The sequence below is a fragment of the Kribbella sp. NBC_01245 genome, assembly GCF_036226525.1.
GTDB lineage: Bacteria > Actinomycetota > Actinomycetes > Propionibacteriales > Kribbellaceae > Kribbella.
Genome location: NZ_CP108487.1, coordinates 288,358 through 346,028 on the forward strand (window position 1 = coordinate 288,358; position 57,671 = coordinate 346,028).

The window sequence follows — 57,671 nt, forward strand, 5'->3', positions numbered from 1 at the left end:
GGTCCAGAACGCTTCGCGTAGGTTGCCCGCACCGAAGCGCAGGTCCTGGTCGAACCGCGGGCCGTGCTGGCCGTTGAGGTCGATATGGAACAGCTTGCCGTGCCACAACGCCTGCGCGATGCCATGCGCATAGTTGAGCCCGGCCATCTGCTCGTGGCCCACCTCCGGGTTGATGCCAACGATCTCGGGATCGGCCAGATCGTTGATGAAGGCAATCGCGTGACCGATCGTCGGCAGGAGAATGTCGCCGCGTGGTTCGTTCGGCTTGGGCTCAATCGCAAAGCGGATGTCGTAGTTCTGCTCGCGCACGTAGGCGCACAGCAGATCCATCGACTCCTTGTACCGATCCAGCGCAGCACCAACATTCTTGGAACCACCCGACTCGGCACCCTCGCGACCACCCCACAACACGTAGGTCGTCGCACCCAACTCGGCCGCTAGATCGATATTGCGCAACACCTTCTGCAGGGCGTAGCGGCGTACCGACCGATCGTTCGCGGTCAACCCACCATCCTTGAAAACGGGATGACTGAAGAGGTTGGTAGTGGCCATCTCGACCACCATGCCGGTCTCCGCGAGCGCCTTGCCGAACCGCTCCAGCTGATGCAGCCGCGCCGCGTCATCCGGCACCAGGTCGTCATCATGGAACGACACCGCCGCAGCGCCCAACTCCGACAGCCGGTGTACGGCCTCGACCGGATCCAGCGGCGCGCGGACCGCCGTACCGAAAACGTCGACGCCTTCCCAGCCCACGGTCCACAGACCGAACGAGAACTTGTCTTCCTTACGAGGGGTGTAATCCGTCATTCAGCGATTTCCTGCTTCCGGGATGTCGGTTCAAAAGTGAGTTGATCGAGAAAGGTCCCCTCATCGGAGAAGACCGCGTAGAGGGTGTGCGTGCCATCGGCGAGAGCTGTCGCAGTCGTCACCGTCTGCCACACATGCCGATGCCCAGTGGCAGGTACGTCGATGGTGCTGAGCGTCGGACCATGCAACGGGTCGTCCAACCGCAGCGTGAGCGTCGCCGGCGCCGCCTGATCCCGCGCAACCCGCGCGCCAACCACGCCAACCCCAGCACCGAAATCGACCGCATCAAAGGCGATCCAACTCCCCGCCTCCAGCGCCCGTACCGAATCACCACGATCCGGCGCGGCATCGGCCAGCACCACGGCACAATACGAGTCAAAAGTTGTCGCAGGCAACGGAACCCCAAGCACCCGCCGATCGGAAATCCGCTCACCCTGTACGTCAACAGACGCCGTCAGCAAGAGATCCGTCGCCGAACGCCCAACCATCACACTGTGCCGAGCGATCTCGACACACCGGCGCCCAGTCGTAACGTCCCAAAAGGCCAGATCCCGAGCCCGCAGGATCAGCTCGACGGTCTTGGTCTCACCGGGCTCCAACGAAACCCGGCTGAACCCGCGCAGCTGGCGCAGCGGCTGCTTGGCCCGAGAACGCTGCTGGTGCGTATAAAGCTGCACCACCTCGGTCCCGCTCCTGGCGCCAGTATTGGTAACCGTGACCGACACCCGCACTTCACCATCGGCCGTCATCGTGCCCGCGTCGAGCTGCAGATCGCTGTAGTCGAACGTCGTGTAGCTCAACCCAAACCCAAACGGATAAAGGGGTTTCCCACGGTAGTACAGATACGTCGCGTCCGTCCCGATGATGTCGTAATCGAGCAAGTCGGGCAGATCCGCAGCCGATCGATACCAAGTCTGCGGCAGTCGCCCAGAAGCATCGCTATCGCCGAACAAGACCTCAACCAAAGCGTGCCCATACTCCTGACCGCCATGCGACGACCACAAAATCGCCGGCAAGTGCTGCTGCGCCCAAGTAGTCGCGAACGGATAGCTACTGGACATCACCAACACAGTCGACGGATTCGCCGCATGCACCGCGCGCACCAGACGATCCTGGCCAGCCGGCAGCTCGAGATCCGCCCGGTCCTCGGTCTCGCGACCGTTCACCAGCGGATGGTTGCCAACAACAACAATCGCGACCTCCGCTGCGGCAGCAATCGCAGCCGCAGCCGCAGCACCATCGATAACGGTGTCGACGACAAAGCTCGCCGCCGATTCCGAGTCGTCAGAAAGCCGAACCGATCCACCCGCATCGACAGTCAGCAGACAACCGCTGCTGAGGTGGCGGACGGCCGTACGCCCATCTGCCGTCTCGACCAGCCGGAAGGTCTGCTTGACCTCCCATCCGTTCGGCCCGGGCTGGTCGTCGACAAGCTCGCCGTTGTCCGCGATCGACAGATACCGGCGATTCCGCACCGAGCGCAACGCGACCGCGCCGCCACCCCAATCGAACAGGTCGAACCAGCTGTCCTCATCGGCCGTCGCCTTCAGCCGCAAGGCCTGACCAACCTCGGTCGCGGCGAGATACCCGCCATCGGTCCGCAACGCGATCCGGTCTACGCCCTCGCAATACACCACCGATTCAGGGGAGAGGCGCGCCTCGAGCCCGTCCCTAGCCGTCACCTGGTACGGCAGGGTGCCGGAGTACCAATCCTCGTGCAACGCGTTCGCCAGCGGGCCGATGACCGCAACGCGGGCGAGATCCGCGCGCAGCGGCAGCAGCCCGCATTCGTGCTTGAGCAACACGATGGACTCGCGCGCGGCCTGCCGGGCAAGGGCTTGATGCGCCGGCGAGTTCACCACGCCCGGATCAGGAGCGTCGTACGTCGAGGAGTCGAACTCGCCAAGCCGGAAGCGCAGTTCGAGCGCCCGCGAGGCGGCCCGATCGATGTCGGCCTCAACCAGCAGTCCATCGGTCAGGGCCTGCCGAAGCTTGGAAACACTCGGCTCGTAGTTCGCGTCATCCTGCGTAAAGCTGTCAATCCCAGCCTTCAGCGCCGCGGCGTACGCGGATGCGCCATCAGGGAAGTAGTGCTGCAGTTCGGTCAGGTTCGCGGGCGCGCCGGCATCGCTGACGAACAACAAGTCATGGTCGGTCCAACCGCGGACCACGTCGTTGATCAACGGGCTCAGATGCGCCGGGCGACCGTTCACCAGGTTGTACGACGGCATGACCGCGAACGCGACACCGGCTTCCAGCGGCGCCTGGAAAGCCGGCAGGTCGTAGTCGTACAGCACTCGCGGAGGCAGGTTGCTCGAGGTGATGCAGCGATCGGTCTCGTTGTTGTAGGCAAGGAAATGCTTCAGCGTCGGAGCCGTCTTGAGCCGGTTCGGGTCATCGCCGATCAGCCCGCGGCAGTACTCGGTCGCGATCTGCCCGGTGAGCCAGGGGTCTTCTGAGTAGCCCTCCTCGTTGCGTCCCCAGCGCGGGTCCCGTAGCGGGTTGACCACCGGAGCCCAGACGTTGAGGCCGGCGCCGCTGGGGTCCTTGTGGTGGAAGGCTCGCACCTCGTCGGCGATCGCGTCCCCGACCTGCCGGATCAGCGCCAGGTTCCAACTGCTGGCCAGCCCGATCGCCTGCGGGAACACCGTGGCGGGGCCGAGCCAGGCGACGCCGTGCAGCGCCTCGGTGCCGGTGCGGAACACGTCGATACCGAGCCGGGGGATGGCGCCCTGGTGCTGGTGCAGCAGCCGCAGCTTCTCGTCCACGGTCAAGCGGCCGAGCAGATCGGCCACCCGGCCGCGAACAGACCGCATCCCGTCAGGGGCCTGATCGCGGAAGCTGGGGGCGGCGGCGGTGGAGCGGCTCATCGGGATCGAACTCCGGTGGATCTCGGCCATCTCGCGACGGCGGGCGGATCAAAGTACCTCGACTGAGTGCTGTCGAAGCGCTTCGACAAAGCTTGAAAAAAGATCCGTCGCGGCTTGTGACGGCCGTGTTACGACGGAGTGGAACCGAGGCTCGCATCCCCTGTCCCCAGGGTCAAGGGGCAGACCGCCGTTCGACGACCGTTCGACAGCAGCGGCAACAAATCAGAGCGTGGGCAACCGGCCGGCGTCGAGCTGGTCGAGCGAGCGGGCCACCGCGCCGACGGCCGTCGCGTCCGCTCCGAAGGTGGACGCGGTCACCACGCAACCACCGGCATCAGGCGCGATCGAACGCTCCCGCAGCTCCTTGTCGATGGGACCCGCAAGCCAACGGGCCAGGGTGGCGTAGGAGCCACCGAGCACCACCAGGCCGGGATTGAGCACGTTCACCAACACCGAGATGCCCTGACCCAGCTGACTGCCGACCTCGAGCAGGACCTTGGTGACGGCAGGCTCGTCCGCCTCCGCGCGGCGTACCAACTCGTCGAGCCGGGCTTCCATGTCCGGATCGGGCTGGTCTCCGAGTGGCGAAACGCGGTCCAGGATGGCCGGAATACTCGCGACCGCCTCCAGGCAACCGCGCCGGCCACAACCGCAGAACGGCCCGTTCGGCGCGACCTGGATGTGGCCGACCTCGCCGACGTACCCCAGATGTCCGCGCAGCGGGCGGCCGTCGCAGATGACGCCCGCGCCGATGCCCGTTTCACCGGTCAGATGGATCAGATCGGCGGCTCCGGCGTGCGGCCCGTAGCGATGCTCGGCCAGTGCGGCCAGGTTGCCGTCGTTGTCCACGGTCACCGGGTACGGCGGGTTGGCCAGTGCCTGGATCAGGTCGTCCTGGAGGTGGACGTCATGCCAGCCGAGGCCGGCCGCGACGACCACGGAGCCGTCCGTACTGACCAGACCAGGTACGCCGACGGTCAGGCCGAGGACCTGGCGGCCGGAATTGCGCACGGTGCTGACGGCACGCCGGGCCAGCGCGGCGATCGCGGCCACCATCTTGGCCGGCGGTGCGTCGGGTGCCGGCACGGCTCGGTGCCAGCGCAGCAACTGCCCACCGGCCGAGTCGAACGCCGCAACGGTCAGACCGCGGGCGCTCACCTCCAGACCAATCGCGGCGAAGGCCGAACCGTCGAGGACCAGCAGGGTGGCCGGACGGCCGACGTGGTTCTGCGTCTGCTGGGTCTCGCGCACCAGCCGGCGGTCGATCAGGTCGCCGATGAGGCTCGTGATGGTGGCCTTGTTCAAGCCGGTGCCGGACGCGATGGCGGCCCGCGAACAGGGGGCGTGCGCGCGCAGATGGCTCAGCACGGCGGCGAGGTTGGTGGCCCGCACGTCCGATTGATCCGCGGTCTGTGTGGTGGTCAAGTGTCCCGTCCCGTATTCGCTCAGCCGACCTGACGTGTAGGTCACCGACCTGCAACGCCTTTGGAGTCTTAGTTCTACACCCTTGTGGGCCTCGGCGCAGTGAGTTAATTTATTTGGCGCCTCGCCAAACTAATTCTCGCTGGTGGAGCTGCAGAGCGCAACCTCCACCTGTCCGAAAGGGACTCATCGTGACTGAACCCACCGTCGGCGGCTCGACCAGCCGCCGCACCTTCCTCGCTTTCCTTGGTGCCGGCGCCGCGCTCACCGCGGGCGGTGGCGTGCTCGCTGGTTGCTCGTCCGGCAACAAGGGCGGTTCCGGCACCGGCCGGGCCGAGTCCGTCGACAAGCTCGCCGGTCTGCTGCCGGCGTACATGGCCTACGCGTCGGTGAAGCCCGACCTGCCGGCCGCGAACGGCGGTTCGCCCGGATTCACGAAGTACCCCGCGTCGCTGGTGCGCGGCGTGCCGGAGAAGGCCGTTGCCAGCGGCAAGGAGGTGACGGCGATGACTCCGCTGTGGGCACCGCTGCCGCCCGGCCTGGGCAACAACTCGTTCTACGACGCGAACAACGAGCGTATCGGTGCGCCGGTCAAGTTCAACATCGTGAACGGCATGGACTACGGCACCAAGCTGCAAACGCTCCTGGCCGCCGGCAACGTCCCGGATCTGGTCTGTATCCCCGGTTGGGAGATCTCCAAGCTGACCCGGTTCGATCAGGCCCAGGACAAGCTGTTCGAGGACCTCACGCCGTACTTGGCCGGTGACAAGGTCGCGAAGTACCCGATGCTGGCAAACCTGCCGACGAACGCCTGGGCGTTCAGCGTCTGGAACCAGCAGCTGAAGGCGATCCCGTTCCCCGGGGTCGGCCTGCCGTGGGTCCTGTACTACCGCAAGGACCTGCTCGACAAGGCCGGCGTGACGCCGCCGAAGAACGTGGACGACTTCCTCACCCTGGGCAAGGAGCTGACCAACGCGAAGAAGAACGCGTGGGCCTACGGCGGCGTGACCGACGAGCTGGTCCGGGCCTACGGCGCGCCCAGCAGGTGGCGTAAGGAATCGGACGGCAAGCTGGTGCACAAGTTCGAGACGCCGGAGTTCGAGGAGGCCGTTGCCTTCACCGCGAAGCTCTTCAAGGCCGGTTACGTACATCCGGCCGTGGTGGGCAACAAGGACGCCGACCAGAAGCCGTTGTTCGAGGGTGGGCAGATCCTGATCCGCCAGGACGGGACAGGCACCTGGTCCGAGACGCTGCAGCGGCAGTTGCATATCAATCCGTCCTTCGACATGCAGGCGGTGATGCCGTTCGCTCACGACGGCGGCACCCCGATGGTGCCGGCCGGCGATCCGGCGGGCATCTTCACCTTCATCAAGAAGGGGCTCGGTGCGGACCGGATCGCCGAGCTGCTGGGCGTGCTCAACTACACTGCCGCGCCGTTCGGCACCGAGGAGAACCACCTCTACACCTACGGGGTCGAGGGCAAGCACTACACCAAGGAGGCCTCGGGCGCCCCGCAGCGCACCGCCCTGGGAAACAAGGAGGCGGCGACCACCTACATCTTCCTCGGCGGCCGCCCGTCGGCCATCACGGAGAGCCAATACCCCGGCTACGTCGAAGCCATGCACGCCTTCGAGACCGAGTCCCTCAAGCACCGGGAGAAGAACCTGTTCGAGGGCATTCGGGTCGAGGAGCCCTCGAAGATGGCGGCGCTGTACCAGCCGTTCGACGACAAGCTGCAGGACATCTACCGCGGCCGCCGTCCGGTGAGCGATCTGAAGGCGGCCGTCAAGGAGTGGCAGACCAACGGCGGCAACGCGGGCCGCGACTTCTACGCCAAGGTGCTCAGTGACAACGGTCGATGAGCGTCGGCAGACGGTAGAGGTCAAGTCCGCCCAAGCCCCGGAGCATCGGCGCAAGCTGCAACGGCCCCCGTGGCGGCACCGGCTTCGACAGGACTGGCCGCTGCTGCTGATGGTGGCGCCGGTCATCATCCTGCTCGGCCTGTTCCACTACCTGCCGACGCTGGGCAACGTGATCGCCTTCCAGGACTACTCGCCGTACGCCGGAGTCCGCGGCAGCGAGTTCATCGGGTTCGGCAACTTCCAGCGGATGTTCGGCGAACCGGCCTTCTGGAAGGCGTTCAACAATACGTTGATCATCACGGCTTTTCAGTTGGTGTTCTACTTCCCGGTGCCGATCATGATGGCGCTACTGCTCAACAGCGTGCTGTCCACCAAGGTGCGGACCATGATCCAGGGCATCGCGTACCTGCCGCACTTCTTCTCTTGGGTGCTCGTGGTGTCGCTGTTCCAGCAGATGATCGGTGGCGCCGGTCTGCTGTCCCAGGCGTTGCGCAACAACGGTCTCGAGGCGGTCGACCTGATGACCAGGCCGGACACGTTCATCGTGCTGGTCACCGCGGAGTCGATCTGGAAGGACGCCGGCTGGGGCATGATCGTCTTCCTGGCAGCGCTCAGCACCATCAACCCGGCGCTGTACGAGGCGGCGGCCGCGGACGGCGCGAATCGCTGGCGGAGGCTCTGGCACATCACGCTGCCGGGGCTCCGGCCGGTCATCGTCCTGCTGCTGATCCTGCGGCTCGGCGACGCGCTGACCGTCGGGTTCGAACAGTTCATCCTGCAGCGCAGCGCGGTCGGCGGGGATGCCGCTGAGGTGCTCGACACCTACGTCTACTTCCAGGGACTGCTCCTGGGCGACTTCGGGTACGGCGCGGCCGCAGGTCTCTTCAAGGGAGTAGTGGGCCTGGTGCTCGTACTGGCGGCGAACAAGTTCGCTCATCTAGTCGGAGAGCAGGGGGTGTATTCCCGCTCATGAGTACGTTAACCGTTGCACAAGAGGCGAGACGGCGTGCCCGTCTCGACAGTGGCCGTCCGATTTGGGAGGAAGAGCCGACGCTCGTCGGGCGACTCGGGAAACCGCTCGTTCTGGCGTTGATCGTGCTGCTGGTCGTCTTCCCGATGTACGTCGTGGTGGTGACCAGCCTGTCCAGTACCGAGGCGGTGACGCGGGCCGGCGGCCTGGTCGTCGTACCGCGTGAACTGACGATCGCGGCGTACGTGCAGTTGCTGTCAGGTGGTGTCGTCACCAGAGCCCTGATCATCAGTACGGCGATCACGGCGATCGGTACGGCGTTCAGCCTGACGATCACCGTGCTCGCGGCGTACGGGTTGTCGCGGCCCGGGTCGTTGTGGCATCGCCCGCTGCTGTTCGTCGTACTGCTGACGTTCTTGTTCGGGCCTGGCATCATCCCGAGCTACCTGATGGTCAACTCGCTCGGGTTGATCGACAATTACGCCTCGCTGATCCTGCCCGGCGCGATCTCGGCGTTCAACCTGATCGTGATGCGGGCCTTCTTCATGGGCATACCCGGTGAGCTGATCGACAGCGGCCGGATCGACGGCGCGAGCGAGTTCGGCGTGCTGACCCGGATCGTGCTGCCGCTGTCGAAGGCGGTGGTCGCCGTGGTCGGTCTGTTCTACGCGGTCGGCTACTGGAACGCCTTCTTCAACGCGATGCTCTACCTGAACGACAACACCAAGTGGCCGTTGCAGATGGTGTTGCGGACCTACATCGTGCAGGCGCAGGTCCTGCCTTCGGGCGCGGGCGGCGTGACCGCCATGCCTGGTATGGACCTGGCGCCGGCGCCGAGCCTCGCGATCAAGATGGCGATTGTTGTGATCGCGATCGTTCCGGTGCTGCTCGTCTATCCGTTCATCCAGCGGCACTTCACCAAGGGCGTCATCATCGGCGCCGTCAAGGGCTGATCCGCTCTTCCGCTTCTTCCGCTTCTTCCGCTCGTCGGCTCGTCCGCTCTTTCGCTCTTTCCGCTCAAGGAGCTTCATGTCTCTTCATCGTAGGCAGTTCATCGCACTTGGCGCCGGTGCTGCCGGGCTCGCGGCCGCCTCCTCGACCGCGATCCCGGCCGCCGCCGCGGTCTCTGGGCAGGGTTATCAGTGGCGCAACGTCGAGATCGTCGGCGGTGGGTTTGTCACCGGCATCATCCATCACCCCGGACAGCGCGGTCTGGTCTATGCGCGGACCGATATTGGTGGCGCGTACCGCATGGACAACCGGACCAAGCGCTGGCAGCCGTTGCTGGACTGGGTCGGCTGGGACGAGTGGAACTGGACCGGTGTCGAGAGTCTCGCCCTCGATCCCAATGACCCTCGCCGGCTCTACCTGGCCGTTGGTACGTATACGAACGACTGGTCGCCGATCAACGCGGCGATCCTGCGGTCGGACGACCAGGGCCGGACCTTCCGTCGTACCGACTTGCCGTTCAAGCTCGGTGGTAACGAGCCGGGTCGGTCGATGGGGGAGCGGTTGGTTGTCGACCCGCGGGACGGCCGGATCCTCTACCTCGGTACCCGGAATCACGGGTTGTGGCGAAGCACTGATCGTGGTGCCACGTGGGCTCGGGTCGAGAGCTTTCCCTCGGTCGGCCAGGCTGGTTTGGGTCTTGGCTTTGTCTTCTTCGACGCTCGTGGCGCGCGGCACGGGCGGCCGACGCCGACGATCTACGTGGGGGCGACCGATACGGCGAGCCCGCTCTACCGCAGTACGGATGGCGGGGTGACCTGGGCATCCGTGCCAGGGCAGCCGACCGGACTGCTGCCGCATCACGGTGAACTCGCGCCGGATGGGCATATTTACGTGACGTACGGCGATCTGCCCGGGCCTTACGAGATGTACAACGGCGCCGTGCACAAGGTCGATACGGCGACCGGGGTGTGGACCGACATCACGCCGTTGCGGCCCAACACGGGTGGTGAGGCCGGGTTCGGCTATGGCGGGCTGGCGGTGGATCCGCGTCGGCCGGGCACGGTGATGGTCTCGACGATGAGCCGTTGGGGGCCGGTCGACGACATCTTCCGCTCGATCGACGGTGGCAGGACTTGGCACTCGATCGCCGAGCGGCAAGTGCTCGACACCTCCGGCTCGCCGTACCTGGATTTCCACGGCACCGCGAAGCTCGGCTGGATGATCGGGGATATTTCGATCGATCCGTTCGACTCGAACAAGGTCATGTACGTGACGGGCGCGACGATCTTCGGTACGGACGATGTGACCGGGGCCGAGGCGGGTCGCGCGACGCATTGGTCCGTTCGCGCGCAGGGGCTGGAGGAGACGGCCGTACTCGATCTCATCAGTCCGCCTTGGGGTCCGCCGTTGATCAGCGCATTGGGGGATATCGGGGTGTACCGGCATGAGCGGTTGGACGTCGTACCGCCGGATGGGCAGGCCGCGAACCCGGTGTCGGGATCGTCGCCGAGCCTCGACTACGCGGCGTTGGCTGAGGGGTTTGTCGTGCGCGTTGCCTATGGCGGGTCGAAGGAGCGTGGCGCGTACTCGACCGATGCGGGGGTGAGTTGGCAGCCGTTTGCCGGTGAGCCTGCCGGGTCGAGCCAGCCTGGTCGGATCGTGCTCAGCGCGGATGCTCGGACGATTGTGTGGGTGCCGGGCGATGTCGCGCCGCACTACTCGCGGGATCGCGGTACGACGTGGGTGCCGGTTGAGGGTCTGCCCAATGGCGTGGTCGTCGCGGGGGATCGGGTTGATGGGAGCAAGTTCTACGCCTTTGACCCTGCGACTGGGACTGCGTATGTGAGTGTCAATGGTGGTGTGGCTTTCTTGCCTTCGGCAACAGGTCTGCCTACTGGTGCTGGCAAGCTGGAGACCGTGCTCGAACGGGCCGGGCGTTGCTGGTTGGCGGCTGGGCCGGGAGGGCTTTGGCGATCGGTTGACGGCGGTACGACGTACCAGCGCTTGGCGTCTGTTGGTGAGGCGCACACGATCGGCTTTGGTAAGGCCGGGGTGGGGCGCGCGGAGATGGCGGCGTACATCTCGGGTGTGGTCGGCGGGGTGCGCGGCATCTTCCGGTCCGACGACGATGGCGTCAGTTGGGTGCGGGTGAACGACGACCAGCATCAGTACGCGTGGACCGGGAGTGCGATCACTGGGGATCCGCGTCGGTATGGCCGGGTCTACATCTCTACCAACGGCCGCGGTATTCCGTACGGGGAGCCCTGTTCGAATGGGTGGTGATCGGATGCGTTGGCCCGCGGGAGTGGACGGTTTGTGCTTCGGCGGCGACTACAACCCGGAGCAGTGGTCGCCTGAGGTGTGGCGGGAGGATGTCGCGCTGATGCGTCAGGCCGGGGTGAACCTGGTGACGGTTGGCGTCTTCTCCTGGTCCAGCCTCGAGCCGGAGCCCGGGCGGTACGAGTTCGGCTGGCTGGACGAGGTGCTGGATCTCCTGCACGACAACGGGATCAAGGTCAACCTCGCGACGCCGACCGCCTCGCCGCCGCCTTGGTTCAGCCTCGCCCATCCCGAGGCTTTGCCGGTCTCCTCGGACGGTGTTCGTTTGACCCATGGCAGTCGCGATACCTACTGCGTTTGTGCTCCCGCTTATCGGAAGGCCGCGGCCGGGATCGCCACGGTTTTGGCCGATCGGTATGCGGGTCATCCGGCGCTCGCGATGTGGCACGTGCATAACGAATATGGGAGTTACTGCTACTGCGATTTGGCGGCGTCGGCGTTCCGGCGTTGGTTGCAGGAGCGGTACGGCGAGCTCGAACGGCTGAACGCTGCTTGGACGACCGCGTTTTGGAGTCAGGGGTATTCGGCCTGGGAGCAGATCCAGCCGCCACGGAAAACGCAGTACCTGGCGAATCCGACGCACGCGTTGGACTATCGCCGGTTTTTGTCGGACGAGTTGCTCGCCGCGTATTGCGAACAGCGCGACATCCTTAATGAACGCACGCCTTTTGTGCCGGTGACCACGAACTTCGTCTTTGCGCCGTGGGCGCCGGTCGACCATGCGCGTTGGGCCGAGGAGGTCGACCTGGTGGCGCTCGATCACTATCCCGAGACCGCCGATATCGGGGCTGAGGAGCAGACCGCGTTCTGCGCCGATTTGGCTCGCGGTTGGGCCGGGGGAGGGCCGTGGTTGTTGATGGAGCAGGCGTCGAGTGTGCTCAACGAAGGCGGGCGCATGCATACGAAGGAGCCTGGCCGGATGGCGCGGCTGAGCCTTTCGCATATCGCTCGCGGTTCGCGGGGTGCGATGTTCTTCCAGTGGCGGGCTTCGCGTGGTGGGTCGGAGATGTACCACGCGGCGATGGTCCCGCACGCGGGGCCGGACAGCCGGATCTTCCGCGAGGTGGCCGAGCTCGGCGCGCTGTTGCCGGCCATCGCGGAGATCGACGAGGGGCGACCTGACGCGGACGTGGCGATCCTGTGGGACGCGGAGTCGTGGTGGGCCTTGCAGGCGCCGATTCTGCCTTCACCGCGACTCGACTATCTGGCGGCCGTACGCGCGATGCACCGGCAGTTCTGGCGCGCGGGCGTTGGCGTCGACTTCGTTGCTCCTGGCACCGACCTGTCGCGCTACCGCCTCGTCGTCGTACCGAGTCTTTACCTGACCTCGGACGCCTCAGCTGACTCTCTGGGGGAGTACGTCGAGTCTGGCGGCCATGCGTTGGTCACGTACTTCAGTGGCATCGTCGACGAGAACGTCCAGGTCCGACTCGGCGGTTACCCAGGCGCCTTCACGTCGCTGCTCGGCCTCCGCGTCGACGAGTTCTACCCCTTGGCGGACGGTGAGGCGGTCGGTCTGACGGGTGGTGGTGAGGGGACGATCTGGAGCGAATCCGTCCACCTGGCTGGAGCCGAGGCGATCACCACGTACGCCGAAGGCCCGCTCGCCGGGATGCCGGCCATCACCCGCCATCCCTACGGCAACGGCCAAGCCTGGTACGCCTCCACCCAACTGACCGACGACGCCTTCGCACCCTTGATCGCCCAAGCCCTCCACGAAGCAGGCCAACCCCTCCCGAACCACCCCGCCGGCGTCGAACTAATCCGCCGTACCTCCGACACCACCCAATGGCTAATCGCCATCAACCACACCAACCACCCCGCCGACCTCCCCGCCAACGGCCTAGACCTGCTAACCGGCAAACCCATCCACACCACCCTCACCCTCACCCCCGGCACCACCGCCATAATCCGAACCCCCCACCCCTAACCCCGCCCCCTCACACCGCCTCCTAGCCCACCACGGTCGGCCGCGAAATACGCCCCGCTTGTGGATACCCCCGCGACGGTCGGACGCGAAATGCGACCGCCTGTGGAAACCCCTGTCACGGTCGGACGCGAAATGCGGCCTGCCTGTGGACGCCGAGCCCACGGCGGCAAGCCCCGAACCGCACACCTGCGGGCGGATTTGTGCAAAACCTTCCCGCGAGGTGCCTTGTTGTGTTTGTACACGCGCGACGTATCGAGGCACTTCGCGGAAGAGTTATCCCCAATCCGCCCGCACGTGCGCATTCCGCGTCCGACCGTGGCAGCGGTATCCACAGGTGAGCGTCGAGGCGGTCCGCATTTCGCGTCCGACCGTGGATCACCTGGCACGGTCGGACGCGAGGTGCGGATCACCTGTGGACGCCGAGCCCCCGGCGGCAAGCCCCGAACCGCACACCTGCGGGCGGATTTGTGCAAAACCTTCCCGCGAGGTGCCTTGTTGTGTTTGCACACGCGCGACGCATCGAGGCACTTCGCGGGCGAGTTATCCCCAAATCCGCCCGCCGGTGCGCATTCCCCGTCCGACCGCGGCAGCTATATCCACAGGCGAGCGTCACCTCTCCTCGCGAGTGGTCGTGTTATGACGCGTCCACTCGCGGGCAAGGGCGGGGCCGCACTCCGCGTCCGACCGTGGCAGCGGTATCCACAGGCAGGCGTCACTCCTCCGCGAGTGGTCGTGGCGTGACGCGACCGCTCGTGGGCAAAGAGAGAGGGCTGGGGAGTTAGGGGCGGGGGGCGGGGCGGGTGCTGGCGCGGGGGGTTAGGCGTGGGGGGAAGAGGGTGAGGGCGGGGACTTCGTGGCCTTCGAGTTTGGCGATGAGGCTTTCGACGGCTTGCTGGCCGATTTCGTCGGCGGGGATGGCGACTGAGGAGAGCTGCGGGACTTGGCGTTCGGCGACGTCGTCGGCGCAGATCGCCATCAGCGACATGTCTTCGGGTACGCGGCGGCCGAGGCGGCGGAGTACGTCGAGCAGCGGGCCGATGATCGGTTCGTTCTGGACTACGAGACCGGTCAGGCCTGGGTGATCCTCGAGCAATTGGGTAACAGTCTCGAGCACGGCTTCGAAGGTGTGCTCGCAAGGCGTCTCGATGCCGACGACACCACGGCGTTCCGCGGCGGACCGGAAGCCGGCCAGGGTCCGGTGGGCGAAGCCGGTTTGCCGTTCGTAGACCGCCGACGGCGTACCCAGTAAGGCGATACAGCGATGACCGAGGTCGGTGAGGTGGTCGACGCATTCCGCGCCGGCGTTGACGAAGTCGAGGTCGATACAGGTCAGACCTTCCGCCTCGGCGGGGAATCCGATCAGCACCGAAGGCATCGGCAGCTCGCGCAAGACCGGCACCCGCTCGTCGTGCAGTTCGACGTCCATCACTACGAGCGCGTCCACCAATGCGCTTTGCGCGACCCGCTCGAGACCGGATGGCCCCTCGTCCGCGGTGAGCAGCAGTACGTCGTGGTCGTAGCGTCGGGCGGTCGTCACCACCGAGGTGGCGAACTGCATCAGCACCGGCACGTGCATCCCCGTCCGCAAGGGGATGACCAGCGCGAGTACGTTGGAGCGGTTCGACGCGAGCGCACGAGCGCTGGCGTTGGGCCGGTAGCCGAGGGCGCGCACGCTGGCCTGCACCCGGTCGCGCGTGTCACCCGAGATCGACCGCTTTCCACTGAGAACATAGGAGACCGTGCTGGGTGCGACGCCGGCATGGCGGGCGACATCGGCGATCGTGACCACGGTCGTGGGCCTTCCTCTGGGAGTCGAAGCGCTTCGATTCGTACGGCTGGGAAAAGAGTCGAGTGAGCGGGCCCGTGTGTCAAGGCCCCGCGCCGAACCTCCTGCACGTCCTCGCCCACGCTGACCCGGCCCACATTCCACTGTAGGCGAATGTAATTCCTTGTCCTGGCCACTGGCTGTTGACCATCGATTAGCAGCCTGTAATAGTTCTCCTACTTCGCCCGGATGCTGATGGCAACGGATTTGTCGATTCGAATCGAATTCGATGATCCAGGCCGGATCAATACCGGTCAGTGAGGTATGTGCGGACTATTCGCGATATTTCCGCGCATTTTTTTCGAGGCAATATCGAAGCGCTTCGACAAACGTGTTACTCCCGGTGCGGTCGGTCCGCGGGTGGGGATCCGGGTTCCGTAGAAAGGGATCAGCAATGCGGAAGTCATGGAAGTTCCCGGTCGGCGTGCTCACGGTGGTCGTCGGCCTGGTGGCGACGAGTCTGCCGGCGCAGGCGGCGACGTTCGAGTCGTCCGACAAATGGGCCACCTGGTCCAATGGCGGCTACACCGTTCGCAACAACGTCTGGGGTGGCGGCGCCGGCCCGCAATCCATCTGGGCCAACTCGTACAGCCAATGGGGTGTCTGGGCGAACCACCCGAATACCGGTGGGGTGAAGTCCTATCCGCATTCGGCGAAGATGATCAATAGGCGGCTCAGTTCGATCGGCAGTCTGACCAGCAGTTTCAATGTCAGCCGCCCGAACAGCGGCGCATACACCGCGGCATATGACATCTGGGCCAACAACCACACCTACGAGATCATGATCTGGATGAACAAGCAGGGCGCGGTGGGCCCGATCGGCAGCAGGCAGGCGACCGCGACCGTCGGCGGTCACACCTGGGACATCCACCGGGGCTCGAACGGTTCGAACGAGGTCTTCTCCTTCGTGCGTACGTCGAACACCAACGCCGGCACGGTGGACATCAAGGCGGTGATGAACTGGATCAGAAACAGAGGCTGGTACGGCGACGTCACCGTCGGCGACGTGCAGTTCGGTTTCGAGATCACCTCGTCCAGCGGCGGTCTCAACTTCACCTCGAACAGCTTCTCGATCTCATCCAGCTGACCTCCAACGACATAGCACGGCCAAGCACAAAGCAGGCGGCGACCGGGGTCGATCCGGTCGCCGCCTGTCGTCGCGCAGTAGCACGCTGTGCCCGGCTGCGCAACGGATCTTGCGCACGCACCCGGCCATCGCAACACCCGGCCGACAGCACCGCCAATGCTCCCATCCTGAAGTCGCCGGCAATCCCGTCGGCCATTTCAGCAAAGGATGGACCGCCATGAATCGCTCGAAATCCCTGCAGAATAAGGCAACCCGTCGCAGCCTGCGCGGAGCCGCCGTACTCGCCGCCGCGACCGCCCTCTGCGCCACCATCGGCGGCGCGGCCAACGCCGTCACCATCGCCGAACCGGCCAACGCCGCCAGCGCGGTGGCGACCAGCTGGATCGGCTCGAACTCCGGTGGCGCGAATATGCGTACCTGCCCGAATACCGGCTGCGCCCGGGTTCTCTACCTGGGCAACGGATCCGAGGTCTACATGCTGTGCTGGACCGACGCCCAGACGGTCAGCCCGCCGAACTCGGACTACACCTCCAGCCGGTGGTTCAAGATCGGCCTGTACTACGACAACCGGACCGGGTACGTCCACTCGTCGCTGGTGGAGAACCAGTCGAGCGTCGGCCACTGCTGACCGTCTGACCGGTCCCCGGCGCGAGCTGCTCCGGGGCCCGGTCGGAGTGCCCCGTCGCTGAACTAGAGTCGGACGGCTCGGCGTGTGAGGCACGCGTATTGCGGGGTGTCGAAAGGATGTAGATGCAATTTCTGAAGGGCAAGTCCTTGATGGGCAAGCCTGTGGCTGCGGCGATCGCCTTCGGTGGCGTGCTGTTGCTCGGAGCAAGTACGGCGGTGCAGCCGGCGGAAGCTGTTTGGACCGGGACGTACGGGATCTCGGCCAGCGGCTGGACGGCGACCGATTCGCCGACCGTCGCCGTCGACCGGCAAGGCGATTCGCTGCTGGCGTGGACGGCGTGCGAGGCGGCTGCGTCCGCTTGCTACCACCAGGTGCAGGTTCGGCTGAAGTCCGCGACCGGTGGGCTCGGCCCGATCCGGACGCTGTCGCCGCTCGGCCCGACCGCGAACTGGCCCGAGGTCGCTACCGACGATGACGGCGATTCCGCGGTCGTGTGGGAGCAGGACGGCCGGGTCGTCGGACGCCGGGTTTCAGCCAGTGGCGCGCTGGTCGGACCGCTGCGCACGCTGTCGAACACGGCGGGGACCAACCCGAACGTGGTGGTCGAACCGGCCGGCCGCGCACTGGTGGTGTGGAACGACATTCGCAGCGGCTCCTTCGTGACGACGGCCCGATTCCTCTACAAGGACGGCACGGTCAGCAACGCGTTCACGCTCGGCTCGGGTGCGGCCGATCAGCCCGCAGTCGGTATCGATCGCAACGGCCTCGCGGTGGTTGCGTGGACTGAGTCCAATACGACTGTCGTGGCTCGGCGGGTCAAGCCCGGGTACATCGGCCCGCGCACGGTATTCCTCGGTGCGTCGTCCGGCGTCGGCTACGGCCGTGTCAACGTCGGTGTCGACCGTGATGGCGATGCCGTGGTGAGCCTGCGCCGCGCCCACTCCAGCGAGCCGGCCCGCCTCTGGGCTCGCCGTTGGCCGCGCACCGGTGCCCTCGGCCCGGTCATGCTGCTGGCGCCTACGACGGACAACCTGACCTTCTACCACTCACTCGCCAGCGATCTCGAGGGAGACTCGATGGTGATCTGGAGCAGGCGTTCGAGCTCTACCCAGACGGACGTATTCGGCCGCCGCATCACCCGGACCGGGGCGCTCGGCGCCATCACCCGCCTCGGTGTCGGCGACCGGCCACGCGTCGCTTTGGATGACGACGGCAACGGTCTCGCGGTTTGGCACTCGCCCGGTCCGCCGTACGACGCGACTCGGGTGTTCGCCCGTCCCATCTCGACGGCCGGCGCGTTCGGTGTGACCGCGACCCTCTCGACGGACGGCCGGGTGCCTCGCGTGGACGCCAGCCCTGGCGGCAACTTCGCCGTCGTCTGGCAGCAGAAGTCGTACCCGTACACGACTCGCGCGCGTTTCGGCCACTAGCCCTAAGGCTCCTCGTGCGGCCGCCCGGCCGCGCGAGGAGCTAAGCCGGCGTTGACTCGGCGGCGCGCTTCAGCGTGACCAGGGCTTCGTCGAGCACGGCTTCGAGCTTCGCGGTGTTGAAGATGAGCCCGAACAGCGGCCCGGCCATCGACTCCTCTGTCACCACACGCGTCTCGGTGTCGCCGACCGGCTCCAGCACGAACCGGTGCACCGCCTTGGCGCCGAAGGCCTTGCCGGTCCAGGCCAGCTCGCGCAGCGGCTCGACGACGGCGAACTGCGCCTTCATCGTGGCGCCACTCTTCTTGCGGGTGAAGCGGCCGTCGACCGTCACGCCGTTCGCCAGCTGGATATCGCGCACACCCGGCTCGAGCGTCTCGTCCCAGTTCGCCACATCGCTGAGCAACTGCCAAACCCGCTCGACCGGAGCCGCGATGGTCGTCTCCTTGACCGCCTTGATGCCCGCCGCGTCGTCGATGCGGTGCTTCTTCGCGTACTCCTCGTGCAGCACGTCGAGCTTGGGTCCGGCGTAGAACAGGTTGGGCATGCGACTTCCCTCGGCTTCCCGGCAACGACATGTTGCGCTGGCAGCAATATGTCACCGCTTCCTCCTAAACGCAACGAACTGTTGCATAATTGCCTTCGGCACCAAGTAGCAAGTAGTCGGAGGAGGCCGCGTGAGTGACCCCGGCACGGTTCGGCCAGGCGGCCGTACGGCGCGAACGCGCGCGCAGGTGTTCGGGGCGACCCTTGCCGAGCTCGCGTCGAGCGGTTACGACCAGTTCAGCGTGGACGCCGTCGCGCGCCGGGCCGGCGTACACAAGACGACGGTGTACCGGCGGTGGCGGACCAAGGACCAGTTGGTCGTCGAGGCGATGGAGGAGACGGCGCAGAAGTGGATCGACGTACCGGACACGGGCGATCTCGACCACGATTTGCGGGCGTTGGCGCGGGCGGTTCGGGCCCTCCTTGCCAGCCCGTACGGCGGCGCGACCATACGCGCGCTTGTCTCCGGTGCGCAGGCGTCACCGGAAGTCGCGCAGATCCTGCGACGATTTTGGACGACCAGGATGAGCCGAGTCGGCGCGATCGTCGAACGTGCCGTGAGCCGAGGCGAGCTGCCCGCCGGGACGGACTCGGATGAGTTGATGAAGCATTTGGCGGCGCCGCTGTTCCACCGGGTGCTGGTCACTGCCGAACCACTGAGCGAGGCAATGGCCGATCGCGCCGCCGCAGCCGCTCTGGCCGCTGCCCGGGCCGGAGTTTTCGATAAGTCGTAGTAGCGTCGGCGGCGTGCGAATCCTGTTCATCGGCAACAGCTACACGTCGCGCAACAACCTGCCGGGGTTGATCGCGGGGCTCGCGAGCGCGCGCGGTACGACCGTTGACCATCGGCTGATCTCCGCCGGTGGCGCGTCGCTGCGGCAGCACCTCAACGCGGGGACGGCGCTCGCGGCGATCGCCGAGGGCGCGTACGACGTCGTCGTACTGCAGGAGCAGAGCACGCTGCCCGCGAAGAACGCGAAGCGTATGCACGAAGGTGTGCGGGATTTCCACACCGCGATCGAGGCAGCCGGTGCGCGGACAGCGTTGTACATGACGTGGGCTCGACGGAATGCGCCTGAAGCGCAGCAGGCGATTACGGCGGCTTATGCGAGCGTTGGTGCCGAGCTCGGTGCGACCGTCGTACCGGTTGGCATGGTGTGGGAGGAGTTCCTTCGCACGTACGACGAACCGGTCCTGCATGACGCCGACAACAGCCATCCGGCCCTCGCTGGGAGTTACCTCGCGGCGTGCGTATTCCTCATCGCGCTATTCGGCGAAGACCCGGTCGGCATCGACGTACCCGTGAAAGGCCTCGACCCCGAAACTGCCGCCCTACTCCGCGAAGCCGCCTGGACCATTTGCGAATCCCTGGCGAGCTAGGGCCTGGAGGATCGTCTGGAGTTCGTCCTCGTTGAGGGAGACGAGTTCGAGGACTAGTTCGCCTTTGTTGGTCATCACGTGAATGTTGCTTGCCCTTAAGGCGTTTGCCAGCGTTGTGGCATCGATGCCTTGGGCAACTAGGACGACTCGCGATACCGGCAGGCCGGCGGGGTCGGGCCGGACGCGCGCCTCGAGGCCGGGGATCTTCGCGGCTTCCTCGGCGAAACGTGCGACCTTCGCGGCCTCGTCGGCGAACCACTTGTCGCGGTCGCGGGTTTGCCACTCGTCGAGCGCCGCGAGTACGCCGACGACCGCCTCTTTCGTGGGTTTCATCGCGCGCCCGATTCCCTTGTCCTGGGCGCGTACCGCTTGGACGAACGGCCGCGTGCCGATCACCACGCCGGCCGTGGGGGAGGCGAGGTACTTCTGGCCACTGAGCAGTACGGCGTCCGCGCCCGTGGCGAGTAGTTCGTCGACCCGGGGGAACTGGGCCGCACCGTCGATGATCGCCGGGACGCCTCGGCGATGCGCGGCGGTAACGGCTCCGGCCAGGTCGACCGGTTCGCCCTGGTGGACAAGACGTGACGACACGAGGAGAAGGCAGGCCACGTCCGGACCGGCGAGCGCGTTGGCTAGATCGTCAAGGTCGCATCGCTGCTCGGATCCGGCCGGTACGACGTACGCGCCGGCCAGTCGTACGGCCTGCAAGTTGGATTGGCCGTAGTCGATCGCATGACCGGCCGGGAGTACGACGTGGTTCGGGAGATCGCGTGTGTCCGGCAATTGGGCAATCCGGTCAGCGGCGGTTCCGGTCATCGCGGCCGCCACGGCGATCGTGGTCGCGGCTGCCGTGCAATGGACCACCGCGGCCGCCTCCGCGCCCGTCGCCTTGGCGATCGATTCGCTCGCGTGGTCCGCGAGTTCGTCCATCACGAAGAACTCCTGCAGCGCGGCCGCGACCGCCTCGGCCACGGCGGGCGAACTCCGCGACACCCCTAGCGGCGTATACCCTCCGCACGCGTTGATGGCCTTGCTCAACCCCAACCGCTCATGAATCCCCATCGCCCCAGTCTCACGTCCAGGCGGCTCATCGCGCCCACTCGTGGGCAAAGGGGAGCGGGGCGTCGGGGTTGGGGTTGGGGTTGGGGTTGGGGTCAGAGTTTCGGGACGGGGCGGCCGGGTGGGGTGAAGGCGGCTAGGAGGGTGGCGGTGATGACGGGGGCGGCCTGGTCGGTGGTGAGGCGGCCGGCGTTGATCTCGTCGGCGGCGCTGTGCATGACGGCGTGGGTGGTGCCGACCAGCCAGGAGATGGGCAGGTCGTCGCGGAACACGCCTTCGGCCTGACCGCGTTCGAGTAGTCGCTGGACGCGGTCCATCGGCTCGGCGTGCAGGGCGCGGATTCGGCCGGGCGGCAGCACGCTTTGCGCGGCCAGTAGCAAGGACCGGAACCGGTCGACCAGGTGCCAACTCGACTCGACCAGCCGGCTGAGCGCTTGCCGCGGATCGCCGGTCAGGTCGACCGCTTCGAGGGCGGCGTGCCCGGCCTCGATCGCGTGCGCGAAGGCGGCGTCGACCAGGTCGGCGCGCGAGGGGAAGTGCCCGTACAGCGTGACCCGGCCGACGCCCGCGAGCTTGGCGATCTCGCTGACGCTGACATCCGGGTTGCGGCTCAGGCTCTCGGTCGCGGCGTCCAGGATCGCGGCGATACTGCGCTGCGCGTCGGCCCGCTTGGGCGCCTTGACCTGCGTTCCGGCCCGCGCCTTGGGCTTCGCCGCGGCCTTGGCGCCCTTGGTCTCGGTGGCGTTGTGGGGCATGCGCACGCTCCCTCTTGTCGAACACTGCTGTACGAGTTACGGTACACGAGATAACCCGTACACCAGTGTTCGAATTAACCGGAGGTTGCCGCCATGTCCGACCCGACCCTGGACCCACGTCGGTGGCGTCTGCTTGCACTGCTCGGTGCCGCGCAGTTCATGCTCATCCTCGATGTCACCGTGGTGGCGATCGCGCTTCCGCATATCGGCGCCGACCTCGGCCTGGCTCGCGGCACGCTGACCTGGGTGGTGAGCGCGTACACCCTGATGTTCGGCGGCTTGATGCTGCTCGGCGGCCGGGCGGCAGACCTGTTCGGCACCCGCCGGGTGGTGCTCACCGGGCTACTGGTGTTCACCGCGGCATCGCTGGTGACCGGGCTTGCGGGTGGTGCGGCGATGATCATCGGCGGCCGGATCGCCCAGGGCATCGGCGCCGCGATTCTCTCGCCGGCCGCGCTGTCGGTGGTGACCAAGACCTTCCACGGTGACGAGCGGAACAAGGCGCTCGGCATCTGGTCCGCACTCGGCGGCGGTGGTTCCGCGATCGGCGTATTGCTTGGCGGCGTACTGACCGCTGGGCCGGGTTGGCAGTGGGTGTTCTACGTCAACGTCCCGATCGGTGTGGTCGTCTTCGCGCTGCTGAGCCGCACGCTTCCCGCCGACCAGCCGGCGCCGGATCGCGCCCGCCTCGACGTACTCGGCGCAATCCTCGTCACCGCTGCCACCGGCACGGCGATCTATGCCTTGATCAACGCGGGCGATCGCGGTTGGGTCAGCCTCGCCACTCTCGGCACTTTGGCCGGCGCAGTCGTGCTGTACGGCGTCTTCGCGTTCTCGCAGCAGGTCGTACGGTCGCCGCTGATGGATCTGCGCATCCTGACCAGGCGTCCCGTTGCCGCAGGCACCTTTCTCATTCTCGTGGCGACCGCTTTGATGATCGCGGTCTTCTTCCTCGGCTCGTTCTACCTCCAGCACCTGCAGGGGTACGGCGCTCTGCGCACGGGTCTGCTCTTCCTGCCGGTCGCGGTGGCAACGACCATTGGCGCGCACACGGCCGGCCAGAACATTGGTCGGGTTGGCGCACGACCGATCGCGTTGGCCGGACTTTTGATTGCCGCGGTTGGGACTGGCGTTCCGGCTCTCTGGGCGGGTTCGGCCGTTGTCGTGGCCGGGATCAGCGTTGCGGCCGCGGGTATCGGTGCCGCGTTCGTTGCGGCCTCCACCACCACGCTGGCGCAGGTCGAGCACCACGAGGCGGGGTTGGCGTCCGGCCTGCTGAGTACGTTCCACGAGTTCGGCGCGGCGCTCGGTGTCGCGGTCGTCTCGAGCATCGCGGCCGCGAGTATCGCCGGGACGAGTGATGAGGGCTTCACGCGCGGATTCGCGTTCGCCGCGATCACGGCCGCGGTTTCCGCCGTACTCGCCGTGCTCGTCGTTCCGGCCGGCAAGCCCGCGGCCGCCCACGCCCACGCCCACTGATGGAGTTGAGAATGAACAAGAATGACATCCGCCGAGCAGGTCCCGATGACGCGGGCCTGGTGAGGGAGATGCTCGGCGAACTCGCGGACCACCAGGACGAGGGCGAGTTCGTCCTGGTCACCGTGGACCACTGGCGCGAGCTGCTCGGCCGCGATGACGTGATCGTGCTGCTGGCCGAGCGCGCCGGCGAGGGGATGGGGTACGTCTCGGCCCTGCGCCGACCGTATTTGTGGACAGGTGGGGAGGTGCTCGCGCTCGACGACCTCTACGTACGCAAGGCGTTCCGCGACTCCGGCGTCGGCCGCGAACTGATGATCGAACTCGCCCGCTACGCCCAACCCGACAACCTCACCATCACCTGGGGAATGCGCCCCGAAAACGACCAAGCCCAACGCTTCTACACCCGCCTAGGCGCCCGCCTGCGCCCAAAGGTCGTCGCCTCCTGGGCCCCCACGTCGTACGCCGACTTGCTCCCCCCGCCCTAACCACCCCACAAAGCGGACCGCCAGCACTACATAACCCACACCTGAAACCATTCAAACGGGGGAAAAACGGACTTGTGTAGTGCTGGCCGTCCGCCCCCGACCGCCACGGCAGCCCATCGGCGAGCGTCCAAGCGTCGCAGGCAGCATCCACCCGGTGATCGCCTGAGCGCCCGAGTATGTACGCGACGACCCACGGATGAGTCAGAAGAGTCGCAAAACCTTCCCGCGAGGTGCCTCCTTGTGTCGCCTGGACGTTCGCATTCCGCGTCCGACCGTGGCAGGGGGTACGGGCGGGCCGCATTTCGCGTCCGACTGTGGCGCGGGGTGAGGGGCCAGTAGCCCATCCGCACGACGAGGAGTCAGTGGGTGGGGGAGTGGGGTGCTGCCAGGGGCGGGGTTCGCGTGATCAGGTCGATCAGGGCGATCAGGTCGGCGACGGCTCCGGTGGCGCACGGGCCCATCACGGCATCGGCGATCCGGACCAACTCGGGATGACCATCGGCCGGGACGGCGCTCAGGTCGGCCGTCTCGATCAGCTCTAGGTCGTTTGGGTTGTCGCCGATCGCGGCGACGCCGGTTAGCGGGATGCCCAGCAACTCGGTCAGCCGCAATAGCGCGGCTCCCTTGGTGGCTTGGGCCGGGAGGATCTCTAGGTAGGTACGTTCGGACCTGACTTGGCGTGACTTCGGCAGCAGCCCGGCGACCAGCGGCTCGAGTCGATCTAGCTCGGGCTCCGAGGCGATCAGCATGACCTTTGTGAGGTCATCCGGAGGTGGTCCCGTCAGCAGCTGGAGCTGGTCTCTGGCCGCGTACCGGCTCAACGCCTCCGCGGGCTTGAGCGCATACGCCACAGTGTCGACGAACCCGACTGCGCCGACCTCGTCGGGAAGCACTGGCAGCACGAGCTCGTAGCAGGCTCGCGCGGTCGACGTACCAAGGGTGAGATCGAGCAATCGCGTGCCGTCCGGTTCGACGATGCGCGCGCCGTTGTAGAGGATCAGCGGGGTGTCGAGCTCCAACTGCGCGTGGTATCGCCCGGCGGAGACCTCGTTCCGGCCGGTCGCGATGATGACGGTGCCGCCGGCCTCGCGATAGCGGCGTACGGCGATGAGGTTGCGCTCGGGGATCGCGAGATCGCGGGCGACGAGAGTCCCGTCCAGATCAGTGACCAGCCACGGCCAACGCAACAGCCGCAAAGCCGCTACCACTGCGACCCGACCTGGCCGCCGGGGAAGCCGTACGACGAGCTGTAGGTGGAGACGAACTTCCGCAACGCTTCCGGACGGAGCTGTCCCGTGTAAGCGGCATAACCCGGCTGGTCCCACCCCTCGCCACCGAACCCGTGGTAGCTCCCGCCGGCCTGCTCGACGATGAGCTTCGCGGCGCAGATGTCCCACGCGCTCACCGAAGTCCCGAGCGTCGCGTCGGCCCACCCGGCCGCGACGTGCGCGAGGCTCAACGCGGCACTACCCGGACGACGCACGGTGCCGTACGCCGTGACCAGCTCGGCGTACATCGCCAGTCCGTCCGGGCCGTCGTTGACCACACTGCGCGAGTCGGGATAGCTCGTGATCAGCATTGCCCGGGCCTCGTCGGTCACACCAGTCGAGCGGATCGGCTCGCCGTTGAGATAGGCGCCTTCCAGGTCGGCGGTGAACAAGGTGTCCGCCATCGGATCGAGCACCGCTCCGGCCACGATGACGCCGTCCACCACGGCACCGATCGACGTACAGAAGAAGGCCAGACCGTGTGCGAAGTTGGCGGTGCCGTCGATCGGATCGACGTACCAGGTGACGCCGGAGTCGCCGGCCCGCAGGCCGCCTTCCTCGCCCATGATGGCGCTGCCGGGGACGGCCGCCGTGAGGTGCTCCGCGATCCGCTGCTCGGCGCGTTTGTCGTGCACGGTGACCGGGTCGTGCTGGTCGCGCTTGAAGTCGATGTCCATGGTCGCGCGGAACGCGGTCACCAGGTCCGCGGCGACCAGCCGGGTGGCGTCGGCGGCGATCTTCCGCAACTGGGACGAGTAGGCGATCAACGCAAGGTCAGTCGGCATGGACGCCAGGTTACGCCGATCTGAATGCTTGGCTGTCCGGGGCCAGGACGATATCTTCCAGGCCCACTTCGCCAATACAGTCCCTCATCTACCGCCCTCGAGGGAGATACCCATGCCTGAAATCGGCCGCATTCGTTGCGGTTTTGCTCTTGCCGGTTGTGCTGCCGTCGCCATCGCAGGAGTCGCGCCGGCGACCGCTTCGAGCGCGTCGATCGGTGCCCGGCATACGATCGCGACGATTCACGCGGTGACCGAGACCCCGGCCCAGTTCGACGACGAGGCCGGCGGCAATGCCGACGCGGATGATCCGGCCATCTGGCGCAACAACGCCCGGCCAAGCCAGAGCCTGGTCATCACCACGGCCAAGGAAGGCGGGTTGAAGGTCTACAACCTGTCCGGCGTACAGGTGCAGGCTTTCGCGGTGCCGCCGGCCCCCGGGCCCGGGCTGGAGACTGGCCGGTTCAACAACGTCGACCTGCTCAGCGGAGTGCGGTTCCCCGACGGTACGGCGGATGTGGCCGTCGTTTCCGATCGCGGCCGGGACCGGATCCGCACGTACCGGATCAAACCGGCCAATCCGGCCGCACCGCTGACCGACGTCACGGCGTCGAACGTGCCGCGGATGTTCTCGCCGACCGAGGCGGACGTCGAAGACCAGAACACCGCGTACGGCCTCGCGTCGTACACGGACAAGGCGACTGGCAAGCATTACGCGGTCGCCAGCCAGCGCAACAACACCACGCTCAAGCTGGTCGAGCTCGTGGTGCGCGGTTCGACGATCACCTACACGCCCGTTCGCACGATCAACCTGCCGGCGTCGTTCCAACTGCCGAACGGGGTTTCGTGGCGCCCGTGTGACGAGCCGGGTTCGACTCCGCAGGTTGAAGGCATGGTCTTCGACGTGTACGCCGGCAAGCTGTACGCCGGGCAGGAGGACGTCGGCATCTGGAAGGTCTCGTCGAACCTGACCGGTACGCCCACGCTGGTCGACAAGGTGCGCTCGTTCGGCGTGCCCGGCACGTATGACGCCGAAACCGACGAGTGCACGTACGGCGCTGATCCCGGCTTCGGTGGTACACGGATCGCGGCCGATGTCGAGGGGCTGACGATCTTCGACGACGGTGATGGCGAGGGATACCTGCTGGCGTCGAGCCAGGGCGACAACACATTCGTGGCGTACGACCGCGAGGGCCGGAACCGCTATCTCACGAACTTCCGCATTGGGCCCAAGGGTGTTGACGGTTCGGAGGAGTGCGACGGGGCGATGGTGGCGAACGCGTCGTTCGGTAGTGCTTATCCCAAGGGACTGCTGGTCGTGCAGGACGGGCACAACGGGCCGGATGTGGTCGACCCCGATGGCGAGGTGCGGGCGAATACCAACTTCAAGTTCGTCCGGTGGGATGACGTGGCCGAGGCGACCGGCCTCGACGACTGACCCGACCGATACCGCTTGAAGAGGTCCTGCGCACCCCCTCGCGCAGGACCTCTTCACGCAGGACCTCTTTGCGGGTCTACTGGCAGCCGATGCCCGACTTGTAGTCCGCGGGGTTCTTGCCGGCGGCGAGTGCGTCCGCAAGTTCCCAGATGGCCGACGACCAGGCGCCTTCCTTCTCGATGTCCTTGAGGATCTTCCAGGACTTGCTGGTGTTCATCGCGTCGACGGCGGCCTTCATACCGGCGGTGTCACCGGCCTTCTTCGCCTTGATCCACTTGTCGATCCAGTTGCAGCTGACCGCGGAAGTGACGTCGGCGGCCACGTGGTAGCGGGCGTTCGGCGTTGCGCTGTAGAGCTTCTCGCGGTCCAGACCCGACGGGACCGGCATGTCGGACAGCATCGCATCGATCACCTTCTCCGCCTCCGAGGGCTTGATGACCGTGCCCGGCAGGGCGTCCACGAAGGTATCGGTGTTGACCGCGTACAGCTTGGCGACCAGGTCGCGGTAGGCCTGCTCCGAAGGACCTGCGCCACCACGGATCTCGAGGAAATACTTGCCCTTGGGCGGCAGCATCGAGGAGTAGTCCCCCTCGTTGTAGGTGACCATCGCACCCTTCTGCCCGAGGATCTCGATCGGCTTCCGCGGGCTGACCTCGGTGCGGTCGTCGTAGTACGACTTGTACAACTCGGCCTTGTACCAATGCACTTGAAGCCTGTCCTTGCCGTTCTTGAACTTCACTTCGCCGCCATCGAAACCGCCGCCGCCGTAGAAGTCCTCAACCTTCCAGCCCGGTGCGTTGAGCAGCATCCGCTCGGCGCTGTCCGTGCGGACCTTGGTGGTGCCCGCCGGCCCGGCCGGTGCGGGACTGGCCGGGTTGCCGCGGTTCACCGCGAAGGTCGTGAGCAGTGCGACGGCGGCGACGGCGGCGGCGGCCAGCACCATCGCGCGGCGGCCCGCCGGTTTGCGATCGGGCGTGGGTTCGGCGGTGATCATGATCTCCTCCAACAAGTCGGACTCGGCATCGTCGGTCGGCAGTCGCCGGACCGCGTCGTCGCCGAACGGGTTGGCCCGCGCGATCAGGCGGTCGAGCTCTTGGTCGTTCATCGCTCCTCCTGAATCGGTCGCGCGTGCTGGTCTTCCCGTACATGTCCGTCTAGCTCGAAAGCGTCTCCCAAGGATTTCCGTAATCGGGTCCGGGCCCGATGCAGCCGGGTCCGGACCGTTCGTGCCGGGAGGCCGAGCACGATGGCGACCTCGCGCGGATCGAGGCCTTCCCATCCGGTGAGCATCAGCAACTCGCGATCACCCTCGCTCAGGCCAGCCATCGCCGCGCGAATCACGGTCGTCGAGTCGACCGCGTCGGCCGGGTCGGGCGTCACCTGGGCCAGCGGCCGGCACTGCGCCAGTTGGTTCCGAAGGCGCTCGCCCAGCCGCTCGCGCCGGGTCTGCCCGCGCCGGTGGTTCGCGATCACGTGCCGCGCAACGCCGTACAGCCAGAGTCGTGCGGTCCCGTCGACCGGTACGTCGCCGATCCGCCGCCACGCCACCAGCATCGTGTCGGCGACGATATCGGCGGCGTCCTCGGGCGATCCCACCCGGCGCAGCGCGAAGCCGAGGAGCTCGCGGGAGTTCCCGGCGAACAGCTCGCGGAACCTGCGCTCTTGGTCCGACACCGCCCGCAGTGGCACCGGGCGCGGTGGACTCGGCGTACTCGTCATACTCCCCCCATGTCCGGCAGTATGCCGACCGTTACAGGCCAATTTCGCCCGCCCGCGGTAGAGGAGATGGCTGAGCCCGCCGCTTCTTGTAGCGACGGGCTCAGGGGCTTCCGGGTGGGTCAGGTGTTGAGGCTTGGCGGGTCGGCCGCCTCGACACCACCAGGGTGGGAGGTGGCCGGGTCGTCGTCGCCATGGTCGGGCAGGTTGTCGGCGTCCGTCGCGACGCGACTGGCCCGGCCTCGCGGCGATTGCGGCTGGGCGCCCTCGTCATGTTCGATCCGAGCCCGGCCGAGGGTGTCGTCGTCGACCTTGCCGGTCTTCTCGAGTTCCTCGTTCACATCAGAGTCGCTCACCGTGGCCGGTTTCCTGCCCGGTGGATACCGTCCGTCCGCTGTCAGTCCCATCGCAGCTCACCTCTCTCCTTCACCCCAACCAGTACCCATCCACGTGGCTGTTCATCGGTCCGAATACGGCCTGCGTACGACCTGTATACAAGCCGTATTCGGACCGATGATCATCAACAATGGGCGGATGTTCCCCGCGGAGATCGAGATGTGGCCGGCCGAGTACGTCGAGGGGCTGGGCGTGGTGTTCGCCCGGTTCGACGCCACTACGCAGGACTCCGGCAATGTGTCGTACGGCGTGAAGGCTCCGGCCGGGCGGTATTTCGTCAAGACCGCGGGCGATCCCACCGACCAGGCGCCGTACCTCGATTTCGACGGCCGAGTCGCTCTGCTCCGCAACGCCGTCCGGTTGGCCGAGGCGGTGCCGCATCCGCTGCTGCCCGAATTGCACGCGGTGATCGAGTCGCCGGGCGGCCCGGTGCTGGTCTACGAATGGCGCGAGGGCGAGCACCTCGGCACAACCCGCGAGCAGCGGGACGACCCGGCCACGGCGTACCAGCGGTTCCGTGCCTTACCGGCCGAGCAGATCCTGAAGGCGCTGGACGAGGTGTTCGACCTGCACGCAAAGCTCACCTCTGCCGGATGGGTCGAGGGCGACTTCTACGACGGCTGCCTGCTGTACGACTTCGGTGCACGGCGTTTGACCGTGCTGGACCTCGACACGTACCACTTCGGTGCCTACCGCAACGAGATGGGCCGGATGTTCGGCGCGAGCCGGTTCATGGCGCCGGAGGAGTACTCCCTGGGCGCACCGATCGACGAACGCACCACCACCTTCGTCATGGCGCGCACTGTGTTCGTCTTGCTCGCTGATGGCACGTTGGAACGCGAGGCCCTTCGCGGCAGCGACGCCATCTACGCCGTCGTACAAGAAGCCGTCACGACCAGATTCCCCAGCTACGACGCGTTCTATCAGGCATGGCTGGCGGCTCGTCAGACCTGACGCTCGTACGTCGGACCGGGCGTGCGCGTGATGGCCAGCGACGCGACTTCCGCGACCTCGGCCAGCCGGTTGGCCCGCGCGGATTCGGCCGGCGTGAACGGATTCCCTGGCCGGACGAACGCGAACAACCCACTCCAAGGCGACGGCACCTTGAGCACGGTCGCGTCATCGGCGGCGAGGCGGCTGGTCCCGTGCAGGGTGAGGCGGTCGGTCACGATCTGCGCGTCGAGCAGATCGGCGATGGCGTGCGGGAGTTCGCCCGGATCGGCGACCACGCGGGCCGACAGCGTGAGCGCGCGAGTCTGGCCGTCGATCAGCGCCAGTGCGGTAGTCGGCCAGATGTGCACGGCCCGGCCGCCACCAGCCCGGGCGGCGGCCGCGAGATCGTCGGCGCCGAGCACGTTCGGGCTGGAGATGATGAGCTCGTCGCAGACGCCGTCGGACAGCGTGTGGATGTGCAGACCGAGGATGTTCGCCTGGAGTTGGGCGAGTTCGTGGGTGACGGCTTCCAGCGCGCCGGGGCGATCGTCGAGGGTGAGGCGCAATCGCCAGAGCGCGGGCGCGTCCTCGACCAGACGGTGTGCCGCCGATCGCCGTTGCGTGGTGGGCGCGTGCAGCCAGTGGTGGAACAGGCGCATCGCGGACGGCTCGACCACCCAGATCACTAGAACGGTGGTGATGGCGGCGAGGCTGGTCACGGTCACGAGGAACGGTGGGTGCAGCCAGAGCACGGCCGCATGCAGCGCGAACTCGACGGGTAGGACGGCGAGGAGTTTGGCCAGGGACAGGCGAGTACGACGTGGATGCGGGAAGCGGCCGCACACGTCACACGCCAAACCGGCGACGATGTCTCCGGACAGCTGTGCACTCGGACTGGTCATGCCACCATGCTCCGATGCGCACGTTGCCGCCCGATTGCGCCGCTGTGAAGTCCTACAGCACGTTGACGGCGCGCGCGGCGACGACGGCCAGGGTCAGCAAGGCGATACCGGCTTGCACGGCCATCATGATCTTCATCCGGGCCGACAACGGCATCGTGTCGGTCGGGCTGAACGCCGTCGCGTTGGTGAACGAGACGAACAAGTAGTCGGTGAAACTCGGCACCCACGTCTTCGCGTCCCAGCCCTCGATCCCGCCGGCCATCTGCGGGAACAACAAGTCGGGCCGGTCTGCCGGATGCGGGTGATCCGGCAGTCGGGCGAAAGCGCCGCCGCGGTCGATCTCCCAATAGGCGATCGCGAACGCCACCACGTTGGTGACCCAGATCAGCAGGGCCGCCTGGACCAGATTCCGGCCGCTGGCGCCGTCGGCACCTTCCGTCAGGTAATCGATCAGCAGGCCCAGGTTGACCCCGTTCACCACGATCAGGAAGCCGACCAGCACGATCGCCACATAGCGGAGCCAGGGCTCGTCGCGGCGCAGGTGCATCGGATTGGCCCACACCAACGGCACCAGCAGTGCGGCCTCGCAGGCAGGCAGCAGCCACGCCGGGCCCGCGGTCATGCCCGACGGGAGTTTGAGCTGCAACACCAGCACGGCGATGACCGCCAGGGAGGCCGGCCATCGGCGGGTGTGATGCGTGGTCACGCGCCGATTCTGCCCCACACCTCGCCATCGGCCGGGTATGCGCGCCCGGAGGCCTGCCGGCTGTGCTGATCGGCCCGGTCGGCATCGCCCAGTTCGGCGTGGACCAGCGCCAGATTGGCGTGCAGCAGTTCCTGGCCGGCTGCGTGATTCTGTTGCCGGAAGCAAGTAAAAGCCTGCTCGAAGTACGACGCGGCCATCAGCCGTTCGTCCTTGACCAGATGCAGACAGCCCAGCGCGTTCAGCAGATACGCCTCGCCGATCGGCTCGCGTTCGGTCCGGGCCGCCTCGAGCGCCAAGGCGTAGAACTCGACGGCTTCGCGCCACGGCAGCACCCGGTCGACGCACGTGCTGAGCTCTAGCGCGATCCGCCACGTGAAGCCGGGATACCCGTTGCAGGCGGCCCACTCGGCCATAAACCGTACGGCGTCGAACTCCCGCTCTAGCCATTCCTGGCCGGCCTTGGTGGCTGAACGCAAGTACCAGTCCAGGAGACGTCGTACGGCGTCCGCCGGGGGTGATCCGGCGCATGCGCGTACGAGCGGGTGTAGGCCGTACCGATCGGGCTGGTTCCTAGAGACGAGCCTGGCCGCCTCTAGTTCCTCAAGCGCGTTCCGTGCGCGATCAAGCGGTACGTCGGCCAGAGAGCGGCTGCCGCCCGAAGGCTGATCCCAGTAGCCGGGTGTAGAGCCAGTAGGCCGAACATCTTCCCAGCCTCCGGCCCAAGTCTCGCAACGGCTGCAGTCACCGCATCCGCTACAGAGTGGCCAAGCGTCTCTGAGGCTTCGGCGATGACTAGTGCGAGCGGGACACCGCCGTACGCCTTGCAGAGAGCGGTGGCGGTTGCCGGGGGCGTGGCCGCTAGCAAGTTGACGGCTTGGTCTGGGGGCAGCGGTCCGACGGTTAGACGTTTTGCGCTGGGCAGGTCGAGTGGGGCGCGACTGGTGACGATGACGAGGGTGTCGCCGCCGGGCAGGAGCGGTACGACCTGGTCGGTGTCGCGGGCGTTGTCGAGCACGATGACGGCATGCCGATTCGCGAGTGCGGACTTGAGCAGGGCCGCGCGTTCGTCGAGTGGGGCGGGCACTCGATCAGCGGTGATGCCGAGGGTCTGCAGCAGGGTCGCCATCGCCGCGGCCGGTTCGACCGGCTCACCGGGGCCATGGCCGCGCAGGTCCAGATGGAGCTGTAGACGATCTGCCGTCCGGTGTACCCAGTAGAGCGCGAGGGCGGACTTACCGATGCCTGCGGCGCCGTCGATCGCTATGACGCCAGTGCCAGCTAGAGCGTCCAGTGCGGCCAGTTCGTCGTACCGGCCGGTGAAGCCGAGTACGGCGGGTGGAAGTCGGCGGGGGCCGCGTTGGACGAGTGAGACCGGGGGAGTGCGGAGAGTGCCTTCAAGCAGTACTGCGCGTTGCAGGGCGAGTAGCTCGGCCCCCGGGGGCACGCCCAGCTCGGCGCGCAGCGTGTCCCGAATCCGGCGGAAGGCGCGCAGGGCCTCGGCTCGCTGACAGGTGCGGTGGAGGACGGTGATCAGGTGCGCGGCGACGGGCTCGCGGGTCGGGTGCTCACTAGCTAGGTCCGTCAGCTCGTCGAGTAGCTCGTCGCCTACTGCGTCGCCGGCGGCGGCCAGTTCGAGCTCAATGCGGCGTTCGGTCGCGGTCAGCCACTGGTCGGTGAGTTGCGGGATCACTTCCTGGTCCAGCCAGGTCGAGCTGACCTCCGTGAACGGACGGCCGCGCCACAACGCGAGCGCGGCCCGGAGCAGCTCCAGCTCACTCTCCCCGGAGGTCTCACCGGATTCGGCCTGCTGCAGCGCCTCCGCGAGCAGCGCCTGGAACTGGTGCAGATCCGCGCTCGCGATCAGCCGATAGCCGCCGGGCCCACTAACGAGCCGCTCGTGCCCGACCAGGTGGCGGAGGCGGGCGACGTACGTATGCAGAGTGGCGCGGACTTTGGCCGGCTGGCCCTGCGGCCAGACCTGCTCGGCCAGCGTCTCGATGCTGAGCGGTTCACCGTCGGCCAATACCAACGACACCAGCAGGCTGCGCAGCCGCCCGGCCGGGACCGGCAGAGGCGTCGTACCAAGCTGTGCCTGCCAGGGCCCAAGCACCTGGAAGGCCAGCTGGTCGCTCACCACGACAGCACGATCGGGTTGCGCGGGACACGGCTACCCGTGTCTTGGGCGGGCTGCCGGGGCGGGCGCTCGCCGGCCTCGGCAGCGCGCTCGCCGGGCGCGTTGGCGCGTTCGACGGGTCGTCGATCGGCAGGCTTGATCGGCGGTGCCGGACAGGTGAGCATGACGTCCCTCCGCAGTGGTCCCCAGACGACACTGCGACGGTAGGTCTAGTCCGCTTACAGACCGCTTTCACCGGGTTGCAGCACCCGGGCGGCGGTCACCTGGGCGAAGCGGGCGTACGCCTCCGGGTGGTCGGGCAGGAACAGGTAAGGCTCGATCAGCTCGGCCTCCATCAGCAGGAACCGGCCGCCCGACATGATCCCGTCGATCCGCGCGTAAAGCGGCGGCACGCGGAGGTCGAGGGCCGCGAGCGTGGCGGCAGCAACCTCGAGTGCGGGCGCCGGGACCGGAGCGGCCGCGACCGAGCCGCCGAGGTGGTGCTGTACCCGGAAATCCCCATCGCCCGGCCGCTTCAGCACCGAATGGCTGAACTCGCCATCGAAGTAGAGCAGCGACCACTCACCCTCGGCCGTGATCTCGGGCTGGAACGGCTGCACCAGGTATGCCCCATCGGGCAGCGCATCCAGCGCGCCGGACAGCTCGTCGCCGCCCGCCACACCGCGCACGGTGTGCATGGCGCTGGCGCTGACCGTCGGCTTCACGACGATCTCCTCGCCGGTCAGACCGCCGACCACCTCGCGCAGGCAGGCCCCGGCGGCGATCTGCGTCGGCACGATCGCGACACCACGCTCCCGCAGCTCGAGCAGGTAGCGCTTGTCCGCGTTCCACCGGACCAGGTCGGTGTCGTTCAGCAGCCGGACGCCCGCCTTGTCGAGCAGCCCGAGCCACTCGGTGAACTCCAGATACCGCTCGTGATAGTCCCAGACCGAGCGCAGCAACACCGCGTCGAACGACGACCAGTCGATCGAGGGATCGGTCCACACCGCGGGCACCGGGTCCAGGCCGGCTTCGCGCAGCGCCGGCAGCAGCGGCAGGTCGTCCTCGTGCAACTCGGGATGCTCGGCGGAGGTCGCCAGGGCGAGGCGCGGAGTACGGCGATCGGACACGGGTGAGGCCTTTCACTGGAACATCAGTCGCTTGAACGTCATTCGCCCGCTTGGTGATCGGGCGACCTCAGTGTTGGCGCCGGTGGCCAGTCGGGTCAAACCGGATTACGCGCTTTCGGACGCTCGGTGAGAGCGCGAGCACGCCGTGTCGACCGAAGTGCCGTCGCGGTGAGGACAATCACGGTCGCGGCCAGGTAGATCAGGCTCTGCCGAGTCCCGTCGGCGTAGTTGGCGTACGCCGCGTAGCTGGCCATCGGTACGACGAGCCACTCGATCCGGCCCGCGAGTACGGCGAGGGCGATCAGCGGCAGGCCGTACCAGGGATAGGCCGGCGTGGTGACGAGCAGCGCCGCGCCGTACAACCAGCAGCAGGTGACCGCGACGGGTTCGCTGTTCTGGTGGCGCCGGCGTACGGCCAGGATCGCGAGGCCGAGGGCGATTGCTGCCGCGGGGAGTTGGCGGGCCTCGGGTGGGAGGAGCAGGCCGAGTACGGCGGAGCGTTCGGTGAAGTTCTCCTGGGTGAGGTAGCCGGGGAGGAACCCGATGACGAGGCTGCCGGAGACCAGGACGTACGGCAGGTAGGACGCGATGAAGGTGCCGATGGCAACTAATGGCGTCGCGAGATCGCGTCGTCGCAGGGTGGTGAATGCCGGGAGCAACAAAAGTGGTAGCAGTTTTACGCTGGCGGCGGCGCCTAGTAGGGCGGCGGCGATGATTGGGCGGCGTGCGAAAACGATGACGGCGGCAACGATCAGGAGTGCGGCCAGTACGTCGACGTGTGCTGCGCTTCCGGTTTCGAGCGCGACCATCGGCGACCATCCCCAGAGCTGGGCCCAGCGTGGGTCTCGACGGCGGTCACGTAGTTCGCGGGCCAGGAGCCAGGTCAGCAGTACGGCCATCGCGGCTGAGGCGAGTTGAAGGCCGAGCGTGCCTACGTCCCAGGGCGTGACCAGGGCAACCGCGGCGAAGTAGAGCTGGGCGACCGGCGGGTAGATGGTTGGTACTTGCGGACGGTTGATCTTGGTCCGCGGGTCGTCCTTCGCCAGCTCGTTCAGGTCAGCCGGGTTGTTCGGGAGGCGTGGTGGGCCGGTGACGCCGGAGCGGTCGCTCGGGCCGAGACCGGGGAAGAGGTAGGGATCGCGAAGGTGGGCCAGGTCGTCGTCGAGCGGCACATGCGCGTACGGCGAGTTGCCCGATACCGAGACACGTCCATCCCAGACGTAGCGGTAGGCGTCGGAGCTGGACAGCGGCGGCATCGTGAGCCCGGGCAGCTGGCACAACACGGCACCGATCACCAGCACGAGCATCACGTGCTTCCCGGCAGGACAACGGGTGACGAGATAGGCGATCCCGACCACCAACACAGTGGCCGCCAGCAGCAACCAGGTGTTGGCCCGCGCCACGAGCACTGCCGTGCACAAGCCAGCACTCGCGACAGCGAACCACGTCTCCTTTGCATTCATTCGTCGGAATCCGCCCTCCATCAAAGCTGACCGGTGCGGGTCTGCGGCGGGAGAGGGCGGATTCCGACGAATGAATGCAAAGAGGTGGTGGTGGCAGGCGTTCCGCAACGGCGGAAGGTGAGGAAGGCGCGGCCGTTGGCGCGCCAGTCTTCCGTGGCGAGTAGGTCGGCGGCGAGGGCGTGACGGAGTACCGCGAGGCTGCCGACTCTTGCCCAAGGCAATGGACGTGAGCGGCGGCCGTTGCTGTGCAGGACGATCGGCGCCGTCTCGTCCAGCGTGTCGTTGGGGTCGACCTCGACCAGCACCAAACCAGCCGGCCGGACCAGCTCGGCGCACCGGCGCAATAGCTCGGCCGGCGCGCCGCCGATCCCGATGTTGCCGTCCATCAGCAAGACCGTGCCCCACCGCCCCTCACCCGGCAACGGCTCCTGCACCGGACGCCGCAAAGCCGGCGCACCCCGCTCGGTGGTAAGCAACACAGCCTGGGCCGAGACATCCACACCAAGCGCCGGAATCCCCTTCTCCGCAAGGGCTGTCACGATCCGGCCGGGCCCACACCCGATATCAAGCACGGGCCCTTCGCAACGACTCAGCGCAAGCCGGTCAACCGCATCGGCGGGCGCCTGCCAGCGGGAGACCTCGGACAGCCCCGGCACGGCGCGACCATCGGGGCCGACAGCAACAACCCGCTCACCCGCGAGCGCCTTCTCGAACAACACGGCCGGATGCGCCGACCCATGCAGACGCCGATGCAGCCGCGACATCCGCAACCCGGGATATGCCGCCGCAACAGCCATCGCATCCGACGGCGTATCGACGTCACGAAGCATCGGCAACAGCCGCACTTTGTAGCCGAGGGCAACCAGTCGATCGAGCTGATCCGCACCCGTGTGATCCGTGGACATCGGCACACCGTCGAACACCCGCGGATCCGGATGGCGCAGCCCGATCGCCCAGTAACCCCCGTCCTCGGTCAGCCCGAGCGCAGCGTCGTACCCAGTCCAGTCGTACGTGAGCAGACGAGTCGTGAGCTGAGGCGTATCCATCCCGACGAGCAGCATCGGCTCACCGCGATAGGCGTCCTCAAACGCGGCCGCCAACCGCTCGGCGAGACCCCTGCCGCGTTGCGAAACCACCTCGAAGTCCGGCGGCAACCACGCGCCGGGTGAGCCGTCGAGCGCCAGCACGGTTCGGCACAGCTGGACCTTGGCGGCGGCGCGAACGGCGTACAGCGTGTCGGTCAACGCGGCCCGGGCCAACGCAGCGGCCTCCGCGGCTGTGAAGTCGGTCTGCAGGCGCGTCTTCACCCGGCCGGGCACGGGCTCTTTCGCGATCACGATGTACGTCACGTCGCCAGCACCTTGCTCATGTCACGGACTGCGCGCGCGGCCCCAAGCGGCGTACCGGTGACCTTGGAACGACCTGACCGCGGCAGGTAGTCGACGTCCACCTCAGCGATCCGCCAGCCCGCATCCGACGCCCGTACGACGGTCTCCAAGGGATAGCCCGAACGGCGATCGATAATGCCCAGATCGAGCAAAGCCTGACGCCGGGCCGCTCGCATCGGGCCGAGATCGCGCAAGGTCAGACCAGTACGGCGGCGGATGCGGCGGGCGAGTTCGGCATTCGCGAGGCGCAGGTGCCAGGGCCAAGCCCGACGCGAGACCGGCTTGCGGCGACCGAGCATCAGGTCAGCGCTGCCGGCCTCGATCGGCGCGATGACCCGGACGAGCTGTCGCGGATCGAGCGAGGCGTCGGCATCCAGGAAGGCGACGATCGGCGCGGTCGAGGCTTCGAGGCCCGCGTGGCAGGCGGCGCCGTACCCCTTGAGCTCGCAATGGACGACGGTGGCGCCGTGCTTAAGGGCAATCGCGACGGAGTCGTCGGTGGAGCCGTTGTCGACCACGATCGCGCGTACGCCGGAGGGTAGGCGGTTGAGCACCCAGGGCAGGGCTGCGGCCTCGTTCAGGCAGGGGAGGACCAGGTCGACTTTCACCCTTCGACCGTAGGTACGCGATGGCGTGGATGGGGGCTGCGGGCGATGACGGCTTGCTTACGTACCGGTGTTGGCGGGTCTGATCAAGGCTTGAGGTTCTACGCTCAGACCGTGGCTACTCGTGTGCTCATCGTGGACGACGACCCGACGGTGTCGAACGTCGTTTCTGCCTATCTGACCAAGGCCGGATACGAGGCGCGGGTGGTCGCCGACGGGCTCGCCGCCGTCGATGCCTGGCAGCAGTGGCGGCCCTCGGTCGTCGTACTGGACGTGATGCTGCCCGGGCTGTCCGGTCTGGAGGTGCTGCGCCGGATGCGCGCGGCCGCCGATGGCGCGGCGGTGATCATGCTGTCGGCGCGCGGCGAGGAGGAGGACCGGCTCGTCGGGCTCGAGGTCGGCGCGGACGACTACGTGGTGAAACCGTTCAGCCCGCGCGAGATCACGTTGCGCGTGCAGGCGTTGCTGCGGCGGGAAGAGCGGTTGGCCGGGCAGGTGCTGACGCCGAAGAAGCTGGCCTGTGGGCCCGTTTTGCTCGACACGGGCGCGCGGACGGCGTTCCTGGACGGGGAGCCGTTGTCGTTGACGCATCGGGAGTTCGATCTGCTGGCGTTCCTGGTCGGGCATCCGGGGGAGGCCTTCACCAAGGCGGAACTGCTGCGGCGAGTGTGGGGCTGGGACTTCGGCGACTCGTCGACCGTGACCGTGCACGTGCGCCGGCTGCGGGAGAAGATCGAGGACGATCCGTCGGACCCGCGGCTGGTGCTGACCGTGCCGCGGACCGGGTATCGCTTCGCGGCTGAGGAGGAGTTGGCCGGATGAAGGACATGTTCACGATCCTCGCCTTCACCACTTTGACCACGGCGGTCGTGGCCGGCCTCGGCGTACTGCTGTTGTGGCGAGTCCGGCGGCGCTCGCTGCGGGTCACGATGATCGTCGCCGCGCTGGTGCCGATGGCCGCGGCGCAGGCGGCCGTGATCCAGAACGTGCAGGCCATGTTCATCTCCAGCCACGACTCGCTGGTGGTGATGTGGACGCTCGCCTTCGCCGCTCTGCTCGGCATTGGTCTGTCCGTGCTGCTGGGGCACTGGATCAGCGCGGGCTCTCGCGACGTGGGCCGCCGCCTTCGGGATCTGGGCGACGACGCTGGGCCTTCGGTCGAGGCCGGTGGGTTAGCGGTGCCGGCCGAGTTGGCGGAGTTGTCGGATGAGCTGGAGAAGACCCGGCAGCGGTTGTCCGCCTCCCGGGAGCGTGAGCGCGCGCTCGAGTCCAGTCGGCGTGAGCTGGTCGCGTTCATGTCGCACGACCTTCGTACGCCGCTGGCCGGGCTGCGGGCCGTTTCGGAAGGCCTGGAAGACGGCGTCGTCGAGGATGTGCCCGGCGCCCTGCGGCAGATGCGGACGACGGTCGACCGAATGACCGGGTTGGTGGACGACCTGTTCGAGCTGTCTCGCCTGTCGGCCGCTCCGGCACCACGTCGCCGCTCGGCCGTGAGCCTGCGCGAACTCGTCGAGGATGTCGCGGGCGAGACGTGCGAGCATGCGCGCGCCTCGGGTGTCACGCTTACGGTCGATACCCCGGTGGGCGACGACCGGCTCGCCGTACACGGTGATGCGGACGAGCTCACCCGGGCTGTGACGAACCTGGTCGGCAACGCGATTCGCCATACGGATGAGGGCGGTACGGTTCGGCTTTCCGTTGCCCGCGTCAACGATGGGCGGATCCGGCTCGCGGTGACCGACGGCTGCGGCGGCATTCCGGCCGACGACCTCGACCGGGTGTTCGACATCGGCTGGCGCGGCGATCTCCAGCGCACCCCGTCCGACAACGGCGGCGGCCTCGGTCTCGCCATCGCTCGCGGCGTCGTCGAATCCCACGAAGGCCGAATCGCCGTCTCCAACGTCACCGGCGGCTGCACCTTCGAGGTCGAACTCCCGCCGGTGCCCGTCGCTTAACTGATGAGGTCCTTGATGCCGGTGGGGAGGTCGTATGTCGGGGTCCAGGCGAGGGCGGTGCGGGCGCGGGCGGATGAGGCGGTGATGTGGCGGACGTCGCCCAGGCGGTATTGGCCGGTGATGACCGGCGGTTCGGCGTTGTAGGCGCGGGCCAACTCGGCCGCGAGGTCGCCGATGGTGTGCACGGTGCCGCTGCCGATGTTGTAGGCAACAAACTGCTGCTCGTTGCCCAGGGCAAGGGATACCGCCGACGCGACATCCCGGGCATGGACGAAATCCCTGCGCTGACGGCCATCCTCGAAGACGCGAGGGCGTTCGCCACGATCCAAGGCCGAGCGGAAGATCGCGGCAACGCCGGCGTACGGCGTATCGCGCGGCATCCCCGGTCCGTACACGTTGTGGAAGCGCATCGCGGCCACGGCGCCACCCGTCTCGCGTGCCCACGACGCGGCCAGGTGCTCGCCGTTGACCTTCGTCGCGGCATACGTGTTGCGCGGATCCAGTCGCGCGTCTTCGTCGATCAGGCCCGGTCGCAACGGCTGACCGCAGACCGGGCACGGTGGTTCGAAAAGCCCGCGCTCGAGGTCTTCGATCCGCCTCGGCCCAGGGGCGACAGACCCGTGACTTGAGCAGTCGTAATGCCCTTCGCCGTACACCACCATCGAACTCGCGAAGACCAGTCGTCGTACGCCGGAACGCGCCATCGCCCGCAGCAGTACCGCCGTACCAAGGCTGTTCGTGCTCACGTAGTCGTCGAGGTCGTTCACGTCGACCCCGAGCCCGACCTTCGCCGCGAGGTGGATCGCCGCGTCGGCGCCTGGCAGCACCCGGTCGAGCGCCTCGGCATCGCGGATATCGGCACGGATGAGGTCAAAGGGTGGTGGCTCGTTGTGTACGTCGGACCGGAGCGAGTCGAGTACGTCGACTTGGTGGCCGTCAGCAACGATCTGCCTGAGCACGTGCTGCCCGATGAAGCCGGCGCCGCCCGTCAGCAGGATCTTCACGGCAACTCGAAGGGCAGCGGCAGGCCGTCCAGCGAATGCCGGCAGGCGCAGTCGGTCTCGGGTAACTCGGCGATCACCTTTGCGAGCAGGTCTTTCAAGGTCTCGATGCTCTTGCCGAACTGGGCCAGCACTTCCGCATGAGTGACACCTTCGCCGACGGAGACGCCCGCGTCGTGATCGGTCACCACGGCCACGGAGGTGTAGCAGAGCGCGAGTTCGCGGGCGATCGTCGCCTCGGGCGCACCGGTCATCCCGACGAGCGACCACCCTTGTGCCGCATGCCATTGTGACTCCGCCCGCGTGGAGAAGCGCGGCCCGTTGATCACCACCATCGTTCCGCCGTCACGCAACCCCTTGCCCTGGGCAACGACCGTACGGCGGCCGCGCGGGCAATACGGATCCGCGGGGGAGACGTGCACCACCGGCGACTCCTCGTCGTACACGGTGTGTGCACGACCCCACGTCCGGTCGACGAGCTGATCCGGCACCACGATCGTGCCGGGGGTGAGCTCGGGCCGCAGGGAGCCGACCGCGCACGGCGCCAGCACCTGCCGAACGCCAAGCGCACGCAAAGCCCACACATTGGCCCGGTAGTTCACCCGATGCGGGGCGAACCGATGGTCGGCCCCATGCCGCGGGATGAACGCCACCCGGCGACCCGCGATCTCACCGACTACGGGTGGTTCGCTCGGCGGCCCGAATGGTGTCTCGATCGCGACGACCCGCGCGCCAGGCAGGAACGAGTAGAACCCCGAGCCCCCGATCACCCCGATCTCGGCACTTTTGCTGGTCATATCCCGACCCTAGATCGACCGTTGCACGTAGTCGCGGGCTCAGCGCGGAACGTCAGCACCCCGTAATCGCGGGCCGCCGCCGTCACAATGGGGGTGTGTGGGCCTGGATGCTGGTAGCGGTCGTTGTCGTCGTACTGCTGCTGGCGTTGTATGCGACCTGGACCGCGGGGAGGCTGGACCGGTTACACCATCGGGTCGCGACCGCCCGAGCGTCGTTCGAGACCGAACTGGCCCGCCGGTCCGCCCTGGTGGCCGAACTCGCCGGCGCCGGGGTGCTCGATCCGGCCAGCTCCCTTTTGTTGCTGGACGCCGCCCACCGAGCCCGTACGGCGCCTGAGGACGATCGGGAACAACGCGAGTCCGCTCTGACCCGGGCGATCGCGGCCACCCTCACCGGTACGACGGTCGAGCCTTGGTCGGGTGAGCTCGCCGGCACCATTCGCCGGGTCCAGATGGCCAGGCGGTTCCACAACGACATCGTGGTCTCGACCCGCGCGCTCCGCGAGCACCGATTGGTCAGCTGGCTGCACCTGGCCGGACACGCGCCGCTGCCTCGAACGATCGAACTCGACGACGGTAGTTAACCGCTTGGACACGCTAAGTCATTGACGAGTCGTTGATCGACAGTCCATGATCCGAAGCGGGGTAAGAAGCGGAGATCGCGCGCAAGGCGCTGATCCCGTGGGGGGATTCCGAGGGGGAATCAAACATGCATGCAGTAATCCTGCATGGGCGCAAGCCTGCCCGAAAGAACCGTTTACTAGTTGCCGTCAGCACATTTGCGGTCGCCTTGGCCGGCACTGTGGTGATGGCACCGACCGCGTCGGCGGCACCGGCGCCCGGCGCATCGGCCAGTCCGACGTCCGTGAGCCGGTTTGGCGTCTCGACGGTCACGCTCACGCTGGACGGCGAGAGCAGCACCCAATCCACGCCGACGGACCTGGTCCTGGTGCTGGACGAGTCCGGCAGCATCGACGGGGGTGAGTTCAACCAGTTGAAGGCCTTCGCCGACGACGTGGTGGAGGCCGTCGCCGACGACGGCCTGTTCACCAACGGCGGACGGGCGGCCGTGGTGGGCTTCTCCACCGCCGCGCACACGGTCATCGGGCTGAGCACCAGCGAGACGGACGTCCGCAATGCCATCACCGGGAACCCGCAGGCGGGCGGCACCACCTGCATCTCCTGTGGACTCAACCAGGCCAACACGGTGCTGGGCGCCGACGACCCGGCCCGCAATCAGGTCGTCATCGTCATCACCGATGGCAACGCGAACGGCGGAGATCCGACCGGAGCGGCCGCGACCTCCCTGCAGGCCAAGGCGACCGTCTTCGCGGTCGGCGTCGGTGACGGCGTCAGCCAGGCCACACTCGAGACCATCGCGAGTGGCCCGGGCAGCAGCAACACCTTCAGCGCGGGCAGCTTCGCCGACCTGGCGGCACTGCTCGAGACCCTGGTCGCCGCGGTATCGGTGCCTGGGGCAACTAATCCGTCGGTCGCGGTGACGCTGGCGGCGGGCTGGGACCTGGTGCCCGGCTCGGTGACATCGAACCTGGCCGGCGGATCGATCGGTGGCGAGAGCGTCAACGGCTTCACCTGGTCACGCTCGAACCTCGCCGACGAGAACCTCGTGATCACGTACCAGATCAAGCACGAAGGGGCGCCGTGCGGTCCGCTGCCGGTCAACTCGTCTGTGGTCTACAACGACGACGAGAACGCCGTCGTCAACTTCCCGCCGGTCGTCGTGACGGTGAACTGCCTGCCGCCGGTGGCCGACGCGGGTGCGGACAAGAGCGTTGCGGAAGGCTCCTCGGTACTGCTCGACGGTTCCGGCAGCCACGACCCTGACGGCGTTATCACCTCGTACGCGTGGAGCGGCGCCGATGCGGGCGTCGGAACCCTCACGAACGCCGGTAACGCCATCGCCACCTACAACGGCCTGGACGACGGAGCCGACGCGGTCACCCTGACCGTGACGGACGACAACGGGCTCACCGACGATGACAGCACCACCGTCACCGTCCAGAACGTCGCGCCGTCCTTGACGCTGACGTCCTGCCCGATTCAGCCCAACGCGGTCAACACCGACGTGTCGTTCACCGGGACGTTCACCGACCCGGGCACGCTCGACACCCACTCGATGTCCGTGAACTGGGGCGACGGTACGACGACTCCGGTGCCGGGCGTTTCGTCTCCGGTCGGAGCGACGCACCAGTACACGGCCGCCGGTATCTACGACATCGCCGTGACGGTCACCGATGACGACGGCGGTACCGACACCGAGACCTGCGGCTTCGTCGTCGTATACGACCCGGAGGGCGGCTTCGTCACCGGCGGCGGCTGGATCGACTCGCCGGCCGGCGCTTACCCGGCCGACCCGACGGCCACCGGACGGGCCAACTTCGGCTTCGTCTCGAAGTACAAGAACGGCGCCTCGGTGCCGACCGGTAGTACCGAGTTCCAGTTCAAGGCCGGCAACCTGAACTTCCACTCGAACGACTACCAGTGGCTCGTGGTCGCTGGGCAGAAGGCCATCTTCAAGGGAACCGGGACCGTCAACGGCGCCAGCGGCTACAGCTTCATGCTGACGGCCACCGACGCCAGCCCGGACCGGTTCCGGATCAAGGTCTGGGAGACCGCAGGCGGCACCGTCGTCTACGACAACCAGATCGGCTCCGCGGACGGATCCGACCCGACCACCGCCATCTCCGGTGGCCAGATCGTCATCCACAAGGGCTGACGCAGGGCTCTAACGAACTGCCGGCCGGCGTGACCCATCACGCCGGCCGGCACCCGTTGGTGGGTTGCTCAGCTGAGGCGTTCTACCAGGTCGTCGATGGAGTTGTCCCAGTCGCCTGGTTCGGGGTCGGTGACGCGCCAGAGCTCGAGCAGTTCGGAGCCGGGGGCGCGGACGCGTTCGGCGGCGAGGATGGCGAGGACGCGGTTCTCCTTGGTGTCGAGCTCGGGATGTTTCTCGCCCCAGGTCAGAGCCTCCGCGTTGTACTCGTCGACCTCCACCGGGCTGCCCGCGGCGGCCGCGACGACTTCGGCCGCGGCCAGTGCTTCGCAGGCGAGGTCCGCGTCGAGGACATCGTCCTCCGGTGTCGCGGCCACTTGCGAGAGGAGGTCCACGACCGATTCCACCGAACCAGCGTCGACCAGGTCGCTCGCCCAGTCGGCGGCGGTGTCGTTACCGAAGACCGATCCATCCCATGCGCCCATGAGAAAAAATGTAACTGCCGATCAGGTGCATGGCGAAGCCCTTCCCACCACCTTTCCACTCCTCGGAAACCCGTCCCACCGCAGACGGGCTATTTGGCGTTGGCATAGCACTCGACGGTGGCGATGGTGAAGGGGAAGCGGGTGGGGGTTTCGCCGAAGGCTATTCGGCCGGCGAGGGCGCCCGCGGCGCGGATCGCGTCCGCCACCTGGTCGGCCTCGTCGGCCGGGCAATGCACGATCACCTCGTCATGCTGGAAGAAGACCAGCTCGGCCTGGAGGTCGACGATCGAGCGACGCAACGCGGCCAGCATCAGCAGCGCCCAGTCGGCAGCACTGCCCTGTACGACGAAGTTGCGGGTGAAGCGCCCACGAGCCCGCGCGTCCGAGCCGGAATAGCCCGCGGCATACCGCGTCTCCTCGACCTCGACCGACGGATCGACCTCGCCAGTCCGTACGGCGGGTGGGCAGGTGCGGCCGAGATGCGTACGCACCAGGCGCCCCTCCTCCCCGGCACGGGCCGCGTCGTCGACGTACGCCACGGCCGTGGGGAAACGGCGACGGAGATCGGCCAGATTCTTCAGGCCGTCGCCCGAAGTCTGGCCGTAGATCGCCCCGAGCACCGCGAGCTTGGCCGTATCGCGATCACCCGCGAAGGCCCGATCCGAGACGGCCTTGTAGAGGTCGCTCGCCTGCCCGGCCACTTCCATGAACGCCTTGTCCCGGGAGATCGCCGCCAGGATGCGTGGCTCGAGTTGATCCGCGTCGGCCACGACCAAGCGCCAGCCGGGATCGGCGACGACGGCCCGGCGGATGACCTTCGGTATCTGCAGCGCGCCACCGCCGTTCGTGACCCAGCGCCCGGTCGCCGTACCGCCGGGCAGGTAACCGGGTCTGAAGCGGCCGCCGTGCACCCAGTCCTGCAACCAGGACCAACCGTTTGCCGTGTAGATCCGGTAGAGCGACCGATAGGCGAGCAATGGCGCGACTGCCGGATGGTCGATCGCGGAGAGCTCCCAGCGCCGGGTCGAGCGGACCTTGATACCGGCTTGGCCGAACGCCTTGATCACGTCCGCCGCGAGCGCGGGACGGACCGGCCGCCCGAACGCTTCGGAGACCTGGTCGGCGAGCTCGGCCAGCCGGCGCGGCTCGACGCCGCCCGCATAGCGCTCGCCGAGCAGCTCGTCGAGGAGGGCACGATGCACGTCGGCACTCCAGGGCAGACCGGCCTGATCCATCTCGGCGGCGACGAGCATGCCCGCCGACTCGGCCGCGGTGAGCAGGCGCATCCGGTCGGGATCGACCGCCTTCTCGTGCCGCTGGAGCTGATCGACGTACACCGTCAGCAACGCGTCGAACGGCACCGGCGTCGGCTGGATCTCGAACAGCGACGACTGCGATCCCGGCTCGGCCGCTCGCAACGGCGGATCCGGCGGCACCTCATGCCCTTGTAATCGCGCCCACGCGGCCGCCGCCGAACGAGGCTCGCCGAATCGCCCTTCGTGCGCGAGCAACAAGCCCTCGGCGTTCTCGATGTCATAGCAGCGCTCGAGCCGAACCCCGGCCGCGAGCAGCCGGGGATAGACGTCCGCCGTAGCACGCCAAACCCACCGGTCCACCGCCGGACGCGAGCGCACGGCAGCGACCAGATCGCCCTCGCGCTGGATCGGACCCGCCGGCCGCCCGTCCACCCCGAGCGCGACGACCTCAGCCCCACCGCCCTCCAGCGGCGCAATGGCCCACCGTTCGCTCATAGTTTCGATTCTCACACCACCCACCGACATTTCCCGCCACCCCGCCCTCCTCCTTGCGACCCGCTCCTTTCCTCCTTCCGCGAGTGGTCACTTCTGACCGCCGCCACGGCCCTCGCCTTCCTTCCACGAGTGGTCGCGTCTGACCGCCGCCGCTGTTCCCCTTCTTCCTGCCGCCAGTGGTCAGGTCTGACCGCGGCGCTCCCCTTCTTCATGCCGCGAGTGGTCGCGTCTGACCGAGTCGCGACCTCCTTCTTCCCGCCGCGAGTGGCCGCGTCTGACCGCCGCGCGGACCAGACGCGACCACTCGCGGGAGGTGGAAGGGGTGACCGTCGCGTGGATCGGACGCGACCACTCGCGGCAAAGGGGAGGAGGGGCGCGGTAAGTCCAGTTGTGGGAGAGTGGACTTATGTGGCGGACCGATGACCTTGATGCCGCGGATGGGACCAAGACCGCGCAGGTGGAGAGCCTGGTGTTGCGGCGGATCGAGCGGGGTGACCTGTCGATCGGGTCGCGGTTGCCGTCCGAGCGGGTGCTCGCGGAACGCTTGGGCGTCAGCCGGGTCACTGTTGTACGTGCGCTCGACCAGCTCCGCGCGGACGGCGTACTCGAGACCCGGCGCGGCTCCGGCACCCACGTCCGGCCACTCGATCGCCTGCTCGACCCGATCGCGCCTGCCTCGACCGTCAGCCGGACCCAAACCGAGAAGACCGACGCGGAAGCACCCCTGCTCGACCTCCGGTTCGCCACCACCGCCGCGCCGCACGACGTCGCCGAGGCGTGCGCGCAACTCGTCACGGGTGGGCTGCCGCAGGCGATGGGTGGGGATGGGCCGCCGCCGGGTGGTTCGGCCGGACTCCGCGCCGTACTGGCTGAACAGCTCACCAGGGAAGGCGTTCCGACCGAGGCGGATCAGCTGACGCTCACGGTTGGCGCCGCCGCCGGGTTGAACGCCGCGCTGGCCGGGTTGGACCTCGGCGCGGGCGTCGCGATCACCGAGTCCCCGACGTACCCGGCGGCCCTCGACATCCTCCGGCGGCACAACCTGGACATCGTCGGTTGGCCCGCGGGCGTTTGGGATCCGGATCAACTCGCGCATCTCTGCCGCCGGCACAAGCCGAAGCTGATCTACCTCCAGGCCGACAACCACAATCCGACCGGGTTGAGCCTGCCGGCCGATCGCCGTACCGAGGTGGTCGAGATCGCCCGCCGGTACGACGCGGCGCTGGTCTGCGACGAGACCCTGCGGCCGCTCTGGCTGTCGGATACCGAGCAGCCCGGACCGCTCAGCCGGTATCCGCGGACGGTCAGCGTCGGCAGTCTGAGCAAGACGGTGTGGGGCGGTCTGCGCGTCGGCTGGGTGCGCAGCGGTCGCCAGCTCCGGCGCCGGATGACCACGGCCGCGCAGCTCAACATCACCTCGCCGAGCGCGCTGGACGACTTGCTCGCGCAGGCGCTGGCGGATCGCCTGGACCAATTAGTTGTACGACGGCGCGCCCGGTTGCGGGCCAACCTGGCGGCGCTGGAGACGGGTCTTCGGACCTTGCCGGGCGTGGCATGGGCCACGCCGACGGGCGGGATGACGCTCTGGCTGGAGCTGACGGAGCTACGGTCGCGCCGGGTGCTGGAGATCGCGCGTTCGCACGGGTTGTTGCTGAGCGCGGGGGAGTTGTTCACGCCTGACGGGGCGGATCGGCGGCACGTGCGGATCCCGTTCACCGCGCCGCCGGAAACCCTGGGCCTGGTGGTGAGCCGGTTGGGCCAGGCGTTGACCGAGGCATCAGTCCACTCGATCTGAGGTGGACTGATATCGGGCTGCCGCGACCACTTACGCTGGGAGCGCAGCAGCCAGCACATTCATGGAGGATCGAGTGACCGAGAACAGCCCGCAGACCGGTACGTCGAAGGTCAAGCGCGGAATGGCCGAAATGCTCAAGGGTGGCGTCATCATGGACGTCGTCAACGCCGAGCAGGCCAAGATCGCCGAAGATGCCGGCGCCGTCGCGGTGATGGCACTCGAGCGGGTCCCGGCCGACATCCGGGCCCAGGGTGGCGTCTCCCGGATGAGCGACCCGGACATGATCGACGGCATCATCGCGGCCGTCTCGATCCCGGTGATGGCCAAGGCCCGGATCGGTCACTTCGTCGAGGCCCAGGTGCTGCAGAGCCTCGGTGTCGACTACATCGACGAGTCCGAGGTGCTGACCCCGGCCGACTACGCGAACCACATCGACAAGTGGAACTTCACCGTTCCCTTCGTCTGTGGCGCGACCAACCTGGGTGAGGCGCTGCGACGCATCACCGAGGGCGCGGCGATGATCCGCAGCAAGGGCGAGGCCGGCACCGGCGACGTGTCGAACGCGACCACGCACATGCGCCAGATCCGCCAGCAGATCCGCCACCTGCAGAACCTTCCCGAGGACGAGCTGTACGTCGCCGCCAAGGAGCTCCAGGCGCCGTACGAGCTGGTCAAGGAGGTCGCTGCACTCGGCAAGCTTCCGGTCGTGCTGTTCACCGCGGGCGGTATCGCCACCCCGGCCGACGCCGCGATGATGATGCAGCTCGGCGCCGAGGGCGTGTTCGTCGGCTCTGGCATCTTCAAGTCCGGCAACCCGGCACAGCGCGCTGAGGCCATCGTGAAGGCGACCACCTTCTTCGACGACGCTGACGTGATCGCCAAGGTCTCCCGCGGTCTGGGCGAGGCCATGGTCGGCATCAACGTCGACGAGATCCCCGAGCCGCACCGTCTTTCAGAGCGCGGCTGGTGATCACTGGGCTCAGTGACCGGACCGACCGGGAGTTGCGCGGCCTAGCCCGCGTCCTGGTCCGGTCCGGTTATGCCGACCGGGCCGAGGTAGAGGCCGCACTGACCGAGGCTGTCCGCGAGGACGCGCCTGAGGTCGATGCGGCCGCCCTGGTGCCCGAGTTGATCACTGAGGCCGTCGCGGACCTAGAAGCTGATGCGGCGACATGGCCCGCTCAGACCGACACGGACCGCCTGGACGACGTACTGGATGAGCTGGAGGCTCTCGGGCTTGTAGTTGTCCGGTACTGCGCTGACCACCATGACGCTCGTAAGGCGCTAGAGGCCGCTACCGAGCCCAAAGGCGTCGTGTTCTTCACGGACACCGACGTCTGGCACGCGGTCGACTTCGGGATGCTCGAGCTGAAGGTGTGGCACCCCGACACGGCAAACGTCGCGCCGGGGGAGGCCTTGCTGGACGACGTACTGGCTCTTCTGGCCGGGCGGGGTATTCAAGCGGCCTTCGACGAGGGCCGGATCGAGACCACCATCAACTGGCAGCGCCGAGGAGACTGTGACTTTGAGGAGCGACGTGAGTAAGCCCGTGGTCGGTGTATTCGCTCTGCAGGGCAATGTCCGCGAGCACTTGGCCATGCTGGCGCAGGTCGGCGTCGAGGGCCGGGCGGTACGACGTCCGTCGGAGCTGGCCGAGGTCGACGGCCTAGTGCTGCCGGGTGGCGAGTCGACCACGATGGACAAGCTGGCGCGCGCGTTCGACCTGTTCGAGCCGTTGCAGAAGCGGATCGCGGACGGGATGCCGACGTTCGGGACCTGCGCCGGGATGATCATGCTGGCGAACGAGATCAATGGTGGCATCGAAGGCCAGGAGACGCTCGGCGGGCTGGATGTGACCGTCCGCCGGAACGCCTTCGGCCGCCAGGTGGACTCGTTCGAGGCGGATCTGGACTTCGCCGCGCTGGACACGCCGTACCACGCCGTCTTCATCCGGGCGCCGTGGGTGGAACGGGTCGGACTGGACGTCGAGACCCTGGCGACGGTCACGGAAGGCCCGGCCGCGGGTAGGATCGTCGCGGTTCGCCAAGATCGGCTGCTCGCCACGTCGTTCCACCCGGAGATGACCGGGGACGCACGACTGCACGGCCTGTTCGCCGAGATCGTGCGCGGCCAGTAGCCAGGTAGAAGCAGTCGGGAAGGTTGGGTCGCGCATGTCAGGCCACTCCAAATGGGCCACTACGAAGCACAAGAAGGCCGTCATCGACGCGAGGCGCGGCAAGCTCTTCGCGAAGCTGATCAAGAACATCGAGGTGGCTGCCCGCACGGGCGGTGGCGACCTGGCCGGTAACCCGACCCTCTACGACGCCGTTCAGAAGGCGAAGAAGTCGTCGGTCCCGAACGACAACATCGACCGCGCGGTCAAGCGTGGTTCCGGTGCCGAGGCGGGTGGCGCCGACTGGCAGTCGATCACCTACGAGGGCTACGGCCCGAACGGTGTGGCGATGCTGATCGAGTGCCTGACCGACAACCGGAACCGGGCCGCGGCGGATGTCCGTACCGCGATGACCCGGAACGGCGGCTCGCTCGCCGACCCGAACAGCGTCGCGTACCTGTTCAACCGCAAGGGCGTCATCGTGCTGGCCAAGGAGCAGGACGGCCGCAGCCTGACCGAGGACGACGTGATGGAGGCCGTGCTCGAGGCCGGCGCCGACGAGGTGAACGATCTCGGCGAGTCCTTCGAGGTGATCAGCGAGGCCGGTGACCTGGTCGCGGTCCGGACCGCGTTGCAGGCCGCGGGCATCGACTACGAGTCGGCCGACGCGTCGTTCGTGCCGTCGATGACCGTCGAACTCGACGCCGACGGCGCGGGCAAGATCTTCCGCCTGATCGACGCCCTCGAGGACAGCGACGACGTACAGAACGTCTACGCCAACTTCGACGTCTCCGACGAGGTCATGGCCGAGGTCGGCTGACCTCTCCGCGGTGTCTCCGCGGTTTATTCGCGGCGCCTCGGTGGTGTCCGGAACTGGCCAATGGCTTTCCGTGCCCGGACGACTACAAGCCGTTGACGCTGGAGTTGTTAGCGATAACACTCCCGGTCAATGGAAAGCGATTGCCAGAGTCGCTTTCCCTTGACTCGGGAGACTCTCATGGCCAGATCCAAACGCATTGCGCTCCTCCTCGCCGTGCTCGCCGCGGCTGTCGCTCCGCCGGCTCAGGCGGCCCCGGCACCCGAACACGGGGTCGCGGCTGATTGCGGGACGGGCGCGTACAACGCCATCGTCACCGTCAGCGGAAGTACGTGGAGCGCTCGCAACGGCAGCAGTACGAAGTACACCGGGTCGAGCATGATGGCCGCGATGCAGGCGGCGGTGAACAGCCTCACCGCCGGACGTACCTCCAAACAGCGAGTCGTCGTCCAAGGCTCGGGCACGGTCAGCGCGGGCTCGCGACTATCGCTCGCGAGCTACACCGTGCTCGACGTCTGCGGCACGATCAACGTGACCGGCTCCGGTTCGGGCGACCAGGCGCCGGTCTACGCGCGCGGGGTTCGCGACGTCGAGGTCCAGCATCTGAAGCTGACCGGCGCACCGCTGTACGGCATCTTCATGCGCAACGTCACCAACGTCATCCTCGGGCAGATCGACATGCGGCTGTCGGGCGGCCTCGGCATCCGGATCGACAACCGTGGCGACACGAGCCAGTGGACGAGGAACGTGCGGATCGACAACGTGTACGTCTCCGGCTCCGGCACCCACGGCGTCGAGACGTACGGCGTCGACGGTTTGACCATCGGCACCGTGACCGCTCGCAACACGCGTGATTCCGGCCTACTGCTCAACCAGACGATCAACGCCACGATCGGCACGGTGGACGCCGACGGCGCCGGCACTGGTACTGGGTACGCCGCCTTCCGGATGGCCAACCGCAACGGCCGGGTCGGCAGCAGCTATCCCACCAACATTCGCGTTGGCACGGTGATCGCGCGGGGTGGCGGCCGCGGGGTCTTTTGCGTATCCGAGAGTGGTGGTGCCGTGATCGACCGGGTGACGATCTCGAACACCGGCAACAACTCGATCCTGGTCGAGAACTGCTACAACGTGAACATCGCCGCCGTGAGCGGGTCGGTCTCAGGTGGTGGCGAAATCCGCCTCGCCGCGCGGACCGAGTTCGCCAACAACCGCGACATCACCATCCAGAACCTCACGGTCACCAACTCGCGCATCACCGAAAACCCCTGCGGCACAAACACCACCTTCCGCAACATCACCCGCGTGAATTCCCCTATCAACGTCTGCAGCTAAACACCGTTCATCGGTCCCTTGTGACACGGCGCGTCGCGGTTCATCGGTCCCTTGTGACCAAGGGGTTTCGTGGTCACAAGGGCCCGACGATGGCCGACACGCCGCGTCACAAGGGCCCGATGAACGGAATGGAGACGTGGGATCCGACGATAGGCGTAAGGGACCGTTTACGGGATACGCCGGATGCCTGGGGGAGCGACTGTGCGGCACGCTGAATCGCGAGCCTGAAAACGACTAGTCGAAGGATTGAGGATCGTGACCGAGTACGGAGACGAGGCGCGGACGTTGGGGGAGATCGGGGCCGTGTTCCGGGATGCGGGGCTGCAGGCGGTGCGGGTAGTGGTCCCGGCAGTGTTGGCTGAGCGGGCGGTTGCCTCCTGGCAACGGGACGACGAGGGCGCCGCACCGCGGACGGAGGACCCCACCGAAAGGCTGCGCCGGCATCGCGCGGGCACGCTCGCTCTGATCGGCCTCGCCATCACCGAGCGTGGACAGACCGACGCGGACGGGAACACCGTGGTCGACCTCAGCCCGGAGCTGGTCGGCGTCGCGATGAACGCGGCCGACGACCTCGCCTGACCTCACGCCCGGTTAGACCATCTTCGAACCTGATCCCTTGTGACCAACCCTCGGCTTGGCGGTCGGGCCCTTGTGACCAAGGGCGCGAGCCTCTCTCACTTTGCATTCATTCGTCGGAATCCGCCCTCACAGCTCAGCGGACCAGCACAGGCAAGGGGACGGCCGAGGGCGGATTCCGACGAATGAATGCAAAGTTGAGGACGACTGGCGCGGAATCGCCGGCGGTGCGCGTGGTCACAAGGGACCGATGATGGGCGACACGCCGCGTCACAAGGGCCCGATGAACGGGATACAGACACGCCGGCGGGTACGTCGGTCAGGGGTCAGGGGTCAGGGGGTGCGGGTTAGGGCTAGGAGTTGGATGGCGGATAGGGCGTATTGGGCGGCGTCGTTGGTGGAGATGAAGGGGGCCTCGTCGATTGCGGTGAGGACTGTGGGGCCGGTGATGGGGGTTAGGCGCCAGGTGGGTTCGCGTTGGAGGAGGTTGTGGTTTAGCTGGTCGCCTTCGTCGAGGTGGAACTTGCGCCAGGCGAGGCGCATTAGGTCGGCGTCGCTGGTGCGGGCGGCGGCGTAGGCGGCGAGTCGGCTGTGCGCCTGGATGAGGGAGATGCCCTGCAGCGGGTGACCTACCTCGGCGGCCTGCTCTTCTGGTGAGGCTAGGTAGAGACGGCAGTAGTCGAGCCAGGTCTGTTCAAAACCGGGGACGTCAGTCAGGTCGATGAGTTCGGCAACGATTTCGGGGAGGCCGAAGACGGCTGATAGGTGGGAGACGCTGATCGCTTGCGAAGTCGTGTCGAAGCGGCCCGTGGCGAGGTTCATCCGCGCCTGGCCGGTGAGGAATCCACGGGGCATTGCTGCGATATCCGCCATCGTGCCGAGGAGTCGGTCCCGCGCGCGCTCGTCGCCGTACCGCTCCCAGCGCGTGAGCCAGGCGGCGGCCAGCGCACCCCAATCCGCGCCGAGTCCGACGGACAACGCGGCCGGGTCAGGCGTATAGGAGTCGGTTCGGACCTTCCGCAACGGATCGATCGCGAGGAACGTCTCCTCGGGATTCGTCAGCTCGTCGAGCAAATCGCCGGTCCGTTCGTCGGCGGTGAGGTAGTAGTAGATGCGCCGATAAGCCGCGTTGGAGATGCGCAACTGCTTGCAACTACAACCCCAGTGCTGCACGTTATGACGCGAACCCAGGCCGCGCCACCGACCAAGGTGGTAGACGTCAACCTCGCCGGTATGCCGCGTCATCGCCTCGGCGAAGCGGAACACGTCGGCCCGACCGGTGCGCAAATACTGGTACCAAAGCCACAAATCGGGCGAGAGCTCCGAGTTGTCCCACGCGAACCCACCAACGTCGTACCGCCAGGTGTGCCGATCGCGGTCGTACGCGTGCATGACGTCGCCGTAATCCCAGAAGCCGTACCACCGACGTTGCTCGCGTTGGCCGACGTAGAAGTCGAAGAGGAAGTCCAGCCGATCCTCGATCTCCTGGTACGCCGGATCCGGCAGCCCCCAGGTCCCGAAGACGTTTGCCTCGAGCAACCGTTCGGGCGAGGCCGTCAGCAGACCGGGGGAGTTGAGCTGCTGAGCGTACGACGCGAGGTCCTCGGCCGACGGCGTGGCATCGTGCACCCGAAGCGTGAGCTCGTGCGTGCGGGCGATGCCGCGCGGATCGCCGAAGCCCGGTTCGTAATCCTCGTACGTGATCTCCAAACCCTCGAGTTGTTCGGCAAACGTGTCCTGGCCCATCCCGTCGTGCCAGAACCGCAGGTCCATCGGCGGCGCGCTGGGCGACCACATCCACACGGTCGCGGTCGCGAGATCCGTCGCGGCTGCGCGAATGTCGAGACGCGTCGGATGCAATTTCCAGAAGTCGCGCAAGCCGAACCCGAGACCGCCTTGGCTGCCGCCGACATACCCGTAGCCCGGCGATCGTGTCCCGGCCGGAATCGTGACCCACGCATGGCCCGGCGCGGTCCGTTTACGCAAGCTGAAGCCGTCCGCGCTGGTTTGATCCAGGGTGTAGTCGTTCCACGCTGGAACCAACTTCTCGTTGAACTCCAAATCCCCTACTGGCCGGCCCGCGACCTGTGCCCGTCGTACGTCGTCGCCAGGATCGACCCGCAGTCCAGTGAGCCCACGGACCGCCTCGGTCAGGAACCCCTCCGGACCGGCCAGACGTACGTGCCGATTGTGCAAGGCGTCCCGCATCACCACATCAGCAGCCAGACCAAGTCCCGCGAGAAAGTCCTGCCCGGCATCGCCGTCCCACACGAAACTGTGCATGACCCGAACATCCGAGGCCCCCGCGTAGAAGACCAACCGGACACTGAACGGCAGCCAATCCCCATGGCGTCCCTCCAGCCGTACGACGGCCCGCACCGGTCCTTCCTGCTCGACCGTGATCCGCTCCACCCGGGCGACCGTCTCGGTCCGAACCCGCGAGCCATCGTCATCCGGAACGTCCTGCCGCAAACTGATCAACCGAACATCCCGCACGACCACCCGCCCGTCGTACGAGATCGTCGCGATCAACCCCGGCGCACACAACCGCCACTCGACCGACCCAGTGCTGACGCAAACGGAAGCCCCATCGCGCACAACAAGCACAGGCGAGGACGGTACGGCGGGCTCCTGGCCGGCCACCACGTCGTACGACGCTGCCGGTCGCGTCTGCGGGCCGATCGCGTGCGCGGACCACTTGACCGAGCCATCCGGCCAAGTAGCCGTGGTCCAACTCTGCAGCGCAGTGCCGTCAGCAAGCGCGAAAGGCGTGCCCGGCGAGATCGTGCCGCGGGGCCAGGGAACTCCCCACGTCGTTCCCTGACCCAGCGGTTCCTCCAACCAGTGGACCTCTGTCACTCCTTGACCGATCCGATCAGAACTCCCTTGGCGAAGTGCTTTTGCAGGAACGGGTAGAAGAGCAGAATCGGCAACGTGGCGACCACTACGACCGCGAACTTGAGGCCCTGCTCGGGGAACGCCACTGTCTCCAGCTGCTGCAGCACGTTGGCCGAGTCGGCATTGGTGGCAGTGAGCTGGCGGACGATCACCTGCAACGTCCACTTCTTGCTGTCGTCGATGTACAGCAGGGGAGACATGTAGTCGTTCCAGATGGCCACTGCGTAGAACAGGGAGAACGTGGCGATGACGGGCTTTGACAGCGGCAGCACGATCCGCAGGAACACGCCGAGCTCGTTGCAGCCGTCGATGCGCGCAGACTCCTCCAGGGCCTGTGGCAGTTCCTGGAAGAAGCTCTTGACGACGATCAGGTAGAACGGGTTGATCGCCAGCGGCAGGATCAGCGCCCAGTAGCTGTCGAGCAGGCCGAGGTCGCGCACCACCAGGTAGGTGGGGATCATGCCGCCACCGAACACCAGCGTGAAGATCACCATGTTCAGCACCAGCGCGCGGCCCGGCAGGTATCGCTTGGCGAGGGGATAGGCCATCGTCAAGGTCAGCATCACCTGGACCGCCGTACCGACCGCTGTCACGCAGATGGTCGTGAGCAGGGCCCGGACGAAGGTGTCGGTGGAGAAGATGTACTCGTAGGTATCGGTGACGAACTTCTCCGGCCACAGGAAGAACGGGCGTGAGGTGATCTCCGATTCGGTCGCGAACGACCCTGCCAGCACGTAGAGCAGCGGCAGGA

At 67.2% G+C, this 57,671-nt stretch carries 51 protein-coding genes (2 of these 51 only partly in view); 25 read left to right on the forward strand and 26 right to left on the reverse strand.

The features are described 5' to 3' along the window. From xylA to OG394_RS01305, 3 genes are all read right to left on the reverse strand, one after another. Positions 1-807 carry the 5' portion of a xylose isomerase gene (xylA, locus tag OG394_RS01295; protein WP_328992874.1) on the reverse strand. It extends 339 nt beyond the left edge of the window, so the window shows 807 of its 1,146 coding nt (coding positions 1-807); it begins with the start codon at positions 805-807; its stop codon lies beyond the left edge, outside the window. Next, positions 804-3,707, reverse strand: coding sequence for a glycoside hydrolase family 3 protein (locus OG394_RS01300; protein ID WP_328992875.1), 2,904 nt, complete (start codon positions 3,705-3,707; stop codon positions 804-806). The genes xylA and OG394_RS01300 overlap by 4 nt, the downstream gene beginning before the upstream one ends. A gap of 192 nt (positions 3,708-3,899) precedes the next feature. Further along, the gene (locus OG394_RS01305; RefSeq protein ID WP_328992876.1) at positions 3,900-5,102 is read right to left on the reverse strand and encodes an ROK family protein; all 1,203 of its coding nucleotides are present in this window, start codon (positions 5,100-5,102) and stop codon (positions 3,900-3,902) included. A gap of 188 nt (positions 5,103-5,290) precedes the next feature. Here OG394_RS01305 and OG394_RS01310 point away from each other — a divergent pair, with 188 nt between their 5' ends. From OG394_RS01310 to OG394_RS01330, 5 genes are all read left to right on the forward strand, one after another. Further along, complete coding sequence (locus tag OG394_RS01310; RefSeq protein ID WP_328992877.1) at positions 5,291-6,961, forward strand: extracellular solute-binding protein; 1,671 nt, start codon at positions 5,291-5,293, stop codon at positions 6,959-6,961. Further along, positions 6,945-7,934, forward strand: coding sequence for an ABC transporter permease (locus OG394_RS01315; protein ID WP_328992878.1), 990 nt, complete (start codon positions 6,945-6,947; stop codon positions 7,932-7,934). Before OG394_RS01310 ends, OG394_RS01315 begins: the two co-directional genes overlap by 17 nt. Then, positions 7,931-8,884 (forward strand): carbohydrate ABC transporter permease, encoded by a 954-nt coding sequence (locus tag OG394_RS01320; RefSeq protein ID WP_328992879.1) that lies wholly within the window; start codon positions 7,931-7,933, stop codon positions 8,882-8,884. Before OG394_RS01315 ends, OG394_RS01320 begins: the two co-directional genes overlap by 4 nt. 76 nt (positions 8,885-8,960) lie before the next feature. Then, a complete protein-coding gene (locus tag OG394_RS01325; RefSeq protein ID WP_328992880.1) occupies positions 8,961-11,165 on the forward strand; it encodes a carbohydrate-binding protein in 2,205 nt (734 codons plus the stop codon). A gap of 4 nt (positions 11,166-11,169) precedes the next feature. Continuing rightward, positions 11,170-13,152 carry a beta-galactosidase gene (locus tag OG394_RS01330; protein ID WP_328992881.1) on the forward strand — a complete coding sequence of 661 codons (1,983 nt, stop codon included), beginning with the start codon at positions 11,170-11,172 and terminating at the stop codon, positions 13,150-13,152. A gap of 778 nt (positions 13,153-13,930) precedes the next feature. Here the strand turns inward: OG394_RS01330 and OG394_RS01335 are convergent. Next, the gene (locus OG394_RS01335; RefSeq protein WP_328992882.1) at positions 13,931-14,941 is read right to left on the reverse strand and encodes a LacI family DNA-binding transcriptional regulator; all 1,011 of its coding nucleotides are present in this window, start codon (positions 14,939-14,941) and stop codon (positions 13,931-13,933) included. Positions 14,942-15,371: 430 nt separating this feature from the next. Between OG394_RS01335 and OG394_RS01340 the strand changes: the two genes are divergently transcribed. The 3 genes from OG394_RS01340 (at position 15,372) to OG394_RS01350 (ending at position 18,122) form a co-directional block, all read left to right on the forward strand. Next, positions 15,372-16,064, forward strand: a complete 693-nt coding sequence (locus OG394_RS01340; RefSeq protein ID WP_328992883.1) for a glycoside hydrolase family 12 protein — start codon at positions 15,372-15,374, stop codon at positions 16,062-16,064. Positions 16,065-16,281: 217 nt separating this feature from the next. Next, entirely contained in the window at positions 16,282-16,692 is a 411-nt protein-coding gene (locus OG394_RS01345) for an SH3 domain-containing protein (RefSeq protein WP_328992884.1), read from the forward strand. A gap of 122 nt (positions 16,693-16,814) precedes the next feature. After that, positions 16,815-18,122 carry a hypothetical protein gene (locus OG394_RS01350; protein WP_328992885.1) on the forward strand — a complete coding sequence of 436 codons (1,308 nt, stop codon included), beginning with the start codon at positions 16,815-16,817 and terminating at the stop codon, positions 18,120-18,122. 40 nt (positions 18,123-18,162) lie between these two features. Here OG394_RS01350 and OG394_RS01355 read toward each other — a convergent pair whose 3' ends face one another. Beyond that, the gene (locus OG394_RS01355) at positions 18,163-18,666 is read right to left on the reverse strand and encodes an SRPBCC family protein (protein ID WP_328992886.1); all 504 of its coding nucleotides are present in this window, start codon (positions 18,664-18,666) and stop codon (positions 18,163-18,165) included. Between the two features lie 130 nt (positions 18,667-18,796). Here OG394_RS01355 and OG394_RS01360 point away from each other — a divergent pair, with 130 nt between their 5' ends. After that, the gene (locus OG394_RS01360) at positions 18,797-19,399 is read left to right on the forward strand and encodes a TetR/AcrR family transcriptional regulator (protein WP_328992887.1); all 603 of its coding nucleotides are present in this window, start codon (positions 18,797-18,799) and stop codon (positions 19,397-19,399) included. Positions 19,400-19,412: 13 nt separating this feature from the next. After that, positions 19,413-20,045, forward strand: a complete 633-nt coding sequence (locus tag OG394_RS01365) for a hypothetical protein (RefSeq protein WP_328992888.1) — start codon at positions 19,413-19,415, stop codon at positions 20,043-20,045. Here OG394_RS01365 and OG394_RS01370 read toward each other — a convergent pair. Together OG394_RS01370 and OG394_RS01375 are read right to left on the reverse strand one after the other, a co-directional pair. Further along, complete coding sequence (locus tag OG394_RS01370; RefSeq protein WP_328992889.1) at positions 19,998-21,107, reverse strand: aminotransferase class V-fold PLP-dependent enzyme; 1,110 nt, start codon at positions 21,105-21,107, stop codon at positions 19,998-20,000. The two genes, OG394_RS01365 and OG394_RS01370, sit on opposite strands and share 48 nt — an antisense overlap. Positions 21,108-21,199: 92 nt before the next feature. Then, entirely contained in the window at positions 21,200-21,859 is a 660-nt protein-coding gene (locus tag OG394_RS01375; protein ID WP_328992890.1) for a TetR/AcrR family transcriptional regulator, read from the reverse strand. 93 nt (positions 21,860-21,952) lie between these two features. Here OG394_RS01375 and OG394_RS01380 point away from each other — a divergent pair, with 93 nt between their 5' ends. Together OG394_RS01380 and OG394_RS01385 are read left to right on the forward strand one after the other, a co-directional pair. Further along, positions 21,953-23,338, forward strand: coding sequence for an MFS transporter (locus tag OG394_RS01380; RefSeq protein ID WP_328992891.1), 1,386 nt, complete (start codon positions 21,953-21,955; stop codon positions 23,336-23,338). Positions 23,339-23,349: 11 nt separating this feature from the next. Further along, the gene (locus OG394_RS01385) at positions 23,350-23,823 is read left to right on the forward strand and encodes a GNAT family N-acetyltransferase (protein WP_328992892.1); all 474 of its coding nucleotides are present in this window, start codon (positions 23,350-23,352) and stop codon (positions 23,821-23,823) included. A gap of 359 nt (positions 23,824-24,182) precedes the next feature. On the opposite strand, the gene OG394_RS01390 is transcribed toward OG394_RS01385, so the two are convergent. Continuing rightward, entirely contained in the window at positions 24,183-25,019 is an 837-nt protein-coding gene (locus tag OG394_RS01390) for an HAD hydrolase family protein (protein ID WP_328992893.1), read from the reverse strand. Positions 25,020-25,024: 5 nt separating this feature from the next. Then, a complete protein-coding gene (locus OG394_RS01395; RefSeq protein WP_328992894.1) occupies positions 25,025-25,876 on the reverse strand; it encodes an inositol monophosphatase family protein in 852 nt (283 codons plus the stop codon). 112 nt (positions 25,877-25,988) lie between these two features. Between OG394_RS01395 and OG394_RS01400 the strand changes: the two genes are divergently transcribed. Beyond that, complete coding sequence (locus OG394_RS01400; RefSeq protein ID WP_328992895.1) at positions 25,989-27,311, forward strand: phytase; 1,323 nt, start codon at positions 25,989-25,991, stop codon at positions 27,309-27,311. Between the two features lie 76 nt (positions 27,312-27,387). Here the strand turns inward: OG394_RS01400 and OG394_RS01405 are convergent, their stop codons facing one another. The 3 genes from OG394_RS01405 to OG394_RS01415 all read right to left on the reverse strand — a co-directional run bounded on the left by OG394_RS01405 (position 27,388) and on the right by OG394_RS01415 (position 29,383). Next, positions 27,388-28,416 carry a hypothetical protein gene (locus OG394_RS01405; protein ID WP_328992896.1) on the reverse strand — a complete coding sequence of 343 codons (1,029 nt, stop codon included), beginning with the start codon at positions 28,414-28,416 and terminating at the stop codon, positions 27,388-27,390. After that, complete coding sequence (locus tag OG394_RS01410; RefSeq protein WP_328992897.1) at positions 28,413-29,030, reverse strand: RNA polymerase sigma factor; 618 nt, start codon at positions 29,028-29,030, stop codon at positions 28,413-28,415. Before OG394_RS01410 ends, OG394_RS01405 begins: the two co-directional genes overlap by 4 nt. Before the next feature lie 119 nt (positions 29,031-29,149). Continuing rightward, on the reverse strand, positions 29,150-29,383 hold the full coding sequence (locus OG394_RS01415) for a hypothetical protein (protein ID WP_328992899.1): 234 nt from the start codon (positions 29,381-29,383) through the stop codon (positions 29,150-29,152). A gap of 157 nt (positions 29,384-29,540) precedes the next feature. Between OG394_RS01415 and OG394_RS01420 the strand changes: the two genes are divergently transcribed. Beyond that, positions 29,541-30,377, forward strand: a complete 837-nt coding sequence (locus OG394_RS01420; RefSeq protein ID WP_328992900.1) for a hypothetical protein — start codon at positions 29,541-29,543, stop codon at positions 30,375-30,377. Here the strand turns inward: OG394_RS01420 and OG394_RS01425 are convergent. From OG394_RS01425 to OG394_RS01460, 8 genes are all read right to left on the reverse strand, one after another. Then, the gene (locus OG394_RS01425; protein ID WP_328992901.1) at positions 30,368-31,258 is read right to left on the reverse strand and encodes an amino acid-binding protein; all 891 of its coding nucleotides are present in this window, start codon (positions 31,256-31,258) and stop codon (positions 30,368-30,370) included. The two genes, OG394_RS01420 and OG394_RS01425, sit on opposite strands and share 10 nt — an antisense overlap. Before the next feature lie 52 nt (positions 31,259-31,310). After that, the gene (locus OG394_RS01430; protein WP_328992902.1) at positions 31,311-31,964 is read right to left on the reverse strand and encodes a hypothetical protein; all 654 of its coding nucleotides are present in this window, start codon (positions 31,962-31,964) and stop codon (positions 31,311-31,313) included. Beyond that, positions 31,961-32,440, reverse strand: coding sequence for a hypothetical protein (locus OG394_RS01435; RefSeq protein WP_328992903.1), 480 nt, complete (start codon positions 32,438-32,440; stop codon positions 31,961-31,963). The genes OG394_RS01430 and OG394_RS01435 overlap by 4 nt, the downstream gene beginning before the upstream one ends. Before the next feature lie 116 nt (positions 32,441-32,556). After that, positions 32,557-34,098, reverse strand: coding sequence for an AfsR/SARP family transcriptional regulator (locus OG394_RS01440; protein ID WP_328992904.1), 1,542 nt, complete (start codon positions 34,096-34,098; stop codon positions 32,557-32,559). Between the two features lie 218 nt (positions 34,099-34,316). Further along, on the reverse strand, positions 34,317-35,207 hold the full coding sequence (locus tag OG394_RS01445; RefSeq protein WP_328992905.1) for an ATP-grasp domain-containing protein: 891 nt from the start codon (positions 35,205-35,207) through the stop codon (positions 34,317-34,319). Positions 35,208-35,302: 95 nt separating this feature from the next. Next, positions 35,303-36,670 carry a glycosyltransferase 87 family protein gene (locus tag OG394_RS01450; protein WP_328992906.1) on the reverse strand — a complete coding sequence of 456 codons (1,368 nt, stop codon included), beginning with the start codon at positions 36,668-36,670 and terminating at the stop codon, positions 35,303-35,305. 20 nt (positions 36,671-36,690) lie between these two features. Beyond that, a complete protein-coding gene (locus OG394_RS01455) occupies positions 36,691-38,019 on the reverse strand; it encodes a DUF2064 domain-containing protein (protein ID WP_328992908.1) in 1,329 nt (442 codons plus the stop codon). Further along, a complete protein-coding gene (locus OG394_RS01460; protein ID WP_328992909.1) occupies positions 38,016-38,666 on the reverse strand; it encodes a glycosyltransferase family 2 protein in 651 nt (216 codons plus the stop codon). Before OG394_RS01460 ends, OG394_RS01455 begins: the two co-directional genes overlap by 4 nt. A 111-nt stretch (positions 38,667-38,777) precedes the next feature. Between OG394_RS01460 and OG394_RS01465 the strand changes: the two genes are divergently transcribed. Both OG394_RS01465 and OG394_RS01470 read left to right on the forward strand, forming a co-directional pair. After that, positions 38,778-39,485, forward strand: a complete 708-nt coding sequence (locus tag OG394_RS01465; protein WP_328992911.1) for a response regulator transcription factor — start codon at positions 38,778-38,780, stop codon at positions 39,483-39,485. Then, entirely contained in the window at positions 39,482-40,618 is a 1,137-nt protein-coding gene (locus OG394_RS01470) for a sensor histidine kinase (RefSeq protein ID WP_328992913.1), read from the forward strand. The genes OG394_RS01465 and OG394_RS01470 overlap by 4 nt, the downstream gene beginning before the upstream one ends. Here the strand turns inward: OG394_RS01470 and OG394_RS01475 are convergent. Further along, on the reverse strand, positions 40,615-41,622 hold the full coding sequence (locus OG394_RS01475; protein WP_328992914.1) for an NAD-dependent epimerase/dehydratase family protein: 1,008 nt from the start codon (positions 41,620-41,622) through the stop codon (positions 40,615-40,617). The two genes, OG394_RS01470 and OG394_RS01475, sit on opposite strands and share 4 nt — an antisense overlap. Beyond that, a complete protein-coding gene (locus OG394_RS01480) occupies positions 41,619-42,416 on the reverse strand; it encodes an S-methyl-5'-thioadenosine phosphorylase (RefSeq protein WP_328992915.1) in 798 nt (265 codons plus the stop codon). The genes OG394_RS01475 and OG394_RS01480 overlap by 4 nt, the downstream gene beginning before the upstream one ends. Before the next feature lie 95 nt (positions 42,417-42,511). On the opposite strand from OG394_RS01480, the gene OG394_RS01485 reads away from it, so the two are divergent. Next, positions 42,512-43,000, forward strand: coding sequence for a hypothetical protein (locus OG394_RS01485; protein WP_328992917.1), 489 nt, complete (start codon positions 42,512-42,514; stop codon positions 42,998-43,000). A 125-nt stretch (positions 43,001-43,125) separates the two neighbouring features. Then, positions 43,126-45,153 (forward strand): VWA domain-containing protein, encoded by a 2,028-nt coding sequence (locus OG394_RS01490; RefSeq protein ID WP_328992918.1) that lies wholly within the window; start codon positions 43,126-43,128, stop codon positions 45,151-45,153. 68 nt (positions 45,154-45,221) lie between these two features. Here OG394_RS01490 and OG394_RS01495 read toward each other — a convergent pair whose 3' ends face one another. Continuing rightward, entirely contained in the window at positions 45,222-45,635 is a 414-nt protein-coding gene (locus tag OG394_RS01495; protein WP_328992920.1) for a DUF4259 domain-containing protein, read from the reverse strand. An 89-nt stretch (positions 45,636-45,724) separates the two neighbouring features. After that, positions 45,725-47,386, reverse strand: a complete 1,662-nt coding sequence (locus tag OG394_RS01500) for a bifunctional 3'-5' exonuclease/DNA polymerase (protein ID WP_328992921.1) — start codon at positions 47,384-47,386, stop codon at positions 45,725-45,727. A 406-nt stretch (positions 47,387-47,792) separates the two neighbouring features. Between OG394_RS01500 and OG394_RS01505 the strand changes: the two genes are divergently transcribed. The 7 genes from OG394_RS01505 (at position 47,793) to OG394_RS01535 (ending at position 54,025) form a co-directional block, all read left to right on the forward strand. Beyond that, on the forward strand, positions 47,793-49,181 hold the full coding sequence (locus OG394_RS01505; protein ID WP_328992922.1) for an aminotransferase-like domain-containing protein: 1,389 nt from the start codon (positions 47,793-47,795) through the stop codon (positions 49,179-49,181). A 61-nt stretch (positions 49,182-49,242) separates the two neighbouring features. After that, positions 49,243-50,151, forward strand: a complete 909-nt coding sequence (pdxS, locus tag OG394_RS01510; protein WP_328992923.1) for a pyridoxal 5'-phosphate synthase lyase subunit PdxS — start codon at positions 49,243-49,245, stop codon at positions 50,149-50,151. Further along, positions 50,148-50,726, forward strand: a complete 579-nt coding sequence (locus OG394_RS01515; RefSeq protein ID WP_328992924.1) for a DUF6891 domain-containing protein — start codon at positions 50,148-50,150, stop codon at positions 50,724-50,726. The genes pdxS and OG394_RS01515 overlap by 4 nt, the downstream gene beginning before the upstream one ends. Then, positions 50,719-51,318 (forward strand): pyridoxal 5'-phosphate synthase glutaminase subunit PdxT, encoded by a 600-nt coding sequence (pdxT, locus tag OG394_RS01520; RefSeq protein WP_328992925.1) that lies wholly within the window; start codon positions 50,719-50,721, stop codon positions 51,316-51,318. Before OG394_RS01515 ends, pdxT begins: the two co-directional genes overlap by 8 nt. Before the next feature lie 34 nt (positions 51,319-51,352). Next, on the forward strand, positions 51,353-52,114 hold the full coding sequence (locus OG394_RS01525) for a YebC/PmpR family DNA-binding transcriptional regulator (RefSeq protein WP_328992926.1): 762 nt from the start codon (positions 51,353-51,355) through the stop codon (positions 52,112-52,114). Between the two features lie 177 nt (positions 52,115-52,291). Further along, the gene (locus tag OG394_RS01530; RefSeq protein WP_328992927.1) at positions 52,292-53,446 is read left to right on the forward strand and encodes a right-handed parallel beta-helix repeat-containing protein; all 1,155 of its coding nucleotides are present in this window, start codon (positions 52,292-52,294) and stop codon (positions 53,444-53,446) included. A 255-nt stretch (positions 53,447-53,701) separates the two neighbouring features. Further along, on the forward strand, positions 53,702-54,025 hold the full coding sequence (locus tag OG394_RS01535; RefSeq protein ID WP_328992928.1) for a hypothetical protein: 324 nt from the start codon (positions 53,702-53,704) through the stop codon (positions 54,023-54,025). A gap of 330 nt (positions 54,026-54,355) precedes the next feature. Here OG394_RS01535 and OG394_RS01540 read toward each other — a convergent pair whose 3' ends face one another. Next, positions 54,356-56,881 carry an exo-rhamnogalacturonan lyase family protein gene (locus OG394_RS01540; RefSeq protein ID WP_328992929.1) on the reverse strand — a complete coding sequence of 842 codons (2,526 nt, stop codon included), beginning with the start codon at positions 56,879-56,881 and terminating at the stop codon, positions 54,356-54,358. Continuing rightward, positions 56,878-57,671 carry the 3' portion of a carbohydrate ABC transporter permease gene (locus tag OG394_RS01545; RefSeq protein ID WP_328992930.1) on the reverse strand. Its footprint extends 100 nt past the window's final position, so the window shows 794 of its 894 coding nt (coding positions 101-894); the start codon falls outside the window, past its right edge; it ends in the stop codon at positions 56,878-56,880. Before OG394_RS01545 ends, OG394_RS01540 begins: the two co-directional genes overlap by 4 nt.

Bases quoted from the DNA above. Each gene is read 5' to 3' on its own strand.
- OG394_RS01350 (WP_328992885.1), top strand. From the start codon at position 16,815: ATGCAATTTCTGAAGGGCAAGTCCTTGATGGGCAAGCCTGTGGCTGCG.
- OG394_RS01530 (WP_328992927.1), top strand. From the start codon at position 52,292: ATGGCCAGATCCAAACGCATTGCGCTCCTCCTCGCCGTGCTCGCCGCG.
- OG394_RS01300 (WP_328992875.1), bottom strand. From the start codon at position 3,707: ATGGCCGAGATCCACCGGAGTTCGATCCCGATGAGCCGCTCCACCGCC.
- OG394_RS01385 (WP_328992892.1), top strand. From the start codon at position 23,350: ATGAACAAGAATGACATCCGCCGAGCAGGTCCCGATGACGCGGGCCTG.
- OG394_RS01405 (WP_328992896.1), bottom strand. From the start codon at position 28,416: ATGAACGACCAAGAGCTCGACCGCCTGATCGCGCGGGCCAACCCGTTC.
- OG394_RS01345 (WP_328992884.1), top strand. From the start codon at position 16,282: ATGAATCGCTCGAAATCCCTGCAGAATAAGGCAACCCGTCGCAGCCTG.
- OG394_RS01355 (WP_328992886.1), bottom strand. From the start codon at position 18,666: ATGCCCAACCTGTTCTACGCCGGACCCAAGCTCGACGTGCTGCACGAG.
- OG394_RS01320 (WP_328992879.1), top strand. From the start codon at position 7,931: ATGAGTACGTTAACCGTTGCACAAGAGGCGAGACGGCGTGCCCGTCTC.
- OG394_RS01495 (WP_328992920.1), bottom strand. From the start codon at position 45,635: ATGGGCGCATGGGATGGATCGGTCTTCGGTAACGACACCGCCGCCGAC.
- OG394_RS01505 (WP_328992922.1), top strand. From the start codon at position 47,793: ATGTGGCGGACCGATGACCTTGATGCCGCGGATGGGACCAAGACCGCG.
- OG394_RS01400 (WP_328992895.1), top strand. From the start codon at position 25,989: ATGCCTGAAATCGGCCGCATTCGTTGCGGTTTTGCTCTTGCCGGTTGT.
- OG394_RS01420 (WP_328992900.1), top strand. From the start codon at position 29,541: ATGATCATCAACAATGGGCGGATGTTCCCCGCGGAGATCGAGATGTGG.
- OG394_RS01450 (WP_328992906.1), bottom strand. From the start codon at position 36,670: ATGAATGCAAAGGAGACGTGGTTCGCTGTCGCGAGTGCTGGCTTGTGC.
- OG394_RS01395 (WP_328992894.1), bottom strand. From the start codon at position 25,876: ATGCCGACTGACCTTGCGTTGATCGCCTACTCGTCCCAGTTGCGGAAG.
- OG394_RS01425 (WP_328992901.1), bottom strand. From the start codon at position 31,258: ATGACCAGTCCGAGTGCACAGCTGTCCGGAGACATCGTCGCCGGTTTG.
- OG394_RS01500 (WP_328992921.1), bottom strand. From the start codon at position 47,386: ATGAGCGAACGGTGGGCCATTGCGCCGCTGGAGGGCGGTGGGGCTGAG.
- OG394_RS01380 (WP_328992891.1), top strand. From the start codon at position 21,953: ATGTCCGACCCGACCCTGGACCCACGTCGGTGGCGTCTGCTTGCACTG.
- OG394_RS01340 (WP_328992883.1), top strand. From the start codon at position 15,372: ATGCGGAAGTCATGGAAGTTCCCGGTCGGCGTGCTCACGGTGGTCGTC.
- pdxS (WP_328992923.1), top strand. From the start codon at position 49,243: ATGGAGGATCGAGTGACCGAGAACAGCCCGCAGACCGGTACGTCGAAG.
- OG394_RS01375 (WP_328992890.1), bottom strand. From the start codon at position 21,859: ATGCCCCACAACGCCACCGAGACCAAGGGCGCCAAGGCCGCGGCGAAG.
- OG394_RS01525 (WP_328992926.1), top strand. From the start codon at position 51,353: ATGTCAGGCCACTCCAAATGGGCCACTACGAAGCACAAGAAGGCCGTC.
- OG394_RS01330 (WP_328992881.1), top strand. From the start codon at position 11,170: ATGCGTTGGCCCGCGGGAGTGGACGGTTTGTGCTTCGGCGGCGACTAC.
- OG394_RS01490 (WP_328992918.1), top strand. From the start codon at position 43,126: ATGCATGCAGTAATCCTGCATGGGCGCAAGCCTGCCCGAAAGAACCGT.
- OG394_RS01410 (WP_328992897.1), bottom strand. From the start codon at position 29,030: ATGACGAGTACGCCGAGTCCACCGCGCCCGGTGCCACTGCGGGCGGTG.
- OG394_RS01470 (WP_328992913.1), top strand. From the start codon at position 39,482: ATGAAGGACATGTTCACGATCCTCGCCTTCACCACTTTGACCACGGCG.
- OG394_RS01480 (WP_328992915.1), bottom strand. From the start codon at position 42,416: ATGACCAGCAAAAGTGCCGAGATCGGGGTGATCGGGGGCTCGGGGTTC.
- OG394_RS01325 (WP_328992880.1), top strand. From the start codon at position 8,961: ATGTCTCTTCATCGTAGGCAGTTCATCGCACTTGGCGCCGGTGCTGCC.
- OG394_RS01370 (WP_328992889.1), bottom strand. From the start codon at position 21,107: ATGGGGATTCATGAGCGGTTGGGGTTGAGCAAGGCCATCAACGCGTGC.